General features: G+C 52.7%; 48 protein-coding genes and 4 pseudogenes (2 of these 52 running past the window's edge). 28 read left to right on the top strand and 24 right to left on the bottom strand.

Annotated elements, in window-relative coordinates:
• Together BEI65_RS10370 and BEI65_RS26790 are read left to right on the top strand one after the other, a co-directional pair.
• Positions 1-285: pseudogene (locus BEI65_RS10370) on the top strand (N-6 DNA methylase) (its annotated part extends 372 nt beyond the left edge of the window); the annotation flags it as partial.
• A complete protein-coding gene (locus BEI65_RS26790; RefSeq protein ID WP_082236763.1) occupies positions 285-1790 on the top strand; it encodes a restriction endonuclease subunit S in 1506 nt (501 codons plus the stop codon). The pseudogene BEI65_RS10370 and the gene BEI65_RS26790, both read left to right, overlap by 1 nt.
• Positions 1791-1864: 74 nt before the next feature.
• Here BEI65_RS26790 and BEI65_RS10355 read toward each other — a convergent pair whose 3' ends face one another.
• On the bottom strand, positions 1865-2143 hold the full coding sequence (locus tag BEI65_RS10355) for a helix-turn-helix domain-containing protein (RefSeq protein WP_099063243.1): 279 nt from the start codon (positions 2141-2143) through the stop codon (positions 1865-1867).
• A 179-nt stretch (positions 2144-2322) separates the two neighbouring features.
• On the opposite strand from BEI65_RS10355, the gene BEI65_RS10350 reads away from it, so the two are divergent.
• The 3 genes and pseudogenes from BEI65_RS10350 to BEI65_RS10340 all read left to right on the top strand — a co-directional run.
• The gene (locus tag BEI65_RS10350) at positions 2323-3240 is read left to right on the top strand and encodes a hypothetical protein (protein ID WP_099063242.1); all 918 of its coding nucleotides are present in this window, start codon (positions 2323-2325) and stop codon (positions 3238-3240) included.
• Positions 3241-3426: 186 nt separating this feature from the next.
• Entirely contained in the window at positions 3427-3981 is a 555-nt protein-coding gene (locus tag BEI65_RS10345; RefSeq protein ID WP_099063241.1) for a hypothetical protein, read from the top strand.
• A gap of 258 nt (positions 3982-4239) precedes the next feature.
• A pseudogene (locus tag BEI65_RS10340) lies at positions 4240-4509 on the top strand (integrase); the annotation flags it as partial.
• 14 nt (positions 4510-4523) lie between these two features.
• Here BEI65_RS10340 and BEI65_RS10335 read toward each other — a convergent pair.
• Positions 4524-5608: pseudogene (locus BEI65_RS10335) on the bottom strand (IS3 family transposase).
• Positions 5609-5987: 379 nt separating this feature from the next.
• Here BEI65_RS10335 and BEI65_RS10330 point away from each other — a divergent pair.
• The 6 genes and pseudogenes from BEI65_RS10330 to BEI65_RS10305 all read left to right on the top strand — a co-directional run bounded on the left by BEI65_RS10330 (position 5988) and on the right by BEI65_RS10305 (position 16421).
• Positions 5988-8012 (top strand): sigma-70 family RNA polymerase sigma factor, encoded by a 2025-nt coding sequence (locus BEI65_RS10330; protein ID WP_099063240.1) that lies wholly within the window; start codon positions 5988-5990, stop codon positions 8010-8012.
• Positions 8012-9514, top strand: coding sequence for an MZA anti-phage system associated ATPase MzaB (mzaB, locus tag BEI65_RS10325; RefSeq protein ID WP_099063239.1), 1503 nt, complete (start codon positions 8012-8014; stop codon positions 9512-9514). The genes BEI65_RS10330 and mzaB overlap by 1 nt, the downstream gene beginning before the upstream one ends.
• The gene (mzaC, locus tag BEI65_RS10320; RefSeq protein ID WP_099063238.1) at positions 9511-12369 is read left to right on the top strand and encodes an MZA anti-phage system associated Z1 domain-containing protein MzaC; all 2859 of its coding nucleotides are present in this window, start codon (positions 9511-9513) and stop codon (positions 12367-12369) included. Before mzaB ends, mzaC begins: the two co-directional genes overlap by 4 nt.
• Positions 12353-13381 (top strand): MZA anti-phage system associated PD-(D/E)XK motif protein MzaD, encoded by a 1029-nt coding sequence (gene mzaD / locus BEI65_RS10315; RefSeq protein ID WP_099063237.1) that lies wholly within the window; start codon positions 12353-12355, stop codon positions 13379-13381. The genes mzaC and mzaD overlap by 17 nt, the downstream gene beginning before the upstream one ends.
• The gene (gene mzaE / locus BEI65_RS10310; RefSeq protein ID WP_099063236.1) at positions 13368-15176 is read left to right on the top strand and encodes an MZA anti-phage system associated AIPR family protein MzaE; all 1809 of its coding nucleotides are present in this window, start codon (positions 13368-13370) and stop codon (positions 15174-15176) included. Before mzaD ends, mzaE begins: the two co-directional genes overlap by 14 nt.
• A gap of 941 nt (positions 15177-16117) precedes the next feature.
• Positions 16118-16421, top strand: a pseudogene (locus tag BEI65_RS10305) (helix-turn-helix transcriptional regulator).
• Between the two features lie 455 nt (positions 16422-16876).
• On the opposite strand, the gene BEI65_RS10295 reads toward BEI65_RS10305, so the two are convergent.
• Positions 16877-17254, bottom strand: coding sequence for a ParA family protein (locus tag BEI65_RS10295; RefSeq protein WP_232519061.1), 378 nt, complete (start codon positions 17252-17254; stop codon positions 16877-16879).
• A 379-nt stretch (positions 17255-17633) separates the two neighbouring features.
• Between BEI65_RS10295 and BEI65_RS10290 the strand changes: the two genes are divergently transcribed.
• Positions 17634-18269, top strand: coding sequence for a carbonic anhydrase (locus BEI65_RS10290; RefSeq protein ID WP_099063235.1), 636 nt, complete (start codon positions 17634-17636; stop codon positions 18267-18269).
• 139 nt (positions 18270-18408) lie between these two features.
• Here BEI65_RS10290 and BEI65_RS10285 read toward each other — a convergent pair whose 3' ends face one another.
• The 6 genes from BEI65_RS10285 to ascF all read right to left on the bottom strand — a co-directional run bounded on the left by BEI65_RS10285 (position 18409) and on the right by ascF (position 25458).
• The gene (locus BEI65_RS10285; protein ID WP_099063234.1) at positions 18409-19626 is read right to left on the bottom strand and encodes a type II restriction endonuclease; all 1218 of its coding nucleotides are present in this window, start codon (positions 19624-19626) and stop codon (positions 18409-18411) included.
• A 161-nt stretch (positions 19627-19787) separates the two neighbouring features.
• Positions 19788-20261, bottom strand: a complete 474-nt coding sequence (locus BEI65_RS10280; RefSeq protein ID WP_099063233.1) for a very short patch repair endonuclease — start codon at positions 20259-20261, stop codon at positions 19788-19790.
• An 8-nt stretch (positions 20262-20269) separates the two neighbouring features.
• The gene (locus BEI65_RS10275) at positions 20270-21697 is read right to left on the bottom strand and encodes a DNA cytosine methyltransferase (RefSeq protein WP_099063232.1); all 1428 of its coding nucleotides are present in this window, start codon (positions 21695-21697) and stop codon (positions 20270-20272) included.
• A gap of 181 nt (positions 21698-21878) precedes the next feature.
• Positions 21879-22205: a hypothetical protein gene (locus tag BEI65_RS10270; RefSeq protein WP_041418453.1), complete on the bottom strand. Its 327-nt coding sequence runs from the start codon at positions 22203-22205 to the stop codon at positions 21879-21881.
• Between the two features lie 343 nt (positions 22206-22548).
• A complete protein-coding gene (locus tag BEI65_RS10265; RefSeq protein WP_099063231.1) occupies positions 22549-23979 on the bottom strand; it encodes a 6-phospho-beta-glucosidase in 1431 nt (476 codons plus the stop codon).
• A 27-nt stretch (positions 23980-24006) separates the two neighbouring features.
• The gene (gene ascF / locus BEI65_RS10260; RefSeq protein WP_099063230.1) at positions 24007-25458 is read right to left on the bottom strand and encodes a PTS cellobiose/arbutin/salicin transporter subunit IIBC; all 1452 of its coding nucleotides are present in this window, start codon (positions 25456-25458) and stop codon (positions 24007-24009) included.
• Between the two features lie 286 nt (positions 25459-25744).
• Here ascF and BEI65_RS10255 point away from each other — a divergent pair, with 286 nt between their 5' ends.
• Positions 25745-26839, top strand: coding sequence for a LacI family DNA-binding transcriptional regulator (locus BEI65_RS10255; RefSeq protein ID WP_304528413.1), 1095 nt, complete (start codon positions 25745-25747; stop codon positions 26837-26839).
• Here the strand turns inward: BEI65_RS10255 and BEI65_RS10250 are convergent.
• A complete protein-coding gene (locus BEI65_RS10250) occupies positions 26777-27544 on the bottom strand; it encodes a helix-turn-helix domain-containing protein (RefSeq protein WP_099063229.1) in 768 nt (255 codons plus the stop codon). The two genes, BEI65_RS10255 and BEI65_RS10250, sit on opposite strands and share 63 nt — an antisense overlap.
• 104 nt (positions 27545-27648) lie before the next feature.
• Here BEI65_RS10250 and BEI65_RS10245 point away from each other — a divergent pair, with 104 nt between their 5' ends.
• Positions 27649-28818, top strand: coding sequence for an MFS transporter (locus BEI65_RS10245; RefSeq protein WP_099063228.1), 1170 nt, complete (start codon positions 27649-27651; stop codon positions 28816-28818).
• A gap of 3 nt (positions 28819-28821) precedes the next feature.
• Here BEI65_RS10245 and BEI65_RS10240 read toward each other — a convergent pair whose 3' ends face one another.
• From BEI65_RS10240 to BEI65_RS10200, 9 genes are all read right to left on the bottom strand, one after another.
• The gene (locus BEI65_RS10240; RefSeq protein ID WP_099063227.1) at positions 28822-29592 is read right to left on the bottom strand and encodes a thioesterase II family protein; all 771 of its coding nucleotides are present in this window, start codon (positions 29590-29592) and stop codon (positions 28822-28824) included.
• 70 nt (positions 29593-29662) lie between these two features.
• On the bottom strand, positions 29663-30400 hold the full coding sequence (locus BEI65_RS10235) for a tryptophan 2,3-dioxygenase family protein (RefSeq protein WP_099063226.1): 738 nt from the start codon (positions 30398-30400) through the stop codon (positions 29663-29665).
• On the bottom strand, positions 30397-31167 hold the full coding sequence (locus BEI65_RS10230) for a cyclase family protein (RefSeq protein ID WP_157765442.1): 771 nt from the start codon (positions 31165-31167) through the stop codon (positions 30397-30399). The genes BEI65_RS10235 and BEI65_RS10230 overlap by 4 nt, the downstream gene beginning before the upstream one ends.
• A 28-nt stretch (positions 31168-31195) precedes the next feature.
• A complete protein-coding gene (locus BEI65_RS10225; protein ID WP_157765441.1) occupies positions 31196-36580 on the bottom strand; it encodes a non-ribosomal peptide synthetase in 5385 nt (1794 codons plus the stop codon).
• A 425-nt stretch (positions 36581-37005) separates the two neighbouring features.
• Complete coding sequence (locus BEI65_RS10220) at positions 37006-37935, bottom strand: diiron oxygenase (protein ID WP_157765440.1); 930 nt, start codon at positions 37933-37935, stop codon at positions 37006-37008.
• Between the two features lie 15 nt (positions 37936-37950).
• A complete protein-coding gene (locus BEI65_RS10215) occupies positions 37951-38235 on the bottom strand; it encodes a 2Fe-2S iron-sulfur cluster binding domain-containing protein (RefSeq protein WP_099063222.1) in 285 nt (94 codons plus the stop codon).
• A 345-nt stretch (positions 38236-38580) separates the two neighbouring features.
• A complete protein-coding gene (yjiA, locus tag BEI65_RS10210; RefSeq protein ID WP_099063221.1) occupies positions 38581-39543 on the bottom strand; it encodes a GTPase in 963 nt (320 codons plus the stop codon).
• A 12-nt stretch (positions 39544-39555) separates the two neighbouring features.
• A complete protein-coding gene (locus BEI65_RS10205; protein WP_004953088.1) occupies positions 39556-39759 on the bottom strand; it encodes a YbdD/YjiX family protein in 204 nt (67 codons plus the stop codon).
• Positions 39760-39825: 66 nt separating this feature from the next.
• Positions 39826-42006: a carbon starvation CstA family protein gene (locus BEI65_RS10200; RefSeq protein WP_099063220.1), complete on the bottom strand. Its 2181-nt coding sequence runs from the start codon at positions 42004-42006 to the stop codon at positions 39826-39828.
• Between the two features lie 334 nt (positions 42007-42340).
• On the opposite strand from BEI65_RS10200, the gene BEI65_RS10195 reads away from it, so the two are divergent.
• A complete protein-coding gene (locus tag BEI65_RS10195; protein WP_099063219.1) occupies positions 42341-42655 on the top strand; it encodes a hypothetical protein in 315 nt (104 codons plus the stop codon).
• Positions 42656-42844: 189 nt separating this feature from the next.
• On the opposite strand, the gene BEI65_RS10190 is transcribed toward BEI65_RS10195, so the two are convergent.
• The 4 genes from BEI65_RS10190 to BEI65_RS10175 all read right to left on the bottom strand — a co-directional run bounded on the left by BEI65_RS10190 (position 42845) and on the right by BEI65_RS10175 (position 46682).
• On the bottom strand, positions 42845-43921 hold the full coding sequence (locus BEI65_RS10190; protein WP_099063218.1) for a YncE family protein: 1077 nt from the start codon (positions 43919-43921) through the stop codon (positions 42845-42847).
• Between the two features lie 338 nt (positions 43922-44259).
• On the bottom strand, positions 44260-44658 hold the full coding sequence (locus tag BEI65_RS10185; RefSeq protein WP_315902526.1) for a hypothetical protein: 399 nt from the start codon (positions 44656-44658) through the stop codon (positions 44260-44262).
• Positions 44655-45659 (bottom strand): hypothetical protein, encoded by a 1005-nt coding sequence (locus tag BEI65_RS10180; protein ID WP_099063217.1) that lies wholly within the window; start codon positions 45657-45659, stop codon positions 44655-44657. Before BEI65_RS10180 ends, BEI65_RS10185 begins: the two co-directional genes overlap by 4 nt.
• Before the next feature lie 123 nt (positions 45660-45782).
• A complete protein-coding gene (locus tag BEI65_RS10175) occupies positions 45783-46682 on the bottom strand; it encodes a LysR family transcriptional regulator (RefSeq protein WP_099063216.1) in 900 nt (299 codons plus the stop codon).
• 169 nt (positions 46683-46851) lie between these two features.
• On the opposite strand from BEI65_RS10175, the gene BEI65_RS10170 reads away from it, so the two are divergent.
• The 6 genes from BEI65_RS10170 (at position 46852) to BEI65_RS10145 (ending at position 52610) form a co-directional block, all read left to right on the top strand.
• Positions 46852-47550 (top strand): CoA transferase subunit A, encoded by a 699-nt coding sequence (locus BEI65_RS10170; RefSeq protein ID WP_099063215.1) that lies wholly within the window; start codon positions 46852-46854, stop codon positions 47548-47550.
• A 10-nt stretch (positions 47551-47560) separates the two neighbouring features.
• Entirely contained in the window at positions 47561-48214 is a 654-nt protein-coding gene (locus BEI65_RS10165; protein WP_099063214.1) for a CoA transferase subunit B, read from the top strand.
• Between the two features lie 23 nt (positions 48215-48237).
• Positions 48238-49419, top strand: coding sequence for an acetyl-CoA C-acetyltransferase (locus BEI65_RS10160; RefSeq protein ID WP_099063213.1), 1182 nt, complete (start codon positions 48238-48240; stop codon positions 49417-49419).
• A gap of 17 nt (positions 49420-49436) precedes the next feature.
• Entirely contained in the window at positions 49437-50360 is a 924-nt protein-coding gene (locus BEI65_RS10155; RefSeq protein WP_099063212.1) for a 3-hydroxyacyl-CoA dehydrogenase family protein, read from the top strand.
• 72 nt (positions 50361-50432) lie between these two features.
• Positions 50433-51827, top strand: coding sequence for a GntP family permease (locus BEI65_RS10150; RefSeq protein ID WP_198404428.1), 1395 nt, complete (start codon positions 50433-50435; stop codon positions 51825-51827).
• 12 nt (positions 51828-51839) lie between these two features.
• A complete protein-coding gene (locus BEI65_RS10145; RefSeq protein WP_099063210.1) occupies positions 51840-52610 on the top strand; it encodes a 3-hydroxybutyrate dehydrogenase in 771 nt (256 codons plus the stop codon).
• A gap of 26 nt (positions 52611-52636) precedes the next feature.
• On the opposite strand, the gene BEI65_RS10140 is transcribed toward BEI65_RS10145, so the two are convergent.
• A complete protein-coding gene (locus BEI65_RS10140) occupies positions 52637-53455 on the bottom strand; it encodes a helix-turn-helix domain-containing protein (protein ID WP_198404427.1) in 819 nt (272 codons plus the stop codon).
• A 116-nt stretch (positions 53456-53571) separates the two neighbouring features.
• On the opposite strand from BEI65_RS10140, the gene BEI65_RS10135 reads away from it, so the two are divergent.
• From BEI65_RS10135 to BEI65_RS10105, 7 genes are all read left to right on the top strand, one after another.
• Complete coding sequence (locus BEI65_RS10135; protein WP_099063208.1) at positions 53572-53958, top strand: hypothetical protein; 387 nt, start codon at positions 53572-53574, stop codon at positions 53956-53958.
• Between the two features lie 9 nt (positions 53959-53967).
• On the top strand, positions 53968-54846 hold the full coding sequence (locus tag BEI65_RS10130) for a helix-turn-helix domain-containing protein (RefSeq protein WP_099063207.1): 879 nt from the start codon (positions 53968-53970) through the stop codon (positions 54844-54846).
• A gap of 166 nt (positions 54847-55012) precedes the next feature.
• On the top strand, positions 55013-55933 hold the full coding sequence (locus BEI65_RS10125) for a L,D-transpeptidase family protein (protein WP_099063206.1): 921 nt from the start codon (positions 55013-55015) through the stop codon (positions 55931-55933).
• Positions 55934-56182: 249 nt separating this feature from the next.
• Complete coding sequence (locus BEI65_RS10120) at positions 56183-56536, top strand: type II toxin-antitoxin system RelE/ParE family toxin (protein ID WP_099063205.1); 354 nt, start codon at positions 56183-56185, stop codon at positions 56534-56536.
• Complete coding sequence (locus tag BEI65_RS10115; RefSeq protein ID WP_099063204.1) at positions 56526-56852, top strand: DNA-binding transcriptional regulator; 327 nt, start codon at positions 56526-56528, stop codon at positions 56850-56852. The genes BEI65_RS10120 and BEI65_RS10115 overlap by 11 nt, the downstream gene beginning before the upstream one ends.
• A gap of 235 nt (positions 56853-57087) precedes the next feature.
• Positions 57088-57495 carry a biopolymer transporter ExbD gene (locus BEI65_RS10110; RefSeq protein WP_099063203.1) on the top strand — a complete coding sequence of 136 codons (408 nt, stop codon included), beginning with the start codon at positions 57088-57090 and terminating at the stop codon, positions 57493-57495.
• A 1-nt stretch (position 57496) separates the two neighbouring features.
• On the top strand, positions 57497-57671 hold the 5' portion of the coding sequence (locus tag BEI65_RS10105) for an energy transducer TonB (protein WP_099063202.1). Its footprint extends 572 nt past the window's final position; 175 of the gene's 747 nt are visible here — the first part of the coding sequence; its start codon is at positions 57497-57499; the stop codon falls past the right edge of the window.

The raw sequence follows: 57671 nt of genomic DNA, 5'->3' as shown, positions 1-57671 counted from the left end.
AACGACAATGTTGATGATCGCCTGATAACCAGCCGCTGGCGGATCTTTACCCGGGAGTGGATCCGCGATACCAAAGGTGATTCTCTAGATATCTCCTGGCTGCGGGATAACAGCAGTGTGGATGCAGCCAGCCTGTCAGAGCCCGCTGTATTAGCAGGAGAAGCCATGAGTGAGCTGGTACAGGCGCTTGGTGAACTGGATGCGTTGATGTGGGAGTTAGGGGCTGGGGAAGAGGCGGATGCGCAGAAGGTGTTGCTGCGTGAGATGTTGGGTGGTGAAAAATAATGCGTTTAAATATTCTTCCAGAAGGCTGGGTTAATGTCACTTTAGCTGATATATGCAGTAAACCACAATATGGATATACAACCAAATCTCAGCTTGATGGAAATGTTAAATTTTTAAGGACGACTGATATTACTAAAGGGTTTTTGGACTGGGATAGTGTTCCTTATTGTGAGGAGCCGCCTACTGATCTGTATAAATATCAATTGTACGATAGAGATATCGTTATTTCACGAGCAGGGTCAATAGGTTTTAGTGCTCTAATAAAAAATCCCCCAGAAAAAGTGGTTTTTGCATCATACCTTATTAGATTCAAACCTTCTGAGTCTATCTCGGAGGTTTTTATTAAGCATTTTTTGAACTCGCATGATTATTGGACTCAGCTTCGCTTGATGTCTGCAGGTAATGCTGTTCAAAATGTGAATGCACAAAAACTATCAATACTCAATGTTCCCTTACCTCCTATGCCGGAACAAAAGATCATCGCCGATAAGCTCGATGAGCTTTTGGCTCGCGTGGAGAGTATTAAAGCCCGGTTGGTAAACATTCCTGAAGTTTTGAAAAGATTCAGGCAATCGGTGTTAAACGCCGCTGTGAATGGAAATTTGACGGAAGAGTGGCGCAATAATAATTGCTGTAGCCATAATCCCACCCTAAACATCCAAATTGAAAAGAAAAAATGGGTGACTAAAAACCCTAAGCATAATGAAGTTAAGAGAGTAATTAAAAGGTTAAAGGAATTTAACGGGAGTCAAAATGAAGTTGGTGAGAAGTTACCGGAAGGTTGGTCATGGCAAAAATTAGAAGATAGTGTGCTAATGATTGTGGATTGTCATAACAAAACGGCACCCTATATCGAGTCCGGTATACCAATTGTTCGAACATCAAATATTAGAGATGGTAATTTGAATTGGGAAGGTATGAAGTATGTTGGACGAGAAATATACGAGTACTGGTCACGGAGATGTCCACCGGAGGCCGGGGATATAATTTTTACCCGCGAAGCACCAATGGGAGAGGCTACTATTATTCCTCAAGGCCAACAATTGTGTTTGGGTCAGCGTACTATGCTGATTAGAACTATTGAGAAGTATGTAAAGGCTAAATTTATATTGACTGTTCTTATGTCCCCAAGCTTTAGAACGAGGGCAGAGTCTTTCGCTGTAGGTACCGGCGTTAAACATTATAGAGTTGGGGATGTTAGTAACTTATTTATTCCTGTACCTCCTACGGAAGAACAAAATGAAATCGTTCGCCGTGTTGACCAGATATTCGGTTATGCTGATTCTATTCAACAAATGACTGATAGCGCATTGGAACGAATAGATAACATGACTCACTCCATCCTCGCGAAGGCCTTCCGCGGTGAGCTGACAGCACAATGGCGAGAAGAAAACTCAGAGCTAATTAGCGGACTTAACAGCGCGGAAGCATTATTAAAAAGGATTGCAGTGGAAAAAATGGAATGTAGTATATCGAAGAAACGTGTTAAAAAATCGAATCATTAATATCAGCCCACGTTTGTGGGCCGATAACCAGAATAATATATTACTATATTCTAGTCATAACTCAGATTCTATTATTAATTTTTACCAGAAGAATTCCAAAATGCTTGATGCTTATTATAAAGCTCAAGCAAGGCTTCAGCAAAAGAATCATCGACAGTATAAAAGTAGCATTCAGGTACGTTTAAGACCTTGGCAAAAGCGCAGACTGTCTCAAATGAAGGGCGATGTGTACCGTTTTCATAATGAGACATCCTGGAGTAGGCGGTCGCCTCCTCTATTCCTGCCATAACAGCGAGTTTCTCCTGTGTCAATTTTGCTCTTTTACGAGCTTCTTTCAATCGCTTGGGGATCATGGATCCATCTTGATAGTGTGCCTTGACACCATCTTTAGCATTCCTTAAGATTGATTTTCTTTAGACTTACTAAAGTACTTGCCTTTAGGCTGAACACATGGGTTTTTATCTGATTTTTGAGAGATTCTTTAGGTATGTAATCGGTGGGTTATCACGGGGAATTTTTTGAGGAGGAGTATATGTACAGGAAAACTTTAAGTATTATTTTTTGTATTCCATTATCTTCATATGCAGATGATCCCGGAGGTTTTGTTAATAGACAGCTAGCAAAAGACCCCGCGTTAGATTATGGAATAGGGGATGTCCATGGACCTGTAAAAGAAATCATTGAGAGGACTACGAGGTCAGAAGAAAAAAGGATGATTCGATATGATCCGGACGAAAACATTTATTATATAAAAACACCCAGTAAGGCGATTCATATCTCATCTGGTTATCCAAATCCTCTTCCTGTAAGAGTGGATATCGATAATGCGTACAAGCATTCCTCACCATCAAGCAACTTGATGAAGTTTGATTATTCTTTATATGACAGAGATAAATATGGGAATATAAAATCCATTAGATCATATCTTTATGATAAAAATAATAAAGAGACAACATATCAAACAAACTTGATATATCGAAAGCTAGCATCAGGAGATATCGAGGTTTCATATGATAAACCTTCTCCTATCTTGGGTGAAATAAAAAGGTATTATAGGAAAGGATTTGTAATAAAGGAAACATTTATAAATGCCAAGGGAGTGAATATTTCAAACTATCGTTATGAAAATGTCCCTATGGAAACTGTTATATATGAATATGAGTTTGGAAAAGATAAAAAAACTCCATTGTTTATTTTGAAGAAAAGATATCTTGATAATAACAGGGTGACACATAAAAGTTGGGAGGAGTATTCAATAAGTGGTAATCTTATAAAGACCTTTTCCTCATCCTTTAACAACCCTGAAGTTGGAGATGGTGTTGAGTATGTTAATTATAAATTTGACAAATACTCGAACTGGATTGAAAGAAATAGATGTGTTGTTAAAGGCCAATGGGGTAAGTACTCATCATGTACTCTAGAAAAAAGGACAATTAAGTATCATTATTGATTCTTTCTTTGGTACCAGTGATATGTTACATCAAATAGTGATTATTTAATGTAACATACCACTATAAAACTTCGATTCCTTATTTTATTTGTGACTTTTATCTTGAAGTTATCCTGTTTTTAGTGTTTATTTATACTGGTAAGGATTAATCTTCTTAAACTCATTAAGCTTTATGTTGAGGCCGCTATGACCAGAAAAAAACCTGAAGTAATATTTACTTTTTCTGTAAATGATAAAAACATCAAGGATGTCATGAGTTCTTATCGTGGGTTAGAAGTCATTGTTGAATATTATGACCATAGGATTGATACTTTCAACAGAGAAGTTTCGCATTGGTTTAAACCTACATTTGGTACGAGTAGTTTTTCAACCGCAATAATCAATTTTGTGAAGAAAGAATATCCTGATATTGATGCAGAAAATATTGAAGTAAATCCTATACCTGATGAACTGCCCTTTGATAATGGGGACTATAACACCTTAGGTTTGCTTCAAATATCAGGGCTAACGATCTGTGATTGGAAAAAAATCGCAGCAAACGTTCAGATCGATACCCTTTCAGCATGGCACGGAACTGAGGATGAGATTGTTTTACACTTTTCACGTGAGGTTCCCGGCGAGATTATGCAGTACGTGAAAAATTTACATGGGTGGACATCTTATACGGGGATCACCATTAGTGCATTGGATGAGGGCATCGTCGAAAAATATGGACTTTTATCGTATATCGATAATCAATAGCTCTAATTTTTTCTTTGATTGTCAATCGGTTAAGTTTAGTTCATGAGTCCGGCCTTCGGCACCATTAGTACAGCGCGAACAAGAAGCCACCGAAAGGTGGTTTTTTTGTGCCTGGAATTTGGTCCCGCAATGTTTCTCCCCACTTTTTCACTCAATCTAAGTTAGCCGACATCAACTTACTGATGCGGGTTCAACTGCAGGTATATCGCGGTTCGATAATGTTTGTACCCACTCAGAACCTTTGAATGGATATTCAACATGGCTCTGAGCGATGTGATGGTTCGTACAGCTTAAAACGCATAAGATCACAGATTGCGACGGCATGGTGTTACTGGTACATCCTAACGGTTCGAAATATTGGCGGCTGCCAGGGCACGCCGGGAGGAGGCGCGTAAGCTGTTGGCTAGCTGAGTCGATCCCAGTGAGAACAAGAAAGCCGTTAAGGTAGAGCAGGAGCAAGAGGCGATAACGTTTGAAATGGTAGCCAGAGATTGGCATGCCAGCAATCAGAAGTGGTCTTGTAAGTATCCCTAGCTTTAGTTCTAGGCACTTTTTGAGATTTCCGGTTTCTCAGCCATCAGCCGGTACTTTTCCGGAGTCAGGTTATTCAGGGATTCATGGGGCCGCTTACTGTTGTATTCATTCAGCCAGCGTTCCGTTATTTCCCGTGCTTCATTCAGTGTTCTGAACAGATAAAAATCCAGTATTTCGGTCCGGAACGTTCGGTTAAACCGTTCGATAAATGCGTTTTGCATCGGTTTACCTGGCTTGATAAATTCCAGCATTACGCCATGGTCCTCAGCCCATTGTGCCAGAGCCAGCGATATCAGTTCCGGCTCGTTATCCATTCGCATCTTCACCGGATATCCACGGTTTGCCACTATTCTGTCCAGCACCCGCACGACCTGCTGCGCCGGATATTCAGGTCAATTCCGATGGCCAGAGCCTCGCGGTTAAAATCATCCACGACGTTGAAGGTCCGAAAACGTCGGCCACATGTCAGCGCGTCATGCATAAAATCAATCGACCAACTTTGGTTGAACGCTTCCGGCGTTGCCAGCGGAGCCGAATTGCGCACCGGCAGGCGTTGTTTTCCCTTACGACGAAAATTCAGTTTTAGTAGACAGTAAATCCGGTGTACACGCTTGTGGTTCCAGACGTTCCCTTACCTGCGAAGTACCTGAAACAGCTTCTTAAATCCATAGCGAGGATAGCGTTCAGTCGCCTCAGTCAGACTCTGGATCACCGGTTCATCACGTCGCGTATCGGGCTGATAAAAAACACTGTCCTGCAGGCCTGGCGGATGATCATGGCAAATTGTGCTGTCAGATAGCTGACGAGCTCCCGCTTTATCGCTGGTTTTAAAGCTTTTTTCAATTACATCTTTTAACGCCCGATTCTCAAGACTCAGGTCAGCAAACATTTGTTTGAGATCGTGATTCTCATCTTCAAGGTCTTTGATTTTTTTGATATCAACGGCTTCCTTACCACCATATTTCGCCTTCCAGTTGTAGTAGCTGGCTTAGGAAATAGCGTCCTCGCGACACACATCTTTGACGGTCCTGCCAGCTTCGACTGATTTCAGGACGGCAATGATCTGGTGCCCGGTGAATCGAATCTTACGCATAGCGATCCCCTCAGGGGACATAATCAGTATGTCGGAAGATCTCTAAAAGTGAATGGGCCGTTTTGAGGGGATACTACAGAGTAGCGGGACGCATTTTAGTTTACGTGACGAGACATGGGGCGTTTATATCCAGTATGCCTTCTGATACGTCAGGAAAATCAGCAAGCCGTATTAGTCTGATAACACTATTTTTTCCAATTGGTTACTTTAACTTTAAAAGGTCAATATCTACATTGAGAGCAGTCCCGGCTATTTTTACAATTGATGATGAAGATCACCTAAAATGATAGGTTGTTTTTATACAGTACCAAATTCGATTTTCTCCCTATAAGATAGATTGCATTTCCGCGGGTGTGGTTTACAAGGAAAGACTGTCAACATGCATCGCACTATTTCTGAGTTTTATCGCATTCCCCCTTTACTTATTCGGGCGCTAAAAAGCGGAGTCTCCTCCGTGGTGGAGTTTCATCTCAGCAGAGGATTACCAAAAGATTCACAAGACTCTCTGGGAAATAGCCCATTGATGATTGCGGCCCAGTATGGGCATTTCGCTATTTGCGAAATGTTGTTGCGCGCAGGTGTTGACGGTGAACATCAAAACAACCTCGGCTTTTGCGCCAGTGACCTAGCGCAGGAGCAAAAACTGCGTGATCTGTTGGCCTGTTATCGGCAGCCCCTTTCACTTGCCGAACAGGAACCCTCCGTGGTTTCAGTCGACGACTCAGAAACCGAGACAGAATTACCCGACGCTGAAATCCCGATAGATTTCATGCTGTGGGACGCAGAAGTTGAATCGAAGCCCGCCGAAGATAATCTAACGTTAAGGCATGCTTCCGCTGAAGCTCAGCAATTATTATCCCGCTATCGTCCGAAAGATGGCTCTGCTGAATGGGGTGATATCGAACTCACGCTTCCTGATCCACCAACGCCAGTCTCGAACTCTCCGCAAAATTACCCTTATCTCTCAACATTGCTCACTTGCGCACTGGATACCGGTCATATCTCTGCGCGTGACATCCGGCTTGCCGGAGAAGAGGATTTCGGTATGCAGTGGCCTGAATTTCGTGCCAGTGTCGAAGCATTAATCAGGGATTTACCCCTAGTCGTGGACGATGAAGATGTTATTCCGCCAGACGCTGCTCCTGCGACATTAGCGGCGAGTGATCCTCTTGAACCTTGGTTTGATGCTTTCAACGCATTGGGGCTGTTCGGCATCGTTGAAAACTATCTTGTGGACATTCGCCAGTGGGATGTCGTTGATAAAACTAAAGAAGAACGACTCGGACAGCGCATGGATACGGCGCTTATCAATCTGATGAAAATCCTAGCGGGTTTACCCGAAGCAGAATATTTGCAGTTGTTGCATCCGAATCACCTTCCGGCGTCAACGCCTGAGATTTTTGAAGAGCAAGATGACGCGGAAGAGGCTGATGAGGAAATGCTTACCGTATCCGATGACGATGACACTATCAGCTTTAGCGATCTGTTATTTCTCCTGAGAAGTGGGAAAGCAGACGAGTACCAAGATAATCATATCCCCCGCCCGGAGTATGCCGACCTGCAACAGCTCGTTGAGCGCGCTCGAACGCTTATCCTTGATGAAGGCCATAAAATGAGTCTGTATGTCAGCAGTTACAGAGATGCTTGGGAAGGGTTAATCCACGCCAATTTGCGTCTGGTCGTCACTATCGCGAATAAATACCGCGGGCGGGGATTAGATGTCGAGGATCTGATCCAGGAAGGCAACCTAGGCTTGATCAAGGCCGTTGAAAAATTCGACTATAGACGCGGATTTAAATTCTCCACGTATGCTACTTGGTGGATCCGCCAAAAGATCACCCGCGCGATTGCCGATCAGGCGCAGCTCATCCGTTTACCCGTTCACTTCTATGAGCAATTCAGGCGCTGGCGAAACAGTCGAGATCAATTACTGTATCGCCAGGGGATAACGCCCACGATCAAACGGCTGCAAGAATTGACTGAACTTCCAGAAAATCAACTCAAGCGGATGGCAAGATATGAAGAACAGACGGTGTTGATTGGCGATTTTCATGATGACCCTCTCAACAACAAAGCGGCGCTGTCCGGGGACGCAATCCTGACCGGAAAGGATTTCACCAGTGCTTCCGTTCAATCTCTGGAGCTAAGAGAAAGTATTTCATTGGTGCTGGAAACGCTTTTGCCACGTGAAAAACAGATCATAAAAATGCGTTTTGGCATCGGTATGACGCAAGATTTCACTCTTGAAGAGGTGGGTAAACAGTTTGATGTTACGCGAGAAAGGATACGTCAGATAGAAGCCAAAGCGCTCCGTAAGCTACGCTATCAAAGCCGGGCGTCGAAATTAGGCGGCTTCGTCGAACACTGGGAAACCGCGTTGAGTGAGATGCAGGAAGAAGAATAATGACGACCATGCGCCATGCGCCACCGAATGCGGCAATTATGATCGAAGCTCTGCGTGGGCTCGGGTACAACACCGCCACCGCACTAGCCGACATCATTGACAACAGCATTAGTGCCGGAGCCCGTAAGGTCGATCTGACTTTTCACTGGCGTGAGTCGGATAGCTATATCGTGGTTCGGGATAATGGGGGAGGCATGTCGCCCACTGAACTGGATGTTGCGATGCGTCTGGGTGTCAAAAACCCGCTGACACGTCGTTCAGGACACGATCTGGGCCGCTTCGGTCTTGGACTCAAAACCGCCTCTTTTTCGCAATGTCGCCGTCTGACGGTTTCCTCTAAAAAAGAGGGAATAACGACTATCCTGCGATGGGATCTGGATATTCTCGCCGCAAGCACGGACGACGGTTGGTATTTGCTTGAAGGCGCTGACCCTAGGGGTCAGGAGGCGTTAGCGCAAGCTGAACCTGAGTCCAACGGCACTGTGGTGCTGTGGGAAGTTTTAGATCGAATTGTCACGCCCGGCTATGGTGAGAAAGATTTCCTCAATCTGATGGATGGCGTTGAACAACATCTGGGGATGGTATTTCACCGATTTCTTGAGGGGCGTTCTCCCCGGCTCATTCTCACACTCAACGATCGCAAAATTAAAGCCTGGGATCCCTTTTTCAGCGGGCATCCTTCTAAACCCTGGCATTCGCCTTCGGCTATGGCGCCAGGCGCCCCCGCAGTGAAGGTGGAGTGCCACGTCCTACCTCATCAGGATCACCTGACGACTCAGGAGTATCAACTGGCTCAAGGCCCGGCAGGATGGACTGCTCAGCAAGGATTCTATGTATACCGCAATGAGCGATTGCTGGTGGCGGGCAGCTGGCTTGGACTCGGTAGTCCCCGAGCGTGGACGAAAGATGAAACCCACCGCCTTGCACGGATCCGTCTGGATATCCCGAATGATGCCGACATAGACTGGAAGATTGATATTCGTAAATCGATGGCGCGCTCACCGGTTTCGCTGCGTCCCTGGTTAACCCAATTGGCGCAATCCACACGCGATCGCGCGGTACGGACATTTGCAAAACGCGGGAAAATGAATAAGCGCAAGCCCGGCGAGGAACTCGTTTATCTCTGGCAGACGCAGAAGACGTCATCCGGTGTTCATTACCAGATTTCGTTACAACATCCTGTCGTCAGTAGTATCCTTTCGCAGGCCGGCGAGTTGTCCCCGCAAATTCAGGCCATGCTAAGACTGATTGAGGAAACTGTTCCGGTTCAGCAAATCTGGCTTGATACGGCAGAGACAAAAGAGACGCCGCGGACAGGCTTTGAAACCGCTCCGATCGCAGAGGTTTTGTCCGTATTACAGGTGATGTATCAGACCATGGTTGGACAGCATGCGATGTCACCGGCGCTGGCGAAAAAGCATCTGCAAAATATGGAACCCTTCGATAATTATCCCGAATTAATTGCACAACTCCCCGACGATCAACAAGAGAAATCGCTATGAGTCTTAATCCCCTAGATGACGCGCAACTGAGTGTATTGCAGATTGTACAAACGTTCCTGCAAGGCCAGGATAAAAGCACGATCACGCCAGGTATTCTGCGCCAACACATTGATATGGTTTGTCAGATGAAGCCGGAGTGGAGCCACCTTGATAAACGGGAGATTTTGGTCGAAGAGTTGATCCGCCGTTACAGCATCTGGATGGGAGAAGATACTTCTCTGAGTAATGATGAAGGGCATCAACCCTGGCTGACCGCTGACGCAAAACGCGAATGGCGCTACTGGCATCGATATCGCCAATGGCTTGGCAAAACGATGCCCTGGGGAGTTATGGATACCCTTGACCGTTCAACGGATCGTGTTCTGGGATTACTAGAGCAGCCGGGGCGAGAAGGGCGTTGGGACCGGCGCGGTCTGGTGGTCGGTCATGTACAGTCGGGAAAAACCAGCCACTATACCGGACTAATCTGTAAAGCCGCGGATGCGGGATATAAGATAATCATTGTCCTTGCCGGTTTGCATAACAACCTCCGCTCGCAAACCCAAATGCGTCTTGATGAAGGATTCCTTGGCTATGAGACGAGCCCACTCAGAGAAAAAGTGACCATCATTGGGGTGGGCGATATTGATAGCGATCCCATCATTCGTCCCAATTACGTCACCAACCGATCTGAAAAAGGTGATTTCAGTGCCGGAGTGGCTAAGAATCTGGGTATCAGTCCCGAGCAACGCCCTTGGCTGTTCGTGGTAAAGAAAAATAAGTCTATTTTGAAGCGTTTGCATACCTGGATTGAAAACCATGTTGCCACCAGCGTTGACCCCGTCACCGGAAAGCGTTTTGTTTCGGAATTACCGCTGCTGATGATTGATGATGAAGCGGATAACGCCTCAGTTGATACGGGGGAAATCGTCTACGATGACGACGGAAAGCCGGATGCTGAACATCAGCCAACGGCAATCAATAGCCTGATTCGTAAACTGTTGATGCAGTTCAGCCGTAAGGCGTACGTTGGATATACCGCCACGCCCTTTGCCAATATTTTTATTCACGAGAGTAATGAAACGCGTAATGAAGGCCCGGACCTGTTCCCTTCTGCCTTTATTATTAATCTCGGCGCGCCCTCGAACTACATCGGCCCGGCAAGGGTATTTGGTCGAGCCACCGCGGAGGGTCGGATCGGAGAGCTGCCTTTGATCAGGCGAGTGGACGATCACTGTAGCGATGACGGAAAAAGAGGGTGGATGCCGGTTTCTCATAAGAGTTCGCACCATCCCTCGCTGGATACGCTAACCCATTTTCCGGACTCGTTAAAACACGCCATCGACAGCTTTTTACTAGCGTGCTGCGTCAGAGAATTACGCGGTCAGGGAGACAAACACAGTTCAATGCTGGTTCATGTGACCCGTTTCAATAAAGTGCAATCGGTTGTTTATGAGCATATTGACGCCTACATTCAGGATGTGAGACAGCGACTGACGCGAAGGATTGGACACGAGCCTTTTTTACATCAGCTTGAGTCACTCTGGCAGGCCGATTTTTTGCCGACGGGTCAGACGATCCGCGACGTTATGCCGCAGCAGGTTCCAGACGACGCCTTCGCGTGGGGGGAGATCGTCGACAAACTGTATACCGTGATCGAAAACGTGTCGGTGCGAATGATAAACGGAACGGCGAAAGATGCGCTTGATTATTCGGACAGCGCGACAGGCTTAAAAGTCATTGCGATTGGCGGAGACAAGCTGGCCCGAGGGTTAACGCTTGAGGGCTTATGCACCAGTTATTTCTTACGCGCTTCTCGCATGTATGACACGTTAATGCAGATGGGGCGCTGGTTTGGCTATCGCCAGGGGTATCTGGACGTATGTCGGCTGTATACCACTGATGAGCTGATTGAATGGTTTGAGCACATTGCGGATGCGTCGGAAGAGCTGAGAGAAGAGTTTGACAATATGGTCGCCAGTGGCGGAACCCCGCGTGATTTCGGGCTAAAAGTGAAATCACACCCCGTGTTAATGGTGACATCGCCCTTAAAAATGCGGAGTGCGCGTTCGCTATGGCTCTCTTTCAGTGGCACAGTGGTCGAAACGATTTCGTTGTTTAAAGAACCGGAGTACCACAAGCGTAACTACGCGGCCTTCCAGCGTCTGACTGGGCGTGTCGGTTCTGGCGCGCCGATCCCTGAGAGACGACGCGGAGAGAAGATTGAAAAATGGAACGGGGTCATTTGGCCAAACGTCTCCCCCGAGCCGATCATTGATTTTTTAACGGAATATGAGACCCACGCTCAGGCCAGAAAAGCCAACAGCAAACTGCTGGCGGATTTCATTACGCGGATGAATCGTGTTGATGAGCTCACCCAATGGACGGTGGTGGTGATAGGGGGTGGCGTCGATCGTCATCACGATGTCTGTGGCTTCCCCGTCCCGCTTATGATGCGTAAAGCGTCTGAAGGGGTAACTGACCGCTATTCCATTGGTCGTTTACTTTCCCCACGCGATGAAGGGATTGACTGCGATGAATCGATCTGGCTTGCCGCGCTGGAAGAAACGCAGCGTATTTTTCATGCCGACCCCGGACGCAATGAAGGACGCGATGAGCCCGTCATTCCTAGTGGCGTGGTACTGCGTCGGATCAAAGGATTTGGCATAAACGACATCCCGCCACAACGTCAAAAAGGGCTACTGCTCATTTACTTACTGGACCTGCAACAGGCGTTGTCGGTAACGGAATATCAGGATGATGCCTTGCCTGTGGTTGCTTTTGGCATCAGTTTTCCGGGAAGCCGCAGTGGGGTGACGGTGGAGTACAAAGTGAACAACGTACTGTGGGAGCAAGAGTATGGTGCGGCTGAGTAAAGACGATCTGCTGGTGGCCTGGAAAGCCCTGGATCGATCGCAGATTGACGAACAGCCCGGTGCCCAGGGTTGGCGCGGGATTCGGCTTTTTACGCACCAGGACTGTAGCTTTCATGCCGGGCGTCGTCAGCCTGATAATGAAGAAATGCTGATTGTCGAGTTTCCTCATCCTCTTTCGCCGGGCTCGACCGCGTTACCGTCCTGTAAAGGATTTCGCGTTGAGATGACAGGAACAGAGGAGGGGCGGCAGAACGGTTTGATGATCCGTCGCCAGCAAACGGGGAATGCGGATGTCTTTACGACGATGATTCTGGATATTCTCCATTCACTCCTGAGCGTTTCGGAAGCGCATCTGTTTGAAATCCTGCTCCGTCGGATTCGTTTATGGCAGGCATTTATGGAGCGTGATACCCGTTTACTCAGTTACGAAGAAGAAGTGGGGTTAATCGGTGAACTGACGTGTCTGGAACGGTTGATCGAGAGCGGTCTTGTGTCGTCAACGGCAGTCGGAGCATGGGTAGGGCCGCAGCATGGCCTACAGGATTTTGAACTCGATGAACGAGCCATTGAGGTAAAAAGCACTACAGCAGAGCAGGGTTTTTGCGTAACCATCCACTCTCTTGAACAACTGGACTGGCAGCGACCTGGCTCGCTCGTGTTGTGCGGGTTGCGCTTCAACGAGCATCCCACCGGAGCGACTCTGAATGATATCATTAACCGTCTTCGTCAGCGGTTTGAGGGGAGCTCTCAGGCGGCTTGTCTTTTTGAGGGATCGCTTTGTCACGTCGGATATTTCAGTGAACATGCTGAATTCTATACACGTCATTTCTTGCTGACAGAGGCGTTCGGACTCCCCATTGAAGAAGATTTCCCCTCTCTGACGCATGCTGATGTCCCGTTGCCGGTGGTGAGTGCGTGCTATCAACTCGAACTCCAAACACTAATTCCTCAGGCTCAAAATTTTAACCATTGCTTGTCAGACTTTGCAGGATTACCGCATGGAACTTATTGATTTTTTGCGTCAAACGCAGAATGAGATTCGCAAAGAATATCAGGATCAGATGGCTCAGCCTGGGGTTGAGTCACCTTTTCAGGAGCTGATTTTTACCGATGTTGTCATGCGTCATATGGCCGATATCGGTATGACATTCGACGATGCCGAGACGTGTCACTTTATGGCGAAAGTAAGTGGACACAATGTGCATCTCAGCGGTTATGCCTTCTCAGAAGATGGCGATCAGCTTGACCTTTTTGTCAGCATTTATCACGGTAGCGATGAGCTTTGTCACGTCCCGGATGCCGAGACAAAAGCGATTGCCGGCCACTGCATTCAATTTTTGCAGAAGTGTGTTGACGGTAAATTATCATCCACGCTGGATCAGTCCAATGATGCCTGGCAATTGGTGACGACCATCGAACAGTCCTATACGGAACTGGAGCAAATCAGAATTTATGTACTGACCGATGGTCAGGTGAAAACCCGCTGGTATCAGTCCCGTGACGTGGTCGGTAAAACCATTAAATTAGAGGTTATGGACATTGTCCGCCTGTTTAACCACTGGCAGGAAGGTAAGCCACGCGACGAACTGCAGGTTAATTTTGATGAGGTGGCGGGGGGCGCACTCCCCTGTGTCTGGATCCCGGATGAAATGGGTGAGTATGATTATGCGCTGACGGTGGTTCCGGGAGAGACTCTGCGATTTATCTATGAAAAATATGGCAACCGCATTCTGGAAGCGAACGTTCGTTCATTTCTGAGCCAGACGGGGAAAGTCAACAAGGGGATTCGCGACACCTTACGTGAGCAGCCCGAGCGTTTTATGGCTTATAACAACGGTATCGTGATTGTTGCCGATCAGGTCAGGCTTGGTGAAGCGCCGGGGGGCGGCCCTGGCATTGCGTGGATACAGGGGATGCAGATCGTCAACGGTGGGCAGACGACGGCCTCCATGTTTTTCACCAAAAAGAAATTCCCGGCAACAAATCTGCGTAATGTGCGTATACCCGCAAAAGTCATCGTACTGAAACAGACGAACAATGCACAGGAAGAGATGTTAATTGCGGATATTTCGCGGTTCTCAAATAGCCAGAATAAAGTCAATATTTCCGATTTGTCAGCAAATCGACCAGTACATGTACAGCTGGAAAAAATGGCAAACACGGTCTATTGCCCGGACGGATACAGTCGTTGGTTTTACGAGCGAGCGAACGGCAGTTATAAGGTCATGCTGGAACGAGAAGGTAAAACACCAGCGGGAATCAAACGGTTAAAAGACGCGATTCCTCCCTCTCGTCGGATAACGAAAACGGATTTCGCAAAATATCACTGTGCCTGGTTACAGCGTCCGGATTTAGTCAGCCTCGGCGGACAGAAAAACTTTTCCGCATTAATGACGATGATCGACAAGGATACTGAGCGTTATGGGGATGAACTGAACATTGAGAGTTTTAAAAATTACATCGCGCAGGCCATTATCTATAAGAAAGCCTATAAGTTGATTAATTCACTTTTCCCCGCCTTTAAGGCGAATATCGCCGCCTATACCGTGGCCGCCTATTCACATCTTTATGGAAAAGAAACGGACCTGGCAGAGATCTGGAATCAGCAGGGCATTGAGGAAACGATGGGGAACCGCCTTGTCAGCCTAGCTCACCGGGTGAATAGGCTTCTGACTGAATCGGCGAACGGCAGGATGATTTCAGAATGGGCGAAAAAGCCTGAATGCTGGGACTATGTGCGAAGTAAAACCTATTTCTCCGCGCAGGGAAAAAAAGATGACCTCTCGCATGATGAAATTGCACACTGAGTTCAGTATCAACGCCATATGTGAGCATTGTGGGTTGCTCGCAGCGGTTGTTCTGTCTGGATGTGCTACGGCATAACATCAACATACAATTAACAGGGGTATTTAAGGTCCAGCGTTAATCATTCACAGAACCTCGCTCCGGTGGGGTTTCGTTTTTGTGATACCTTGCTTTTTAATAATTCGCTGAACAAGCATTTTAAGGTAAGATAGTATGACTCTCCGTGAGTTACCAGCGTTGACGGTTAGGTGTTTGGCAGAGTGATATATTGCCTATTCATTATTATGGTGAGCTCAGACCAACGTAAAGTGGAAATTTCACCAGTATATTACTGGACAAATTTAGAAGGGGTAGTTGAAGGATTGCCATAGCATAGGGCTGATTTGTCCTATTAATATGGCGTATATTCACATTAAGACCTTTTTATAGAATAAAGTGATATTTATCGCTGATGTTTCACGGCGTTATTAGAAGCGGTAGCTGAAATCAGCACAGCCAGTCCATGGTGACTCCATCCTATCGCCTTTCTCGTAATGAATGACGATGGGCTAGTGGTATCACTCTATTTCCTATTGATTGTCGGCGGATTGAGAGCTGATTATGTGATGCCACTGGCATCAAAGCGCGCTATTGCCTTTATCTCTTCACAAAAGACGTTTTTATATATATTTTGTGTAGAGAACATCAAATTACATTATTTGTCGTTCTTGGTCTAATTGTTTGGTGTTAATATTAATTCACACCTTTTTTTTCAATTTCTTTTGCGCCAAGAAACTTGAATTTGGGGATTGAACTTCGATGTTTGGCTTTAAGACTTTCCCGTTTCAACTCGACGAGTGAGCAGAGGTAATTAGGTGAGATAGTCTTTTTTACAGCTTATAGGGTGTATTTTTTAAAAACAGCTTATAGGTTGTAGAACGATCTAAAAAACGGCGAGTATCTTATGAATATAGTTTATCCATTGAATACCATAAATCAGTTACGCCCGCATCTGATCGGTTTTCGTAAAGTGAGTGGGCAAACCCAAAAAGATATTGCTGCCAGACTTGGTGTAACGCAGCAATCTTATGCCCGATTGGAGGCGAACCTAGGCAGTGCCAGTATTGAGAATTGAGAGGTTGTTCAAAGTGTTTACTGTGTTGGGCGTTGGAATAGAACTTTCTTCTTCATTGGCTTCATCAAGCATAAATTCAGATAAGTTAACGGATAAGTATAGAGACTCTACTGTAAGGAGAGAAAAGTGGTGATGGTACTCCTGAAAATTGGATGAATGTATTTTAATCGTCATTATTTTATCCCCATAAAATTGGCCGCGAGCAGTTAAATCGGATTTACCTGCCTTGCACTAGCTGATGTAGTATTGGTGAGGAGGCCGTCGTAGGCTGCTTATATGTCGATAAAAACGGTTTTTATAAGCATATGGGAAGGAATCGATAGAGCCGTCACAACATCAGCCACTCCCCAGCTACTGTGCTCTAATCTCAGCAACCAACGTACTAATATCCCGTTTTTTGCGTGGCCTTAGCGGTGCTTCCGGCTCTGAAACCACAGGCGGCACAAACTCCGGTCCAGTCGCTTTGCCAGCAGATAGGCTAGCGGGTTTTGTATGGCGCCACGAGTAACGCGTTGGGCTGCATCATCAAGCACTTCCTGGCACAGGGGAAACGACAGGTTCTGCATGGCCTGCAAGACAAGCTGTTTTTCAGGACGGGTTGACGTCATGGCCGGTTATCTGACGTACTAGATGGCGCAGGCGGATCACGCCGTCGGGCGCAGCCTGAAGCAGGCTCATCAGTTCGCCGCGAGATGATGATATCCAGTCCAGCAATAGAGGTGTGTCTGGATCTAGCTCGTTTTGCGCTATAAGCTCGTAGAGCCCGCCGGGGGCTTTGTTATCAAGAGGGTAATAGCTGCTGAACGTCGGCTGGCGGATATCGACGTCAATCATCAGGACTTTCAGCCCCTGATCGGCCAGGTAGCCGCCGAGGTTAGCCGTATCGGTGGTTTTCGCCACGCCACCTTTGGTGGAGAGAATAGCGGTAATTAGCGTAGGTAGAATATGTGCATCTGCGTTTTTCATAACTAATGCCTTTTTCGTTGTCTGAAAAGGAATTTCCTGTGAAAACGCTGATTTGTTAGTCGGTTAAGTTACCCGATAGCTTTGATTCAAAATCGACCGTAGAGATACATGCCGGTTCGAGTCCGGCATTCGCACCATTAGTACAGCGCGAACAAGAAGCCACCGAAAGGTGTTTTTTTTGTGCCTGGAATTTGGCCCAGCGAGTTTCCCATACCTTACTCAGACTTATCTTCATCAACGAATTGCTGCACCTCGTCATTGCAACTTTTGCGAGCAGGTTCTGCAATCCCTTGAACGTTCATTTTCATCCAAGAGGTGCTGGACTAACCGGGAGTGATGATTATCATGTTATCGAGACTACAGACCCAGAGAGCGTGTTATGCAACATATCATTGAAGGTTTCCTCAGCTTCCAGAAAGATATTTTCCCACAGCGTAAGGAACTCTTCCGCAGCCTTGCCTCCAGCCAGAACCCTAAAGCGCTTTTTATATCGTGTTCTGACAGCCGCCTGGTACCCGAGCTTGTGACTCAGCAAGACCCGGGGCAGCTTTTCGTTATCCGTAACGCAGGCAACATCGTTCCTTCCTTTGGCCCGGAACCGGGCGGGGTGTCGGCGACCATTGAATACGCGGTGGTGGCACTGGGCGTCACGGATATCGTGGTTTGCGGCCACTCCAACTGCGGTGCCATGAAGGCTATAGCTTCTTGCCAGTGCCTTGACCCGATGCCTGCTGTGGCCCACTGGCTGCACTATGCGGACGCGGCCAAAGCGGTGGTAGAGAAGAAAACGTGGGATAACGAAATCGACAAAGTTAACGCTATGGTCGAAGAGAACGTCATAGCCCAGCTAAACAATATTAAGACTCACCCGTCCGTTGCCGTGGGTCTGCGCAACAACGGCCTGCGTCTGCACGGTTGGGTGTACGACATCGAAAGTGGCGAGATCCGCACGCTGGATAAAAATACGAAGAATTTCGTTTCACTGGCAGATAACCCCGCAGTTTACTTCGAATAAAGTGATGTTTGGCCTTAACTATCAAATTGAATCCACGTTTCGACGTGGATTTTTTGCCAGCGGCATGGATAGTGAATAAAAATCTTGCGGGCATATAAATATCATATGAGCTATCTACTAATATGAGATGGCCCAAAAGTTACTCATTATATTTATCTTTTATTAAGATTATAAATTCACCCAATGATAATAATTCGTTTCTTATTTCTTTAGGGTATTTATCATGCAATGGTTTAGGTACTACTAATGTAACTCCTGCATCTTTCATTTCTTGAAATTGATTGGCAGAAACACCTTCCTGTAAAGTAAATAAGTGTATATTGTTAATCCTGTTTGCTTCATTAATCGCCTGTCTCCAACGATCCTTACAGGTTGTTTTAACTGCTAACATCCTTAGATTTTCAGCGGGGTATGCTGGGTTATGATATTCAATTCCGGATGGGAAAAGAAAATCAGGCTTTTTTTTACCCTCAGTAATACTTTGCGTAGTAAACGTTGTAAGTCCATTCGCAAGAAATATTTTCTCAAGATGCATCTCAAGTGATTTTCCTGAACGGGATTTTCGACGATTACTAACTGAATTCGCAAGTTCAATGAACTCTTCTACAGAATCGAAACCTTTCTTTATTTTATCTAGAACATGAATTTCTTCAATTTGCCGGAACAATGAATACTCTTTCTCGCGTCGTTCTAGTAACAATTTATCTGGAGTATCACCTTTGAATTTAAAGATATTTGGAAGATACTCGATAATATCACTACCACTAGGGAACGTTACTTTCCATGAATCAGGTATTGAGTAATTATGAGATTTCCAATCACTATCATCAATAGCGAAACCGCCTAATATCTGAGCTGATGGCCCAGATCGCGCCGTCCCAGGAAGCACTTCGCCAATAATTGCTTCGAGTAAATCTTCTTCTTCAACAGTACAGCATACCCATGCTTCAACAAGACCACAGTCTTTCAAGTTTTCAGGTGTATAGAAAGCAAATATAGCTATAGCACCTGTATTATTTTGGTTCTGTACCGGGCTTTTTTGTCCACCCCAGCAGGTAATACGAGTTTCATTACGGCCCTTTGGGTTAAGGTTTCTTGGTTTACTGTTGTAATATACAGCTCTTACCTGAGAGTCATTGACTTCATGGGAAATTATTTTTGCAGTAAGACCTACTGATGGATTTTCTTCATCAATTCGGTTAATTGAAGGGAAAAGAAAATTTGCTGAATTATTAGGAAGATAAACGCCAGATTGATGGCCGCCACTAGCTCCGGTATCATTTGCCGAGAGCCTTTTGATATGTATGTACCAATTATCTGATGATTTTTCCGTTAACCAATGTTGAAAATCAGACACTTAATCCCTCTCACCGATATCGGTATGTATACCACCCAGCTATTGTTATGAATTTATTATCCACGTTATTGAATAGATGTCGATGATGAGAGACTAAGTTTTAGTGCGTTGCGAGGTTTTTTCTTGGTACTGGAGGATTACTTTATGGGATTATTTCGATGCTAATTATTTAATTGATGAATACCTTTGGAATCGATCACAGCATGAGTATCACTTGCGCATAGCCACTCTTCAATCCTTTCTGATAATGCATTAGCTGAAAGCTTTATTCGGCCTTTCAGAGAACACTCCCAGATGATCAATTCACGCCAGCCTTGTTCTGTCAGTAGTCGGGGGACGTCATTATCCCGCCTGACATTTGAATCGATCTTTTTTATCCAAAACTCGGTTCTTGTCGCGGGCACTTTGAACAGGTAACAATCATGATGATGCCAGAAGCAGCCGTGAACGAAAATTGTGGCTTTATAATCATCAATAACGAAGTCTGGTTTTCCTGGAAGATCAGAAACTTGAGTGCGATAGGTTATCCCAGCTTCATCCAGAACCCGGGATAACAATTTCTCTATGGCTGTATTTTTATTACGTATCGCCCTCATGTTCTTGCTTCTGATTGAGGGGGAGTGTACGTCAGCCATAATTTACCTTATGCGGCTTCACTTTTGTCTTTTGAAACAGCCGAAGCAATGTAAGGTTCCAGTAACTTAGCTACGGCTGCAAATGCCGGCACAATAACTGAGTTACCGAACTGCCGATACGCTTGGGTATCTGATACCGGGATGTAGAAGTCTGCTCCACCTGGAGTTTCGAACCCCATAATTCGGGCACATTCTTTTGGTGTCAAACGGCGAGGTCGATTGGCTTGATTTTCAGGATCTGCGAAATCTTTCTCACCAAGCTCCATGTCCCATCCTCGATCAATCAGGATCTCAGAGCCATCTTTGTGATAGCGGGCTGAAAGCGTTCTGGCAACGCTCGATTCATTTTTCGGATTTACTAAACCAAATCCAAAACCATTGCCTTTTGCCTGGTGTTTTTTTGCATAGTTATAAAGATATTTCCACAGATGCTCTGTCAGAATGTACTTTGGAGCAACATCTTCGAGTAGTAATTCACCAAATGATGGTCTTTTCTTCGGAAAGAACTGACTCAAGTTTTTGAGTGAAAAATCGCCATGAATATTCAAATCACGACGGAACCCAACCAATACGATACGTTCGCGGTGTTGAGGTAAGAAATTTTTCCCATCGATGATTTTAGGATCGCCAGGGCCGGTAGCCTGAGCATCAGCAATTTCGTAACCCAGTTCATCCAGTGTTTCCATGATAATTTTGAAGGTTTTCCCTTTATCATGGCTCTTAAGGTTTTTGACGTTTTCGAGAAGGAAAATTGCAGGTTTTTTCGCAGCAATAATCCGGGCTACGTCAAAGAACAATGTCCCCTGAGTTTCACACTCAAAACCGTGAGCTCTCCCCAGAGAGTTCTTCTTAGATACTCCTGCCAGGGAAAAAGGCTGGCATGGGAAACCTGCCAACAAAACATCATGATCAGGGATTTCTTTATCGATATTTTTATATGCTTCCTGATCGGAAATATCATCATTCTCGCTGAGGGTGATCTCGCGAATATCAGAGTTGAACTTGTGATGTGCAGGGTCACAGTACCAGTTAGCTTTGTAGGTGCGAACAGCTTCTTTGTTCCATTCACTGGTAAACACGCATTGACCACCGATCTCTTCGAACCCTTTACGAATTCCACCAATGCCTGCAAACAGGTCGATAAAACGGAACTTATAGTTAGGGTGAAACGATGAGGGTTTTGGCAACATTGATCGCAGTAATTTCACCTCAGCGTCTATCAATACTTTCTGCGGCGTTTTTCCTTTAAGCCAACGATTCAAAGACTCACGTGTCCATTCGCTACCACTGGCTTCACGCAGAAGCTCGGCGATGGCTTTCTGATCGTAAATTCCAACCAGTTTTTCAACTAGTGCCTTATCTTCTTCCTGCTGGGCTAACTGTTGTTCTTGTGCTTCAGCGCGGAAATTTTTTGCACGCTCATGGAACTCTTGCATAATGACTCTTCCAAATGTGGAATGACTTAGTGATAGCCTATCACTCATTATACCCAGTTAAAAGATGTATGGATGAATATCCAGTGCAATGCCTGTAATGAGTGTCGTCTGGGCCCGAATGCAACAGGGCAACTCTCAGAAGCTGCCCTGACGATTCACTCTCGAAAATAGGCCGAGTGTGTCATTTCATGACTTCGTGATATTCCATTTCTCTCAATGCCCGGCCATGCAGGTTGCATAGTGCAGGAAGCAGATGCGCGGTTGCATTCAGATAACTATTTAGCTGCCCCCAGTCGACGGCATTAGGCTGGGAACTTGTCTGCAAAAGCTCATTGAATAGCATCAACCCGTTGCACAAACCTTCCGTTTGTTCTGCCGACAATGCCGCCAGATCGAGAAGCTGTGATGGTGTTAAGTCATGCAAATCAATTTGATTGAACAGTTCTCGATAGAGAGCAAGGGTGCTTGTAGCTGTTTCTGACGCTATGTTTTGGCTAATGTTTTCCATATCGGTCATTTCCATTGGGGGAGAAATACCGCTACCAGAAGAGACGCTAAACTCGGGGTGGTAGCTCGAGCGGCGTTAGCGTACCGGCCCCAACGGATCCCGGCCCTCCCGGAGGAAGCACCACCCGAGCCACCATTGTTGGGTGCGCATCGGCATACCCGAATTTATACCATATTCGGACAGGGTTGGGGATTCGGAACGCTAACTCCGGCTGCAGATTGTGCCGCAGCCAACAGACTATAGCGCTGGCGGAAAGGCTAAAAAACAACCTGTGCGGAATTACAGGGGCTTACTGCTCAGTTTGGAATGCGGCTCGCAACAATCGCCTTCAGCGGTCTTTAACCTACCCCAAATCCGCCCCATTGCTAGCAATAACGGTTTTGTACCACCAGAAAGACTTCTTGCGGGTACGGGCAAGGGTGCCGTTGCCGTTGTCGTCGCGGTCAACATAAACCAAACCATAGCGCTTGCTCATTTCCCCGGTCGAAGCCGCCACCAGGTCAATGCAGCCCCAGGTGGTGTAGCCCATCACCGGCACGCCGTCGGCGATGGCGTCGGCCATGGCGCGGATGTGTTCGCGCAGGTAGCTGATGCGGTAATCGTCCACTATCTCGCCGTCGGCGTTGAACTCGTCGTGTGCGCCCAGGCCGTTTTCCACCAGGAACAGCGGCTTTTGGTAGCGGTCATACATCATGTTCATGGTGATGCGTAAACCCAGCGGGTCGATACCCCAGCCCCAGTCGCTGCGCGGAATATGCGGGTTGGTCAGGGATTTCACCACGTTGGCGGCGCTGCTGTTGTTGTCGTTCATATCGGCAGAAGCGCAGCGCGAGGCGTAATAGCTGAAGGAAACAAAATCGACGGTGTTCTTCAGGATCTCGCTGTCGTCTTCCTCCATCACGATGTTCACGCCTTTCTCGCGGAATACCCTGGCAGAGTAAGAAGGGTAACTGCCACGTGCCTGTACATCGATAAAGAACAGGTTCTCGCGGTCTTTTTCCAGCGCGGCCCACACGTCTTCCGGCTTGCTGGACCAGGGGTAGAAATTGCCGCCGGCCAGCATGCAGCCTACCTGGTTGGCGGGGTTCACTTCATGCGCAATACGCGTCGCCAGGGCGCTGGCTACCAGTTCGTGGTGCACCGCCTGGTATTTTACCTGCTCGGGGTTCTCGCCTGCTTCGAACACCAACCCGGCACCGGAAAACGGGCTGTGCAGCACAATGTTGATTTCGTTGAAGGTCAGCCAGTACTTCACCAGGCCATCAAAGGCTTCGAAACAGGTGCGGGCATAGCGGGTGAAAAATTCCACCATTTTACGGCTGCGCCAGGAGCCGTATTCGGTCACCAGGTGCATCGGCACGTCGAAATGGCACAGGGTCACCAGTGGCTCGATGCCGTATTTGCGGCACTCTTCAAACAGGCTGCGGTAGAAGGCGATGCCTTCCGGGTTCGGGGTCAGCTCGTCGCCGTTCGGGTAAATCCGGCTCCAGGCGATGGAGGTGCGGAATACGCTAAAGCCCATCTCCGCCATCAGCGCAATGTCGTCGCGGTAGCGATGGTAAAAATCAATCGCGTCGTGGCTTGGGTAAAACTCGTCTTCGCGCAGGGTGAAGCGCTTTTCCAGGCCCAGCTTCACCGGCATGCGGTTGGGACCATGCGGGATCATGTCGACCGTGGTCAGCCCTTTACCGCCCTCCAGATAGCCACCTTCAGACTGGTTGGCGGCCAGGGCGCCGCCCCATAAAAACCCTTGCGGGAATGTCGAATCAGACATGAAATCCTCTGTAACTTAAATAGTGTTCTATTGGGTATTCGCGGCGTTAACGGTATTCGTCACCGGGGCCGGGGGCGCGGTTTGGGGTTCTTCGTTTTCCGGGATGTCTTCGAAGCCCAAAAGCAGCGTGAGCACGAACGACAGCACCACGGCCAGCACCATCACGCCGCCGACCCAGACAATGCTCATCGGGTTGGCCGGGTCGAAGAACTGCACGCTGGTGAACAGGCCGGGCGAAGCCATCGAATGGCTGGCCAATCCGCCGATACCGGCGACGGCACCGCAGATAAAGCCGCTGATCAAACTGGCGATCAACGGGCGTTTGAGCCGCACCGCAACGCCATACAGCGCCGGTTCGGAAATGCCCGCCACAATGGCGGAGGCGGCGGCGGCCAGTGCGGTCTGGCGCAGTTCGCGGTTCTTGGTTTTGAACGCCACGGCTAGCGAAGAGCCGCCGAGCGACAGGTTGGCGCCAATCTCGGAAGGCATCACCATGCCCTCTTTGCCGGTCTCGGCGATGGTCTGAATGATGGTTGGGGTGAATACGCGGTGCATGCCGGTCATCACCAGCAGCGGCCAAATGGCCCCCATAATGGCGACGGAAAGCCAGCCCAGATAGCCATGCACGGTGTACACCAGCGCCGAAATCCCGCTGCCGATCCAGATGCCGAGCGGCCCGATAAACACAATCGCGATCGGTGCGGCAATCAGCACAATCAGCATCGGCTTAAGGAAGTTCTTGGTCACCGCCGGGGTGATGCGATCGACCCAGCGTTCGATGTACGACAATATCCAGGTCATCACCAGCGCGGGGATCACCGTATAGGTGTATTTCACCGCCGTCACCGGGATGTAGGCGAACTCCACCGCCTGGCCCTGCGCCGCTTTGGCCATCAGGTCGATAAAGTTAGGGTGCAGCAGCACCCCGGCAATGGCGATCGCCAGCGACATGTTGGTTTTGAATTTCAGCGCCGCAGAGGCAGCCACCATCACCGGCAGGAAGAAGAACGCACCGTCGCCAATCACGTTCAATATCACCAGCGTCGACGAGCCTTTGTCGAACACGCCGGCCATATCCAGGATCATCGCCAGCAGCTTCACCATCGAACCGCCGATGATGGCCGGGATCAACGGTGACATGGTGCCGATCAGGGCGTCGAGAATACCGGCACCGATGCCTTTCAGGGTGATTTTGCGTTTTGCCGGGGCGGCGGTGGGTGTCGCCCCCGGCATGCCGAGCGCCAGCACTGCCTGATAGGCTTTCGACACTTCATTGCCGATGATCACCTGGCATTGCTCGCCGCTGTGCACCACGCCCAAGACGCCATCAATGGCCTTCAGCGTCGGGGTGTCGATCAGCGCCTTGTCTTTCACCACGAACCGCAGGCGGGTCATGCAGTGGGTAACGGCTTCGATATTGTTGAGGCCACCCAACGCCTTCACGATAGCGGGGGAGATCTCTGCGTAATTCTTCGGCATGGAATTATCGTCTCTCTAGATAGGAATTCGGATTGCCCAAAGGCGAACTTTTACTGCCTGGGCGATCCGCCGTTCCATCTGAATGAAACGCCCACAAGAAACCGGTTTCACAAAATCATGATGTGATATCTTGTTGGTGGCAAGAATTATGATTTTTTGGTTTTTCGTTTCGTGATAGTGGTCACTTTTAGCTCAGGAGCGGCGGCAGAAGCGGGCGTGAAAACATTTCAAACCGGGGGCGTCTTGGGTAGACTGCGCTGACCCAATCGATTTTGACGGCGCAGAGATGGCAACAATACTTGAGGTGGCTAAAAGGGCGGGCGTGTCGAAAGCGACGGTGTCCCGCGTGTTGTCCGGCAGCGGCTATGTCAGCCCGGAAAAACGTGAGCTGGTGGAGAAAGCCATCGCCGAAACGGGTTACCGCCCCAATCTGCTGGCGCGCAATCTGGCGACCAAAACCACCCAGACCATCGGGCTGGTGGTGACCAACACGCTGTACAGCGGTAACTACTTCAGCGAGCTGATGTTCCAGTCGGCCCGCATTATGGAAGAGCACGGCCGCCAGCTGATTTTGGCGGACGGCAAGCACACCGCCGCAGAAGAAAAGGCCGCCATTGAATACCTGCTGGATATGCGCTGCGACGGCGTGATCATCTACCCGCGTTTTTTGTCGATTAGCGAAATGGACGAGATCATTTCTCAGCACAAGCAGCCGATCCTGGTTATCAACCGTCGGCTCAGGCTGAACGACAGCTACTGCATCTTCAGCGATCAGCACGCCGCCAGCGCGACGGCGGTGCAGCAGTTGATCGAACGCGGGCATCGCGATATCGCTTTTATCACCGGTTCGCTGGACTCCCCTACCGGGCTGGAGCGGCTCTCCGGCTACAAGTCCGCGCTGGCGGAACATGATATTGGTGTTAATGATGCGCTGATTGTCGAAGGGAAATGGAACGCACAAAGCGGCATGGCGGCGGTCGATAAGCTGCTGGCCGGCGGCCACGCCTTTAGCGCGATTGTTGCCAGCAACGACGAAATGGCCATCGGCGCCATCAAGCGGCTGGCGGAATGCCAAATCCCGGTGCCGTCCGCCGTGTCGGTGATCGGGTTCGATGATATTCCCTTGGCGCCTTATACCATTCCCTCGCTGTCCAGCATGAAAATGCCGGTGACCGAAATGATTAAGGAAACCATCCATCGGCTAGTATCGATGCTGGACGGCGGTGAGTTGAGCAAGCGCCCAACTTTCCCGGCCAGCCTGATGCTGCGGGATTCAGTCGCGGTGGGGCCGTATTTGAGTGGCAGAAAAGGCGTGCCGTTAACGGCGGATCAGCATATAGGCGCGCGGCGAGCTGCCGGTCATATTTTTAAAGAAGGTTGAGAAGGCGCTGTCGCTGGAGAATTCAAGCTTGCCAGCGATATCTGACAGGCCGTATCCCTCCGCCAGCAGCTCGATGGCTTTGATCAAACGCCATTGCTGGCGCCACTGCTGGTAGCTCAACCCGGTTTCCTTGCGAAAGATGCGGCTGATGGTTTTCTCCGAAGCGCCGCTGTAGCGCGCCAGCTCATTGAGTGGCGGCACCTCCTCCATGCCGGCCAGTTGCCGTAAGCGGCGGTCCTTGGGCAGCGGCAATAAGGTCAGCTCGCGCTGCGCATGCCGTATTTCGTCCAGGCATACGGCAAGAATATTGGCGCTGGGGCCGCTTTCCCACTGGGTGGCAAAGTCGGCGAGGGCGATCCGCTCCAGCACTTCCCGCAGCAAAGAAGAGGCCGACAGCACTTCCAAATGGGGCGAAAGGTCGGGATAGCGCTGGTTGTCGAGATAAACCGAGCGATAGCCCGCCACGCCGGTAACCTGAACGCGGTGCACCACCTTTGGCGGGATCCAGGCAATGCGTGCCGGCGGCAGGAGGCAAATGCTTTCATTGAGCGTGATGCGCATACAGCCCTGCTGGCTGAATAGCAACTGCCCCATGTGGTGCCAGTGCGGCCCGGAATCATGCTGCGCCAGCTCGGCCGCAATGCCTAACACGCTATTGTTGATCGCATCGGGATCAAATTCGTCCTGTGCGCTGAGCCATGCCATAAGTGTGTCCGATTTTATAAGTTTTTTGTCTTTTATATTGTAATGGTCGGGGCGGGGAAGGTGCTACTTTGTGGCCTACTTTCTTTTTGGATACGGGATGTACTATGCAACGCAGACTGACCCTCACCCTGGCGACACTGATGATGATGTTTCCCCAGATTGTGGAAACGATCTATAGCCCGGCGCTAACGCACATTGCCGACGGTTTTCACGTCAGCGCGGAGGTCGCGGCGCAAACCCTGTCCTGTTACTTTTTCGCTTTTGCATTCGGGGTCGTCGTTTGGGGCCGTTTGTGTGACGTGATCGGCCGGCGTCCCACCATTTTGGCCGGTTTGGCACTGTATCTGCTGGCGTCGATCATCGCCATCTTCAGCACCAGCTTTACCCTGCTGTTGGCGGCCAGGGTGCTGGCGGCGTTTGGTGCGGCGGTGGGCTCCGTAGGCACTCAGACCGCCATTCGCGACCGGTTCGACGGCTATGAGCTGGCGCGGGTGTTTTCCGTGATGGGGATTGCGATGGCGGTCAGCCCTGCGGTGGGGGTGCTGAGCGGCGCCCTGTTGACCCATTACTGGGGCTATCAGGGGGTGTTTGCCGGGCTGGCCACGTTGGCCGCCTTGCTGCTGGCCTATGCCGCATGGCAGTTGCCGGAAACGCGCCCGGCGCAGGTGGTGAAAAGTTCTTTCTTCGGCACGTTTAGCCGCATGGCGAAAGACGGCGATATCTGGCGCAGCGCATGGCTGGTGGCCCTGTTCAACGTCTGCATGTTCAGCTATTACCAGCTGGCGCCGTTTCGGTTTGAAGCGCTGGGCATTCCGCCGCAATGGTTTGGTTATACCGGGTTTGTGCTGGCCGCCGGCGTCGGGATCGGCGCGGCAATCAACAAGTTTCTCATCGCCAAACAGTGGTTGTTTACGCCGCTGCTGATGCTGGCCTGCGTATTGGCGCTGATCGGCGGCGGCCTGGTGTTCCTGTTGGAGGATAAGCTGTGGTTCGTGCTGCCGATGATGCTGGTGGTTATGGCCTACGGCATCGCGATCCCCAATATTCTGGCGCGGGCGCTGCAGAATTATAAGGATTGCATGGGCACTGCGGGCGCAATCCTTGGCCTGATGTATTACCTGATGCTGGCGGCGGGGCTGGTGCTGGCCGGGTTGGCGCAGCGGCCGGGCATCGTGCTGATGGCGAGCAGCGCCTGCGCGCTGCTGCTGGCGTGGACCGTGGTGCGCGGCGAACGCACCGCCACATTGGGTAAACGCCATAGCGAGCAGGCTTAACCCTCAGCGCGGAGTTGGCGGGGCGCTCAGCGGGCCCGCCAGCAAGGTATGAAGTGCCCCTATCACCGCATTGCGCTGTTCGTTCAAAAAGAGGTGCCTGCCGGGGAAGCGTTGTTCATGCACTTCGCCCCCGGCCAGCAACCGCCAATCTGCCAGATCCTGCCTGTCGACCCAAAGATCGTCCTCGCCATAAAAAACCGCCAGCGGGATCGGCAAATGTGTTTCCCTTGGAAAAATAAGCTGGCTGGCAAGTAGGAGATCGGCGCGGATCAGCGGCAAATAGGCGTCAAGCAGGTCGGCGCTTTCGTCGGTGATCTCACCTGTTTGCCCGGACTCGTGAAGTGTTTCAATCAGCGCGCTGCGCGTCAGGCGCAGCAAACGACCGTGCTTTGCCGCGTAGGGCGTGGAGCAGGCGGACACGATCAACCCTATGGGCGGCAGCCGGGCTGAGAGTGCGGTCGCCAAGGCCAACCGGCCGCCAAGGCTGTGGCCGAAAAAGACGCAGGGTTTGTCCTGCAGGGGGGCCAACGCCTGCTGCAGTTCGGCCACCAGCCTGCGGTGCTGGCACGCCGGTGCTTCGTTCGCCCGCTCTTCACGCCCGGGATATTGCATGGCGAACAGCTCGATGTCCGGGTGCAGCAAACCGCTCCAGGCGCGGAAGGTGCCGGCGCTGCCGCCGGCATGAGGAAAGCAAATCAGCCGCAATTTACCCTGGCGTGTGGGAGTCAGCGCTTTCAGGCATCGCTCGGCTCCCCGGAATGGTATGGTGTGCATGGCAGGTTAATCGCCGTTCAGGATGAAGGGGAAGGGGATCGCGCGATCCCCTGGTTCTCGGCTAAGGCGATCAGTGGATCGCCTCCCACAGTTCGTCAAAGATCGGCGTAAACAGCGTGGATTTCAGGTAATCGGAACCGGCGGAGCCGCCGGTGCCTTTACGTTGGCCGATGGTTCTTTCTACCAACTTGACGTGCCGATAGCGCCATTCCTGCAGCAGCGAGTCCAGATCCAGCAGCTGATTCAGCAACAGCGACTCGCTGGAAGCTTCCTCCAGCACGGTTTTTATGATGTCTTTGAAGGACTCGGTCTGCTGTCCCTGGCGATCGTTGAGCAGTAGCAGGTGGCGCTGAACCGTTTGCCAGAGCGATATGGGGCGAATGATCGCGCCAAGCATTTTCTGAATGGCCGGATCTTCACCGTACTGCTGCAACTTTTTACCGTTCGCTTTACCCAACAGCGCCTCAATGCCCGCAAATTGGTAGGACTGAAATCCGCTGGCGGAACCAAGGTAACCGCGAAATTTTTGGAACTCATGGAATTTCAGCGTGAAAATCACCTCAATCTGGTTCACCACGGTTTTCGTGATGGCGTTGATGCGGATCAGCCCGTTGTTGGCGGCGGCTATGTCTCCGTTTTCTATCAGATCGATAAGGCAGTGGAGTTCATCGATCAGCTGTTTGAACCACAGTTCATACGTCTGATGCGTAATGATGAAGAGGTTCTCGTTGCGGTGTTCGCTCGGTGGCGAGGCCGGTTGTTGCAAAGCGAGTAGCTGATTTAACTGCAAATAACCTGAGTAATTCATGCTGCGTCATTCCCTCGGGAGAACGGAAACAAAATGGGTTTGCTGGGGAGGGCGTCGCCCGAACAATCCGGCAAATGCAATGACAGGAAATAGCTGCCGGCCGGGGTTGCCGGCGAAACCTGTGCCATTTCCGTTACGGAGCAGCGCAATCTTGCTCGCGCCTCCGCCGTCGACAGGCCCATTCCCCAAAAGCAGCGGTGGTTGTCCATCCTGCCGCCATCGTGCAATCGGTCAATCGAAGGCACATCAACCACCAGGTGATGTACGCCAAGCTCGACGATGCGCGCCATCGCCTGGTGGCTGAAATAAGGCGGTATTTCATCCGCCAGTCGCCAGCTCGGCGCTTTGGCGGCGATCACCAACGCCTGAAGATAATGCGGCGCCACCTGCGACAAGGCATCGTCGATCGCCGTGCGGGTAATGACCAGGTCCGTTCCCCGGGCGCTCGCATTATAAGTTTCCGACATCTCGCCCGCCCTTTGCAGCGGCACTCGAATCAGCGTAGCGGCAATGAATGGCTCGAAAACCAACTCTGCCACGTTATGTTCGCCAGGCATGATGTGCCCGACGCACTCAGTGTGGGTGCCGTGACAATGCGGCACCAATGAGATGCGGGAGGCATTGCACGCCCCCCCATGCTCTACGCTGGCCAGCGAATCGCCGTAGCGCAAGGGGGCCGCGCTCGCCGGCGTAACGCCGTAGATATTGGTTGGGTTGTCGCCGAACTTCAGCATGGCGGACAGCGGGATCCGCTCATGGTGATGCACCCGGTACCGCCGGCCGCGGTAGGTTACCTCAATGCACTCCATCTGCTTCCTCCCTGGTTTTGGTGAGCGCCAGCGCGGTCAGCTCGCGAATTTGGCTGTGCAGGATGAATTCGCGGATAGTGAGGGAAATGTGCATCGCCTGGCGAATGGCGTGCAATAGCCGTGGGATCTGCAGCGAGTTGCCGCCCAAGCTGAAAAAACTGTCCGTCACGCTGATGTGTTCCTGCATCAACACGGTTTGCCAGATTTCCTGCATGGCGCGTTCCGCCTCGCTGGCCGGCGGCACGTAATCCGTTTCGGAGGACGAGTAGGTTATCGTCGGGGTAGGTAGCCTGCGAACGTCGATCTTGTTGTTGTTGGTCAGCGGGAAAGCGGACAGCACCATAAAGCTGGAGGGTATCATGATGTTGGGCAGCCTGCTCTTCAACGCCGCGCGCACAGATTTCTCGTTTAACTCCGCGCCGGGCACCATTTGCAGGTAACTGACGATCCTGGCGTTATTCCCTTCTCCGACGATCAGGCTCAAGGCATGCGCGATGCTATCCATGGCGGATAAATTGAGGTCGATCTCGCTGAGCTCAATGCGATGGCCGCGAATTTTTACCTGGTGATCGTTACGGCCCAGATATTCCAATTGCCCACGGCTGTTGAAGCGCGCGATGTCGCCGGTTTTATACAGGTAACGGACGGCGCCAAGGACCTGGCGTTTGATGAACGCCTGGGCGCTCAGCGCACCGTTGTTCCAGTAGCCCGGAGATACGCTGGCGCCGCCCAGGCAAAGCTCGCCGAAAGCACCGCCGGGCACCAGGCCGCCGGCCGAGTCCATGATGAAAGCCTCGGTCATGTTTATCGGCGTGCCGATGCAGGTGCTGTCGCCCTCAAAGGTCAGATCGGCACAGGTTGACCAGATGGTGGTTTCCGTCGGCCCATAGACCTGCAGCACCTGAGTGGCGATGCGCCGCAGTTGTGAAAGCAGCGCGACGGGCATTTTCTCGCCACCGCACAGCACCGTCAGCGGCCGGTTGCCCGCCGCCGGTAAATGGCTGACGATGGTGCCCCAGACGGTCGGGGTGGCCTGAATGACGCTGGGTTGTTGCTGCTCGATAAAATGATAAAGCCTGACGGGATCCATGGCGGTTTCCCGCGGGCACAGCACGACATGGGCGCCCGAGGCCAGAGAGCAAAACAGTTCCAGGCCGAAAATATCGAAACTGATGCTCGTCAGGCTCAACATCTTGTCAGCAGGCCCCAGGGCCAATCGGTCGGCAAAGTCATTGGTGAAATTGGTCAGATTACTGTGACTAATCATCACACCTTTCGGGTTGCCGGTAGAGCCGGAGGTGTACATGATGTAAGCCAGCGGATCCTCTTCTCCGTTCGAACGCGTTTGCTCAACGGCGGGGCTGGCAGACAGTATTGACTCGAAAGTCACGTGCGGGCAATCCGCTGGCACCGTGGCGTTTGCTTCGTCGGTGACCAGGATTTTCGTTCGCGCATCGTCAATCATGTACCGCACGCGATCCGCCGGGTAATGGACATCAATGGGAATATAGTATTTGCCGGCCTTGAGTGCGCCGAAGATCAGTGCCGCCACCCTGCAGCTCTTTTCCATCATAATACCGACAGAAAACGCGTTGTTGTCCAATTCGCTCAGGTAATGGGCGATATGCTCTGAGAGGCGCCACAGTTGCTCGTAGCTGTAACTCTCTTTTTCGCAGCTCACCGCGGGTAAATCCGGCTGCCTGCGTGCCAGGTCATGAATTTGCTCAATCAGCGTCCCGCGCGAGCTCTGCGTCGTATTGCTCGCCAGCTGTAAAAGCCGGGTTTGCTCCGCCTCGCTGAGCGGGTTTATAGCGGCAAGCGCCATCGAGGGGGATTGCGTCAGCAGCTGATGCAGTACCTGTTCATAATTGTTCAGCATCATCTGCAATCTGGCGGCGTGGAACAATTCGCTGGCGTAATCAAGCTCAATGCTGATGCCGTCTGCGGCCAGGCTGAAGTTCCAGGTCATGTCGAACATCGAGAAACCCGAAGACACCGGCAATTTTTGCAATGAGCAGTCATGGAGGCCTGCCTGGCACACGTCTCCGGCGTTTTGCAGAATGGCCATGATTTGGAACAGCGGGTTTTTGTTCGATACGCGCTCGTAATCAATCTGGTGGAGAATGCGGTCGAAGGACAGCTGTTGGTGCCGATAGGCGCCCGTACAGGTTTCCGTCATTTTACCGATCAGGGTTGCCAGGGTGTCATCCGCGCTCAGCACCGTGCGCAGCGGTACGGTATTGACGTGGAATCCGCTCACCTGCTCGAGGTAAAGATTGTCGCGTGCGGCGATGGCGCTGCCAATGACAATATCGTCTTGGTTAGTGTATTTACTCAGCAGATAGGTCAGCGCTGCGGTAAGCAAAACGAAGGGAGTCGCACCTAATACCCTGGCGCGCTGTTCCAGCAGCCCCGCGATGGCGGGATCCAACCGGCGGCCTATGCGTTCACCGGCATGCGTCGGTGCCAGGGGGCGAGGCATGTCTAAGGGGAAATCCAATTCTCTGCACGCGTGCAGTTTTTGCTGCCAGTAGGCGATATCGCTCTCGAGGCGGGGTTCCCCGGCATCATTGACGATATCAATTGTTTGAACCTCTGGTACCGGCAGTGCGTAGGGGCCCCCGCCGCACAGATGATTATATTGCCGCCAAAGATCGTTGAGGATGAGGTCCTCACTCCAGGCATCGGTCAGAATGTTGTGTTTCACCCATACTAACACGTGGTGCTGGTCATGGTACTGCACCAAACGCAGGGTGACCGGCGGGCGGCGGGTAATATCGAAGGGGACGGCGCAAAGCTGTTTCACCCTGTCTTCCAGAGGAGGATGCTGCCCGGTGAGGGTATGCCCGGCAAGGTTAATGGGAATATGCGGCAGCGCATGCTGATAGGCGATGCCCTGATCCTCGCCGAATTGAGTACGCAGGCTTTCATGTTTTTCATAAATGAAATTGATGGCCTGCTCGAACAGCGAAAGATTTAGCGGCCCGCGGATCTCCACCGCAATGGGTAGGTTATAACTGCAATCATCAGGATTCAGCGCGCTCAGGTACCACAGTAAATTTTGCTGGGGGCTGAGCGCCGCACGGCGTTGCTCGCCGATGGGGACGGTCCTGTCGGCGGAGACCGCCTTATTCTCAATATATTCCGCCAGATTACGTATCGTATTGTTTTGGAAAAGGTCGGCGATATTCAGACGACAGCACAAATCCCGGGCGACCAGCGAAACGATTTTACTCATGGTAAGCGAGTGTGCCCCCAGGCAGATAAAGTCCTGCGTGACGTCGGCGCGGGTACAACCGATGGCCTCGGTCACGATGCGCTCCAGGATCACTTCCGTTTCGGTTTCCGGCAACGCCATATCGCCGTCACCGTCTTCTATAACCCAGTTTTCCAACTGCTGGCGCGCAACTTTGCCATTGGTGGTCAACGGCAATGCAGGCAAGAAAACGAAAGCGGTCGGAATGGCGGCTGCATGCAGCAGAGGGGCCAGCGAATGCCGTAAGCCATCGGCGGTCAGGGCCGGCGACGAGGCTTGCACAAACGCCACCAGCGCTTTGCCGGCGGCCTGCGGTTTGGCTACCACGCACACGCTTTCTACCTGCGGATGGGTGCGAATGGCCGTTTCCACTTCGCCAATTTCGATACGCACGCCGCGGATCTTGACCTGATGGTCTTTGCGGCCAATAAAAATAATATTTCCCTGTTTATCCCATTTGGCGATATCGCCCGTTTTATAAATGCGTTCTTTACCCGGACTGCCGGGTAGGGCGAACGTGATGAATTTTTCGCCGGTCAATTCGGGCTGATTCAAATAACCGCGGGCAAGGCCGTGCCCGGCGATGCACAATTCACCCTCGAAGCCGAGGGGCTGCAGATTATTGTGCGCATCCAGGATATGGCAGCGGTAATTCTTCAGCGGTTTGCCAATGCAGTTCCAGGCCACGCCGGATTGATATTCGCACAGGGAGGTGGCGATGGTGGCCTCTGTCGGGCCATAGCCGTTGAACAGACGAGTCTGCTCAGCCCACCAGGCCACCACATCCGCCGGCGGTGCATCGCCCATCACAATCATCGATCTTAAACCGCTCCAGGCTTCACGTGGCAGCAATTCAAGGATGGCCGGGGTAATGGTGATATGGTTCACCTCGTGCCGCGCGAGGTAACGGAATAAGGCATCGATTTCGGTATGCAATGTCGTAGGCGCGAGGTAGAGCGTTGATCCGCTGATCAAGGCACCGTAAACATCCCAGCCAAAAGCATCAAAACCCAGAGAGGCAATCGACAGGACTTTACTGCCGGTTTCCAACCGCATGAAGTCGCGATGGTTTTGCGCGACGTTGGCAAGCCCCTCACGAGTGATCATGACGCCTTTAGCTTTGCCGGTGGTGCCCGAGGTGTAACAGAGGTAAGCCAGGCCATCAGACGGCAGGGGAAGATGTGACGCCGGCAGGGTCATTGCCGGGTAGTTAATGGTTGCCGGATCAATGCACGGCGCATTCCCCGCCTGCAGAAGAGTATCGGCCAGGATCAGCGTGGGTCGCACATCATTAAGGATATTCTGATTGCGGGTTGCCGGGGCCTGCGGGTCGAGCAGAACATAGGTCTTATTACTTTTCAGGATGCCCAGCATTACGATCGGCAGCAGGGCGGTTTTCTGCATGGATACGGCAATAATGTCGTGGCCGTCTACGTCGCCGCAGTGTTCGAGCAGCCAACAAGCCATTCTGTCAGAGGCGTCATCGAGCTCAGCGTAGCTGTATTCTCTGTCGTCGGCATGCAAGGCGATAAGCGCCGAATTTTCCGCCGCCGTACGGCGAAACAGGGTGACAATATCTTGGGAAAGCAGGGCCGCGTCCGCGGTATCATTGAAGGACGCCAACTGGCGTATTTCATCAGGAGAAATGACCAGTGGTGCGGTAGCGGGATCGTCCTGAGAGATGAGTAGCGCGTCCAGATAGTCGGTGAAGCGTTGGAAACGGGCATCGTCCCCAGTTACCGTGACCAACACGCCATCACCATCGCCGGCGGGGGCGAGGGTAATCATCGCATTGGCTTGCGCGTATCGGTTTTGTTTGAGAATGCCGGTTTCATTGAAGAAGAAATGCCGCAGGTTTTGATTCTCCGGCGTGACCTGGTCTTCGGCAAGGGTATGAAAGTCAGCTTCTTTTCGCCAGGTGACGAAACAGAGATCGGTCGCGCAACGCCCCTGGGTTTGGTCACCCAAGCGTTGTAAAAGCGTGACGATCAAAGCGCGCAGGCGTTCTGGCGGAGCGGAATAACATTTCTGGCCGATGCAAGGAGGCAAACTGATATTGTCAGGCAGTATGCCGCGTGACAGAGAGACCACTACGTCGCAGATTAAGTCTTTCAACTGCTCTGCGTTATTCCGTTGGCTATGTCGGGTATCGGGTATCAGACTGCCGCACAGGTAGCCGGTTTTTTCTTTTTGAATAAAGTACAGGGATAAGTATTCTTGTTTTTGTAAACTATCTACATCGGTGATTATTTCTTTATTTGACGATATCACCAGAACGTTTTCAGATAATTTCTGCAGTCGTTGTAATTCATCCTGATGATTGTTTGTCGTTATTATCAGGTCGATTTTCCCGGCTGGTAAAGATGATGAAGATAACGGGTAAATATGATGACCATATTCTTGTATTTCTGAGGTGAGCGCTTCCCCGCAATGGATATTGCCTGAGAATACTATGTTTAATAGTTCCACATTGGCTTCCTAGTAATAGTGTAACGTGAGCATCCGGTGCTGATGTCCAGTTTTTATTCGGTTTATCTGTTTTATGCCTGCGCTATTTTCGAAATCGGCAGGTCTTCGAGTATGCCCGCTTTATCCAGTGCCAGCAGCATCTGCTGCGTAACAATATTATTGGTTTCCCATGGCTTGGTGTCGGCAGGTGGATAAGTGTCGTGAATGACGGCGGCGATGGTTTCTGCATCCATATTCAAATGATCTAACATCCGGACGCTAAATTCTTTAGCGATGGCATCCGTCGTATAGTGTTCAATAAAGGTCAGGATGGGGCGTTTCATCGCCTCTTTTGCATGCGTATCGCTGTGGCGCCATATATGCCCAAGTATCTGTTGAGAAAAGCGGGCGTGTCGGCCTTCGTCCGCGACATGGTCTTTCATGATCTGATAGAAGGAGGGGAAAATATCTTCATTGTCGATGACATCGATGAGATCGGTGGTTAACGCCTGTTCTGACAGGGAAACGCACACCAGCCGGAATAATTCTCGGTGTTCATCCGGGGTCTGGCCAAGCGCGAGCGCGAGCGCGAAGGACGCTTCGGTGTCTTTCGGCATGCTCAGCGGTGCTATGCCCGTCATTTGTTCGACCTGATTGATAAGGTCTAGTGCGACCAGAGCATGATAGGACTCATCTACAACGACGGTTAATGCTTCCAGGCGTATATTCGCGGGGAAATCGACACCTGCGGTATTTTTGTACAACTTGTAGGTTGAGTCATTAATAATCTCCAGCTCAATGTTGGCGATGCCATTCAGATAGTGATAAAGCGTTTGGACCTGAATATAGCGCAGCGCTTCGTCACCCAACGCCGACACGCGCGGGTGCATGCAAAGCGGCAGACGTTCCGTAGGGAAATATTGCCTGGATTGGTAATCTTGCTCATTAAGTATGCGACGCGGACGGGAGCGGACAATAGCAGCGCGATCCCATTTTTTCAGGGTTGTTTCAATTATACTCACGGAAAGAATCCTTCTTTAATAGAGTTCGACTTCAATATCCGACAGCGGATAGGCACAGCAAGCTAATATAATATTTTCCTCAAGCTCATCTTCGGCGAGGGCGCTTTGTTTTCCATGACGCACTTCACCTTTGACTAACAACATTTTGCAACAGCCGCATTTTCCTGCGCGACATAAATGTGGAATATCGATACCTTTGCTCTCAAAGTTATCTAATAGTGACTTCTCGGCGCAAAAGCTACCCGTGTCCTCACCATCAAGAATAACCTGATAGTGGGCGATTTTTGATTGTGAAATCATGACGGGGATTTCCTTAGCTATTAATTAAATGGTGTGGTGTCCATTATTCTTACCTTGGTTGAATGAGATTTTTATTATGTGCCTTGATGGCGGAATAACAGTAGCTTCTGTGTTGTTTATTGTCAACATGAATGGTTAATAACTTTAACATTTCATTAATTTTTGCATTGTCTTTTTATTTTTTAATGGTTAACTCGTTAATTATTTATTTTTTTATTTTTACAGGTGAATATGACCATATTGCAATAATTGATTTTAAAATTATTTTATTTGGCAGCGGCGGGGCCGCATCGGCAGGTTAAATGAGTGGGCTGCAATTGAATGTGCAGCCCGATAGGTTCAGGCTTACGCCAACTCGGCAAAACGCTGGCGAATGGTGTCTTCCGGCAAATCTACCCCGATAAACACCAAAGTACTGCGGCGTTCCTCGTCGGGTAACCACTCGCGGTCCCAGTCAGCGTTATACAGCCGTTGCACGCCCTGGAACAGCAGGCGACGCGGCTCGTCCTGGATCGACAAAATCCCTTTATAACGCAGCAGGCTGTCGGCGTATTCCAGCAGCAGGCCTTCCATCACTTCTGAAACCTGCATCAGCTCCAGCGGTTGGTCGTGGTACACCACAATCGACTGAATGTTGTTTTGCGCCTGCGGAATGCGGCGAAACAGGGGAGTTGGCGGCGTCAGGTTCAGCTTGTCGTTCAGCACAAAGCCTTCGATGTCGAACAGCACGCTTAGATCGATATCGCCGTGCGTCACTGTATAAACCGGGGCGCGGGCGTTCATCTGTTGCAGCCGCTGGGTCAGCGCTTCACAGTCCGGCGCCACGTCGGTTTTGGTCAGCAGAATACGGTCGGCGTAGCCCACCTGCGCCTGCGCGATGCTGAACTGGTTGAGTTGTTGATCGGCGTGTACGGCGTCCACCAGCGTGATGATGCCGTCCAGCAGGAAGCGTTCGCAGAGGATCTCATGTGAGAAAAAGGTCTGGGTGATCGGGCCGGGGTCGGCCATGCCGGTGCATTCAATGATCAGCCGGTCGAACTCCAGTTGGCCCTGGTCAACGCCGTCCAGCAAGTCCAGCAGCGCGTCTGCCAGCTCGTTGGATTTGCTGCAGCAGATGCAGCCGTTGCTCAGGGTGGTGATGCGGCTGGCGCGATCGCCAATCAATGCGTTGTCGATCGGCACTTCGCCGAACTCGTTTTCAATCACGGCAATCTTGTAGCCGTGTTCGGCGTTGAGAATATGGCGGAGCAGGGTGGTTTTACCGGCACCCAAAAAGCCGGTCAGAATGGTGACTGCGATGGGTTTCATTATGGGTCCTTGTTAACAACAGCGCATACCGCCTTTGCCGTCCCCACCGTAGCGGGCCTGCTGGCGTTCGCGGAAAAACTCTTTATAGGTCATCACCGGCTTGTCCGGGTGGTTGTCTTTCATATGCTGGACGTAGGTATCGTAGTCAGGCACGCCGACCAACATGCGCGCCGCCTGCCCGAGATATTTACCCGCCTGGCCGAGATTACCGAACATAGCCTTCTCCCAAAAAATGACCCTGCATAATAGATTTCATTATGCAGGGTATCCGTTAAATCACCATCAGTGCTGCGGTGAAACTTTGACGTCCCCCTCAGTTACGCCGTTGGCAGGTGCTTCTTCAGGCACCGGCACGTAAGGGGTTTCCTGGTCGCTGCGGTTCGGGTTTTTGTGCGCCGCCATGGCGGTTTTCACCCCATAGAAGATGATGCTGTACACCACCAGCAGGAACAGAACACTCAGCCCGGCGTTGGTGTAGTTGTTCACCACGATATGGTTCATGTTGGCCACCTGCTGGGCGGTCAGCTCTGCGCCGCCTTCGGCGATTTTGCGTTTGTACTCGCCGGCCTGGAAGAAGAAGCCTTCCAGCTGTGGGTTGTCGCTGAACAGCTTCAGGCCCAGGGCGTAGGTGGTACAAATCAGCAGCCACACTGCCGGAACCACGGTGACCCAAATGTACTTGGTGCGCTTCATCTTGATCAGCACCACGGTACCCAGCACCAGCGCCACGGCGGCCAGCATCTGGTTGGAGATGCCGAACAGCGGCCACAGGCTCTTCACGCCGCCAAGCGGATCGACCACCCCCTGATACAGCAGGTAGCCCCACAGCCCCACACAACCGGCGGTGCCGACAATACCGGCCACCAGCGAGTCGGTTTTTTTCAGGAACGGCACAAAGTTGCCCAGCAAGTCCTGCAGCATAAAGCGGCCGGAACGGGTGCCTGCGTCCAGCGCGGTCAGGATGAACATCGCTTCGAACAGAATACCGAAGTGGTACCAGAAGCCCATATTGGCGCCAGGAATGATCTGGTGGAACACGTGGGCGATACCCACCGCCAGGGTTGGTGCGCCACCGGCGCGGTTCAGTACCGAAGGTTCACCGATGTCTTTGGCGGTTTGCAGGATCTGTTCCGGACTGATGACAAAGCCCCAGGAACTGACGGTTGCCGCCGCATGGGCGGTCACATCACGCAGTGAAGCCATGATCATCGGTGCATCTTCGGTGCCCAAGCGGTGCAGGTCTGGCATGGTGATGCCCAGTGCGGCCGGTGGGGTGTTCATGGCGAAGTACAGGCCCGGTTCGATGATGGAAGCCGCGACCAGCGCCATGATGGCGACGAAGGACTCCATCAGCATCGCGCCGTAACCGATAAAGCGCGCGTCTTTTTCATTGGCCAACAGCTTCGGCGTGGTGCCGGAGGCGATCAGCGCATGGAAGCCGGAAACCGCGCCACAGGCGATGGTAATGAACAGGAACGGGAACACCGAGCCTTTCCACACCGGGCCGGTGCCGTCGATAAACTGGGTCATCGCCGGCATTTTCAGCTCAGGGTTGAGGATCACGATGCCAATCGCCAGCCCGACGATCACGCCAATTTTCAGGAAGGTCGCCAGATAGTCGCGCGGCGCCAGGATCAACCACACCGGCAGCAGAGCGGAGATAAACGCATAACCAATCAGCGTATAGGTGATGGTGGTGTCTTTGAAGGTCAGCGCCGGGCCCCAGAACGGGTCGTGGGCGATCACGCCGCCAAACCAGATGGAGAGCACCAGCAGCACGATGCCAATCACCGAAATCTCACCGACCCGGCCAGGGCGCAGGAAGCGCATGTAGATGCCCATAAACAGGGCAATCGGCACGGTGGAGCACACGGTAAACACGCCCCATGGGCTTTCCGCCAGCGCTTTCACCACGATCAGGGCCAGCACCGCCAGAATGATGATCATAATCAGGAAGCAGCCAAATAGCGCGATGGTGCCCGGTACCGGCCCCATTTCCTTTTTGATGATTTCACCGAGCGATGCGCCGTTGCGGCGTGAGGAGATGAACAGCACTAAAAAGTCCTGCACTGCCCCCGCCAGCACCACGCCGCCCAACAGCCACAGCGTGCCGGGCAGGTAACCGACCTGCGCAGCCAACACCGGGCCGACCAGCGGGCCTGCGCCGGCAATGGCGGCGAAGTGGTGGCCGAACAGCACGTACTTGTTGGTCGGCACATAGTTCAGACCGTCGTTATTGACCACCGCCGGGGTGGCGCGGAAGGCGTCCAGCTTCATCACCTTGGTGGCGATGTACAGGCTGTAATAACGGTAAGCCACCAGATACACCGCCACCGAAGCGACGATGATCCACAGTGCGCTGATGTGCTCGCCGCGACGCAGCGCCACCACACCCAGGCAGGAAGCGCCGAGTATCCCCAGCAGCATCCAGGGTATGTGTTTTAAAATCCCCTCTCGGTTCATTGAAGTGTCCTTAGTTCAAATCTGCAAAAAAATGAGTGAGTTAATCCGCTTATAAGATGTGTAGGCATGTGGCCCGGATGCGGATAACTGTCGGATAGAGGTATAGGAACAGCTCATCATTGCGGCTTGGGGCAGGGGAAGACATCTGAATTTCAGTCAGCGGTGCTATAGGGGCGCTAAGCGGTCAAAATCCCGGGGTGAACGGTTGGGCGCTGCGCGGCAGCGCCCCACTGGGGACGCGGAAAAGGGATTGGAAGAGTGAGTCACTGTCTGATGGCTGGATAATAAACGGTTGCATATACTGCGGATAACTTGGTTATTCCGGAGAAAATCCATGATCAGAACCTTAATCGTATTTATCGCCGCCATCACGGCGTTCAATGCCGCTGCGTCGTCGGAAGCTGCCTGGGCCAGTGGCGATAAAGTGCTGCAAGCGGCCTGTCTGAAAGCCAGCGGACTGAAAGGTGCCAAAGCCGACGGCAGCATTATTCATTATGGCGACGACGTCGGTTACTCGGCGCTGCTGATTAGCGGCCGCTACCCGCAGGCGTTTATGCACAACAAACCGGGCAAAGAGCTGTGCCTTTACCAGCGAGCGACTAAAAAAGCGGTGATCCAGGATGCCGACGGGCTGGTGGGTAAGCTGTAGCCGCCATTCAGGGGTCAGGATGAATGAGGGATAATCGATTAGGGGCCTTCGTGGTAGGGGCGCTGCATGCTGCGCCCTATTGTATAATCAATGGGTTAGCTCGGGTCGAACATGTTCGACCCCTACTGGTTTAGCCATCACACCGTTTTGTCAGCCGTCTGAGGGGCGCTATAGCGCCCCCTGTCGGTGTTATTTCAAAGCGATACGGATCACGTCATCCGGATCTGTGGCTTCTTTTTCACGGCTGGAAGCCTGTTTGACGCTGACGTACAGCGTCTGGCCATCCGGTGACAGCGCCAGGCTGTTCGGGTGGGTCGGCGTCTTGATCGTCTGCAGCAGCTTGTAGCTCTTGGCATCAATCACGCTCACTTCACCGGCCTTACGGTGGGTCACATAGACTTCATTACGCGCCGGGTTGAACAGCACCGCCAGCGATTCCGGCACGTCGATCTTGCTCAGAATTTTGCCGTCGCGGGTATCGACAACCAACACCTGCGCCTGCTTGGAGTCAGTGATAAAGGCGCGGTGGGTGGCTGGATCCAGGCTGATGTTCAGGAAGAAGTGCTCTTTGGACTCATCGAGTTTCTTGCGGCTGACAACCTTGTTGGTTTTGGTGTCGATAGTCACCAGTTCGCCGTCGGCGTTGGTCACATACAGACGGCCGGCAGCGGCGTCCAGCGCCAGACCAGTGCCGTATTTACCGGTCTCGGTAATGGTGGTGCGCAGGGTCAGATCCTTGCCATCCACCACCCAAACCACGCTGGATTCACCCAGCCCGGTGATATACAGGGTGTCGGTGGTGGCGTCGGCGACCAGTTCACGCGGCGCTAACGGCTTTACCGTCTCGGAGCGTTTACGCGCATCCAGCACCAGGCGGCCTTTTACGTCCCCGGTTTTGCCGTCGATGGCGGTCACCGAGTTGTTGGTGGTGTTACCGAAGAACAGCGTATCGGTTTTGCTGTTAATGGCCGCGCCGAAAGGTTTGATGTCGTTGTGAATGATCTGGGTGATATCCAGCGTCTGTGGATCCAAACGATAGACTACGCCCCCTTTATCCAGCTTGCGGCTTTGCGAAGTGGCCAGGTACAGCGCGTTCTCGCCCTGGCTGTAGACCATTTCATAAGCACCTTTGCCGACCGGTTTACGCAGCAGTTCTGGCTCGCCCTGGGCCAGCAGCGGGGCGGAAAACAGCATTGAAGTGAGCAGCAGCAGTGGGAAAGCCGTGCGCCCGCCGAAACGACGGTTGCGAGTTGTTGCAGAGTTCATAACCTCTCCATGGAGTTAAAAAGCCTGTCGCCGCAGAGCCGTTGCTCTGAGGCCAAGAAAGCTCATCATCGAATTGAAGGTAAAGTCCTGCCGGTCACGTCGTGGCGCACCGGGCTTTATGCTTGCGAATAATAATCATTATTTATTGAGAATGGGAGTTATTTCAATGCAGGCTGGGGTGAAAATCACAGTGTGGAGGATTGGCGGGCGGCTATCTCCCGTTCGATAGCGGCGGCCAGCCCAGTCCGCAGGCGCCGACTGGGCGATGGTTGTTGAATATCACTGTGATAAAAAGAGTCAGAACGGGAATGTGGCTATGACCTAATCAGACATCATTGTTAAATACTGTTCTTAATGAGGAAAATAAAAATACAACCAACGACGATAATAAAAGCTTCCACAAGCAAAAAAATAAAGTCTAACGCCAACCATTTTTGTAACGCCGGGGAGGTCGTCTTTTGCACGAAATCGTAAGTTTTTGCATCAAGCCAAACCTGGTCTCTTATCTTTATTTTTTTATTCTTCAGTATCCAGAGAAACCACTGAGCTTTCAGTGAGGTACCGAGCATGCCAAGGCTATCTGCGAAGGCCACGTAGGGAGGGATAAAGTGACCCTTGGTGACATAGTCTTGATAAAAAACGTCAAATTCTTTTTTATGACGGCGATAGCAGAGATACTGAATGAAGGCTCCTAAAGCCAGCAGCAACAAACACAATATGACGATAATTTTCATCATTCACCTACCACCAGGGTTGTCAAATAATCGGAACCCATGCTGCCTAGAGTGGATCCTGCCGCACCACCGATAGCCGCACCTGCAACACCACAAACGATCACACCCGCTCCTGCTGTTGCGGCACCTAGCACAATTGAACAAGCTGTAATAGCAAGGCCCGCACCTACATTACCACCCCAAATTCCCGCCGCGGTACTCGCAGCAAAATTACTGTACCCCTTAACCGCAACCTTGGTGCATTCCTGCTCCCGGCCGCTGGTGCAGGCGTTATAAACGTTATTGGTGGTATTCAACCCACTGAGGCCGATGCCCACCCAACCGCCGGCTTTCATAAATTTCGCTGCGCGGCTGGCGCTGTCGATATAGTTCGAATAGCCCTTAATCGCGCCGACTCCGGCGGTACTCCATTCATGTACCAGTGATTTGCTTGAAAGCCCCAGAGCATGCTTGATCTGGCTATATTCTTTCATATTGAGCTGGGCACGGGTAAGGCGATTCAGTAATGGTTTTAATGTACCAAACAGTCGTGCTCGTTCCACCTGAAACTGGGTACCGATTAGCGCACCGCTCACGCGGAATTGATTCTGGTAGGTTTTTTCAATGTCGACCAGGATGTTTTTGATCTGGCCAAAGTAACGTTCACCGGCATCAGAAGCCAGCCCGACGACGGTATCACCGTAGTTGGTGAAAGCGGCGATGGCGGCATAGTTACGGTGTAAAAAAGCGGAAAAATCGCCGCCACCGGCTTGCACCGCCTTGCTGGTGCGAGTCTTGGCCTGCATCAACATGGCGAGCTGCACCGCCTGATTTGGGTTGTGCGGATCGGCAACGATCAGCATTTGCCCCGGCTGCACTATGGGTGTGTCGGTATTGAGTTGCAGAAAATAGTCGGCTGCTTTTGAGGGCTTGCCGCCAAACAGATAGTGGGCTTGATAGGCCAAAGGACCAGCCTGCTGAGCGATGCAATAGCCTGGCGCAATACTGCTGGGCTTGTGTTCCATGTCGAATGAACTCCCTGTTTTTACGGAAACTTAACATTTTCTGTAGAATGAGAACAGGTTCGGGTTCACGCTACGGGGGACAGAATTCTCCGAAAAGCCTGAATTATCCCGTCAAACTCCTCATTAAATTCCACTCATCGCCATTTCCCGTTCAATCACTCCGGCCAGCGCCTGGGCCGCCGAAGACAAACGGTGTTGAGCAAGGCGGATTAGCCCGACTCGCCGTTCGATCACCGGGCCGAACAGTGGCACGCAGGTGGCGCCCAACTCGCCCATTTGTTGTTCACACAGCGCCGGTACCGCGCTGGCGCCCAGTCCGTTGGCTACCATGCGCCCGACCGTTACCAACTGGTGGCTTTCAAACGCCACCTCCAGGGTTCTGCCGCTTTTGGCCAGCGTCTGTTCCAGCAGTAAACGCACCGCAGAAGGGCGTTGCAGGGTAATAAAGTCCAGCGTCAGCAGCTCTTTCCAACTCACCTGCGCCCGACCTGCCAGCGGCGAATCCTTCGGCACTACCGCCACAAAGCGATCGTTGCACAGCGGGGTGAAGTGCAGGGTATCGCTGGGCTCCGGCTCGAAGGCGATGCCCATTTCTACCCGGCCTTCACGGATCATCTCGAACACCTGCTCATTAATCACGTCGTGTACTGCCACGTTGATCCCGGCGTAGTGATCGCGAAACACTTTCAGGATCGGCGGCAGCGGATTAGCGGCGAACGAAGGCATGGCAGCGATGGCCACCTTGCCCATTTGCAGGGTAAAGCGCTGGTGCATCGCCTCTTCCGCATTGTCCCAGTCTGCCAGCAGTTGGCGTGCCATCGGGAAGAAGCTCTCACCTTCCGGCGTCAGCGCCACGCGGCGCGTGGTACGCAGCAACAACTGCCCCCCCAACGCCTCTTCCAGCCCGCGAATGGCCAGACTCAGCGCCGGCTGCGAAATATTCAGCCGTTCGCTCGCCTGGGCGAAGTTAAGAGTGTGAGCTACCGCTAAAAACGCGCGTAACTGTTTGATGCTCATTTTCATTTTTGAATTACTTAACTCTTTTGAAAACAGTTATTAACAATTGATTAATAAAAATTCTAAATCAATGGGGCACAAAAACAAAATTAACAAATCATTTTTGTGACCTGAAGATGCCTTTACACCAGCAGGGGTATACCGCCCATTGCTACAGAACACTCAGAGGCAGCGAATGGCAGGGCTCGATAAACGCGTCGGAAGCTACCAGGAAGCGCTGGCAGGCCTGACGAATAATATGACGGTGCTGGCGGGCGGTTTCGGCCTGTGCGGCATCCCGGAAAACCTGATTAATGAGATCCGTCGCCTGGGAGTGACCGGCCTGACGGTGGTATCAAACAACTGCGGCATCGACGGCTTTGGTCTCGGCCTGCTGCTGGAAAATCGACAGATCCGCAAGATGGTGGCCTCCTACGTTGGGGAGAACGCGCTGTTCGAGCAACAGGCGATCAGCGGCGAGCTGGAGGTGGAGCTGACGCCGCAAGGATCGCTGGCGGAAAAAATCCGCGCTGGGGGAGCCGGTATCCCGGCGTTTTTCACTGCCACCGGCTACGGCACCCCGGTAGCCGAAGGCAAGGAAGTGCGCGAATTCAATGGCCGCCCCTACATCATGGAGCAGGCAATCACCGGCGACTTCGCCATCATCAAGGGCTGGAAAGCCGATCACTTCGGCAATGTCATCTATCGCCACACCGCACAGAACTTCAACCCGTTGATGGCCACCGCCGGACGGATCACCGTGGTGGAGGTGGAAGAAATTGTCGCGCCGGGCGAGCTGGATCCGGCGGCGATCCACACCCCCGGTATCTACGTCGACCGCCTGATCCAGGGCAGTTTCGAAAAGCGCATTGAACAGCGCACCCTGCGGACCTGAGGAGAACCCGATGCTTACCCGTGAACAAATGGCGCAGCGCGTGGCACAAGAACTGCGTGACGGCGACTACGTCAATCTGGGGATCGGCATTCCGACGCTGGTGGCCAACTATGTACCACCGGGCATGGACGTGATGCTGCAATCCGAAAACGGCCTGCTGGGTATGGGCGGCTTCCCGACCGAAGCAGAGCTGGATGCCGACATGATCAACGCCGGTAAGCAAACGGTCACCGCCCGTATCGGTGCCTCGATTTTCGACTCGGCGCAGTCGTTCGCCATGATCCGCGGCGGCCATGTTGATCTCACCGTGTTGGGTGCTTTTGAGGTGGACGTTGAGGGCAATATTGCCTCGTGGATGATCCCCGGCAAGCTGGTGAAGGGCATGGGCGGCGCGATGGATCTGGTGGCCGGTGCAGAGAACATCATTGTAGTGATGACCCACGCGTCAAAGAGTGGTGAGTCCAAGCTGTTACCGCGCTGCACGCTGCCGCTGACCGGGGCCCACTGCATTCGCAAGGTTCTGACCGATCTGGCCTACCTGGAAATTGAAAACGGTGCCTTTGTGCTGCGCGAACGTGCGCCCGGCGTCAGCGTGGAAGAGATTGTTGCCAAAACCGCCGGTCGGCTGATCGTGCCCGCCCAGGTGCCGGAGATGCGCTTCTGATGACGTTACCCAAGGAGAAAACCATGCAACAGGTGGTGATTGTGGCGGCGACTCGCACGCCGATTGGCAGTTTTCAGGGCGCGCTGGCTACGTTGTCGGCGGTGGATCTGGGCACGGTGGTGGTGAAGGCCTTACTGGCGCGCAGCGGTGTTCCAGCGGATCAGGTGGATGAAGTGATCCTCGGTCAGGTGCTGACGGCCGGTTGTGGCCAGAACCCGGCACGTCAGACCGCGCTGAACGCCGGGCTGCCCTATAGCGTACCAGCGCTGACCATCAATAAGGTCTGCGGTTCGGGTCTGAAGGCGATCCATCTGGCAATGCAGGCGATCCGTTGTGGTGACGCCGAAGTGATTATCGCCGGGGGGCAGGAAAGTATGAGTCAGTCGCCATACCTGATGAACGGCGCGCGTGCCGGGCTGCGTCTCGGCCACGGTCAGTTGACTGACAGCGTGATCCAGGACGGCCTGTGGGACGCTTTCAACGATTATCACATGGGTATCACCGCCGAAAATCTGGCGGAGAAATACGCCATCAGCCGCAGTGAGCAGGATGAGTTTGCGCTGTGGTCACAGCAGAAAACCCAGGCCGCGCAGCAGGCCGGGCATTTTGTGTCGGAAATCACCCCGGTAGAGGTGCCCAAACCCAGGGGCGAACCGCTGCGGGTGGCGTCGGATGAGCAACCCCGCGCTGACGCTACGCTGGAGAGCCTGGCCCGGCTGCGTCCGGCGTTCCGCCAGGACGGCACGGTGACCGCCGGTAATGCCTCCTCGATTAACGACGGTGCGGCGGCGGTGCTATTGATGAGTGCGGCGAAGGCCGCCGAGCTCAGGCTGCCGGTGCTGGCGCGTATTGCCGGTTATGCGGCCTCGGGGGTCGATCCGGCGATCATGGGCATCGGCCCGGTACCGGCGGCGCGTCGCTGTCTGGCTAATGCCGGTTGGTCACTGAGCGAGGTAGACCTGATCGAGGCCAATGAGGCGTTTGCCGCGCAGGCGTTGGCCGTCGGCCGTGAACTGGAGTGGGACAGCGCCCGGGTCAATGTTAACGGCGGGGCGATAGCGCTCGGACACCCGATCGGCGCTTCCGGCTGTCGCATATTGGTTACGCTGCTGCATGAGATGCAGCGCCGTGAGGTCAACAAGGGGCTGGCGATGCTGTGTATCGGCGGCGGGCAGGGCGTGGCGCTGGCGGTTGAGCGCGGCTGATTATCTGGGAGGAAGCTATGCATTCACCTGACTATGCAGTGCTTGGCGCCGGGCTGATGGGGATTGGCATCGCCACCCATTTCGCCCGCCATGGTCATGACATCCTGCTGTACGACCCGGATCCACAGCGGCTGGCGGAAGTCCCGGCGGTCGCGGGCAGTATTCTGGCGGAATTGACCGACGTTGGGCAGTTTGCAGCGACGGAACAGGCGGCGGTGCTGGCGCGCCTGAGCGTGACCGGCGATCTCAATGATCTGGCCCGCGCCCGGTTATTGATAGAGGCGATCCCCGAGCGTCTGGCGCTCAAGCACGCGTTATATGAACAACTGGAAGGGCTGATTGCCGACGACGCGGTGATCGCCAGTAATACCAGCGGCCTGCCGCCGGACGAGTTGGCAATCCGGATGATCCATCCGCAGCGCTTGTTGATCGCCCATTTTTGGAATCCGCCCCACCTGATCCCGCTGGTGGAGATTGTGCCCGGCAGCGCCACCGATCCCCGCCATCTGGCCGCGGTGCAGCAATTACTGAGTGGCATGGCGCTGGAGGCGGTGCTGTTGGATCGCGCCGCACCGGGTTTTGTCGGCAACCGGCTGCAGTTTGCGCTACTGCGCGAGGCGCTGTACATCGTGCAAAGCGGCATCGCCAGCCCGCAGGTGGTGGATCAGGTGATGCGAGCTTCGCTTGGGCGGCGCTACGCGATGGTTGGGCCGCTGGAGGCCGCCGACATGACCGGGTTGGAGACGGTGGCGGATATCGCCCGCCACTTGCTGCCAGAGTTGGCGACCGATGAAAAGATGATGGCACTGGTGGAGGAACAGCTTCGTCAGGGCAACACTGGCCAACGCAGCGGCCAGGGCTTTTATCACTGGGATGAAGCACGCAGGGAACGCATCCAACAGCGGCGGGCGCACCAACTGCGTTTCGCCCTGAAACCTTAACCGCACCCAACAACAATAATGAGTTGCTCAACATGGCTGGAGTTGTTCAGACATCAAGGGCAATAGGGAGTGATGATGAGCGTTTTGATTGCCCTGGCAGCACTGGGAGTCCTGATGCTGGCCGCCTACCGCGGCTACAGCGTGATTTTATTTGCCCCGATAGCCGCACTGGGCGCGGTGTTGTTGACCGATCCCGGCGCGGTCGCCCCGACCTTCACCGGGCTGTTTATGGAAAAGATGGTCGGCTTCGTCAAACTCTATTTCCCGGTGTTTCTGCTGGGCGCGGTGTTTGGCAAACTGATTGAGCTGTCCGGGTTTTCCCGTTCGATAGTGGCCGCGGCGATTAACATTCTTGGCCGTCGCCATGCCATTCCGGTGATTGTGCTGGTCTGCGCGCTGCTGACTTATGGCGGCGTTTCGCTGTTTGTGGTGGCGTTCGCAGTCTACCCCTTCGCCGCTGAGCTGTTCCGCCAGAGCGGGATCCCCAAACGACTGATCCCGGCGACGGTCGCGCTCGGGGCGTTCTCTTTCACCATGGATGCACTGCCCGGTACGCCGCAGATCCAGAACATCATTCCGACCAGCTTCTTCGGGACCAACGCCTGGGCCGCGCCTTGGCTGGGGCTGATTGGCTCGCTGTTTATCATCGCGGTCGGCCTGTTTTATCTTGAACGCCAGCGACGCAAGGCGCAGCTGCGGGGTGAAGGTTACGGCACCGAGTTGCTGAATGAGCCTGAAACCCCGGACAACATCAATCTGCCCAATCCGCTGATCGCTATTATGCCGTTGATCCTGGTCGGGCTGTTGAACCTGGGGTTTACCCACTGGATCCCGCAGTGGTATGGCGTTAGCCACGAGCTGACACTGCCGGGGCTGGCCAAGCCGATCACCACTGAGATCGGCAAGATCACCGCCATCTGGGCGGTGGAGGCGGCGCTGGTATCGGGTATTCTGCTGGTGCTGATTTTTGGTTTCCGTAACGTTCGCGGGCGGCTGGCGGAGGGCAGTAAAACGGCGGTCGGCGGGGCGATTTTGGCGGCGATGAACACCGCTTCGGAATACGGCTTTGGCGCGGTGATCGCGGCGCTGCCGGGGTTTCTGGTGCTGTCGAAGGCGCTGGCGACCATTCCCAACCCGCTGGTGAACGAGGCTGTCAGCGTAACGTTGCTGGCGGGTATCACCGGTTCGGCCTCCGGCGGCATGAGTATCGCGCTGGCCGCGATGTCCGATTCCTTTATCGCTGCCGCCCACGCCGCGCAGATCCCACTGGAAGTGCTGCACCGGGTGGCCTCCATGGCCAGCGGCGGCATGGACACCTTGCCGCATAACGGCGCGGTGATCACCCTGCTGGCGATCACCGGCCTTAGCCATCGACAAGCCTATGGCGGCATCTTCGCCATCACCCTGATTAAGAGCGCCGCAGTGCTGTTTGTGATCGGCGTGTTCTACCTGACAGGCATTGTTTAAAGGAGCAATAACATGAATTTACAAGGTAAAACCGCACTGGTGACCGGCTCGACCAGCGGTATCGGTCTCGGGCTAGCGTCCAGTCTGGCCGCCGCGGGTGCCCAGGTGATCCTCAACGGCTTTGGCGAAGTGGAGCAGGCCAGGGCGCATATCGCTGGTCTGGGCGCCGTGCCCGGCTACCACGGCGCGGATCTCAGTGACCCGCAGCAGATTGCCGACCTGATGCGCTATGTCGAACTGGAGTTCGGCGGTACCGATATTTTGGTCAATAATGCCGGTATTCAGCACGTTTCGCCGCTGGAATCCTTCCCGGCCGATAAGTGGAATGCGATTATCGCGATTAACCTGTCGTCAGTGTTTCACACCAGCCGTCTGGCATTGCCGGGCATGCGAGAGCGCGGCTGGGGGCGCATTATCAACGTCGCCTCGGTGCATGGGCTGGTGGCATCCAAAGACAAGGCCGCTTATGTGGCGGCCAAGCACGGTGTGGTGGGGTTGACCAAAACCATTGCGCTGGAAACCGCCCGCAGCGCGATTACCTGTAACGCCATCTGCCCCGGCTGGGTGCTGACGCCGCTGGTGCAGCAGCAGATCGACAAGCGGGTTGCCGCCGGGGTGGATCCGCAGCAGGCGCGCGACGACCTGCTGGCGGAAAAGCAGCCTTCGCAGGAGTTTGTGACGCCGGAACAGTTGGGCGAGCTGGCGTTATTCCTGTGCAGTGACGCAGCGGTGCAGGTGCGCGGTGCCGCCTGGAATATGGATGGCGGCTGGTTGGCGCAGTAACTTTTTTGTCAGGGCCGGCGAGGACATTACATGACGATCCCGGCCCCTTGTGCCCGATCCGCTGCGTTTTTCTCCGCCAGATAACGCGCCGGGGGTTTGCCCACCGCTTTTCTGAACATGGTGACAAAGCCGCTGGCACTCTCGTAACCCAGATCCAACGCCACTCGTTGCACGCTGTCGCCCTGAGTCAGCCGTTGCAGCGCCAACACCACGTGCAATTGTCGTCGCCAGTGGCCAAAGCTCATGCCTATTTGCTGTTGCAGCGTGCGGTTGAGCGAGCGTTCGCTCATGCCGATACGCTGCGCCCATTGGCTGAGTGTCGCCTTGTCTGCCGGGTTGGCCAACAGGCGCTCGGTTAACTGGCGAATGCGCGCGTCATTGGAGACCGGCAGGTGCAGGTTCTCAACCGGCGCTTTGACCAATTGATCCAACAGCACGCTGGCCAGGCGTCCTTCGGGCCCCTGTTCGTCATACCATTGTTCGAACCCGCTGGCCTGGAACAGCAGTTCACGCAGCAGCGGGGATACTGCCAGCGTACAGCATTGGGTTGGCAACCCCGCGATGGCATCCTGATCGACAAACAGGCAGTAGCATTCGCTGGCACTGGCCCCTTGTGCGTTATGCAGCACATTGCTGGGCATCCACAGCGCACACTGCGGCGGAACCAGCCACAGACCGTTTTCCACCTCGCAACGGATCATACCGCGCACCGTATAAATCAGCTGTGCCTTGCGGTGCCGATGATGGGTGATCTCCCAATCGCTGCTAATAGTGGATCCCTGTACGGCAAAAATGGCCCGCGGCACCCGATCGATATCGAAACGCGGCTCGGTGATAAAGGTCATGAGAATAATTCTCAGTTTGGCGTAATTGAAAAACATTATGTCCTGATTGTGCAATGTGGTCTAGTGCGGCGACCGATACAGTGAGCGCTGGTTTTAGCACTCTCAGGAGATATCGTATGTCACTAGACTCCACTACCTTCCCGCTGGTGTGGATGCGTCAACTCGCCGCCGGGCAACCGCAAGACACTGCCGCCGAGTTCGCCGAGTTCAGCCGTTTATTGCAACGTGAGCAGGCATTCGTCCTGTTGTGTGACCGGCGTATGGATGAGAACGGTGAGCACGATCGTGATGAGCGAACCCAAATTGCATTGTGGAAGCGCGATCATCGGGAGGCGTTGGCGCGTTGGGTAAAGGGCATGGTGCTGATTGAGCCGGACGACATGCGGCGGCAAGCGGCGGCAGAGTTTGTCGATTTTGCCAGCCGTTTTTGGGGCTACACGGTGCAGGTCGTGGCCAGTGAGGCTCAGGCCCGTGAGCTGGCGCAACGCTGGCTGGATCAATAAGGAGGCGCTATGTATCAGCAACAGGTGATCACGGCGTTGCTGGCCTGGATCGAGCAAAATCTCGATCAACCGCTGACGCTCGATGATATCGCGGCTAAATCAGGTTATTCCAAATGGCACCTGCAGCGGCTGTTTAAAGAGTTAACCGGTGAGATCCTGGGAACTTACGCCCGGCGCAGAAGGCTGACGGCTGCCGCGCGTGAACTGCGGCTCACCAGCCACGGTGTGGCCTTCATTGCCGACAAGTACCAGTTTGATTCCCAGCAGACTTTCACTCGCTGTTTCAAAAAGCAGTTCGGTATGCCGCCAGCCGGTTACCGCCGCAGTGCGGACTGGTCAGGGCAGGGCATGCAGCCCCCACTGCGCTTGACCGAAGGGCCGTTGCCGCAGGCGGAGATTATCACGCTACCGGCGATGCAATTGGTCGGGCGTACTCAGCATCGTAGCTGTACGCTGGGGCAACTGCTGCAGTCGAAAAATGAGCTGCGTCAGCATGCCTGGCGTCAGATGCTCCCCATGGAAGCCGAGTCGTCGGCGGTGGTCTATGGCCTCACCAGCCTGGAGGCCGACAGTCGGCAGCGGGGTGGGCAACGGATGGCTTATACTCTGGCTCTGGAGGACGAGCGAGCGGAAGGCGAAGCTGTCCTGATCGAGCAGGGCGACTACGCCAGCTTTGCCTATCAGGGGCAGGTGGAAGAGTTACAAAACTTTATCGCCCGCCTGTACGACACCGCTATACCGATGATGAAAGCCGTACGGCGGCCGGGTAAGGATATCGAGCGTTTCTATCCCGCAGCAGGTGGCGTTTGTAGCGCTGGCGGCACGGCGATCCGCTGTGAATATCTGATCCCCATTCGCCGGATGCCGCCGTCAACCGCCGCGTTTTAGTGGCGGTTTTCACAGTTACTCCTCTTCGTGCCGCACCAGGTTACAAAAAAGTTCGATATTGCGCCGGTAATGTTTCACACTTAGGTCGATGTGCACATATAATGCGCATCCGGTCATTCATGGCCGAAATAACCTATAACTGCCAGTGGCCACAACCAACACGAAGATGAAAATGAGCATTCGCGCGTTACTAACCCTGTTTACGGCACTGGTGGTATTCAGCCAAGCTGCCTTCGCCGTTGTCTATCCTTTACCTGCCAAAGACAGCCGTCTGGTGGGTGAGAACATCCAAATCACCGTACCGGAAGACAGTAAGCTGCCGCTGGAGAGCTTCGCCGCTCAATACCAGATGGGCCTGAGCAATATGCTGGAAGCCAACCCGGGTGTGGATCCGTTCCTGCCGAAGGCCGGCAGCACCCTGACCATCCCACAGCAGTTGATCCTGCCGGACGCACCGCGTGAAGGCATTGTCATCAACAGCGCCGAGATGCGTCTGTACTACTACCCGAAAGGCACCAACACGGTGATCGTGCTGCCAATCGGTATCGGCCAACTGGGTAAAGATACCCCGCTGAACTGGACCACCACGGTACAGCGCAAAAAAGACGGCCCAACCTGGACGCCAACCGCCAAGATGCGCGCAGAATATGCCGCTGACGGCGAGATCCTGCCTGCGGTATTCCCGGCTGGTCCGGACAACCCTATGGGTCTGTATGCATTGTACGTCGGTCGTCTGTACGCGATCCACGGCACCAACGCCAACTTCGGTATCGGTCTGCGCGTGAGCCACGGCTGTGTGCGTCTGCGTGCTGACGACATCAAGTTCCTGTTCGACAACGTGCCGGTCGGTACCCGCGTGCAGTTCATCAACGAGCCGATCAAAGCCAGCGTTGAGCCAGACGGTTCCCGTTACCTGGAAGTGCACAACCCGCTTTCTGCTAACGAAGAGCAGCTGAAGTCGAAAGATCCGGTGCCGTTGACCATCTCTGCGCCAGTAGGCAAAGTGATGATGGACCCAGCCGTTAACCAGAGCGAAGTGGACGCGGCCATCAAAGCCCGTTCCGGTATGCCGGTTAAAGTGAACTGATTAAATCAGTGCTGCAAACAAGACGCCTGCGGGCGTCTTTTTTTATGGCTGAAAACCACTGTTTTGCGTACAACCCCGCAACTATTTACTTGTCGTTACTCCTGCTGATTTAAAAGTTCGGTGCTATTGGCAAATTTGGGTTTCCTCTGTTGCCCTGAACGCACATAGAGAAGATGTTGGTGGACTAAGTCGTCATTGGAAAGTACATCACTAAGTGCTACATTTATTGCCGATAGGATATCAGCCGCCATGCGTACTTTTAAAACCAAGTGGTTTACGAAAAAAGCTTATGCTCATGGCATAACCGATGTGGTTTTGTGCGAAGCAATTCAGGATGTACAGAGAGGTTTAGCTATTGATTTAGGTGGCGGCGTATTCAAAAAACGTCTGAGCCGTAATCGCGATCGGGCGCTGGTATTGGCAAAAAGCGGTAGTAGCTGGGTGTACACTTTCCTGTTTGCCAAGCAGAGTCAGCCCAGTATCAATAGGGCTGAGCTGCAGGCATTTCGAAAGTTGGCGACACAGTATGGCTGTTTGAGCGCTGAGGCAATAGCTGCACTGATTGAGCAAAAAGAATGGGTGGAGATTTGTCATGAAAAATAATAAGGCTGAGTTTCGTAGCCCCGCGTTTGAAGCCATTCACAGTGCTGCGCAGGGTCTGCAGCGCGTTGGGGCCATTTCACAGGAGACAATGCGTAGTTTTGATGAGTCTTGTCTGGTTCCGTTAGAGGCATTGCAACCGCATCAGATTAAGGCGCTGCGTGAACAATTGCATCTGAGTCAGCCGGTTTTTGCCCGTTATTTGAATACCAGTTTATCAACCATTCAAAAATGGGAGTCAGGTGCAAAACTGCCGGGGGGCCCGTCACTAAAACTACTTTCTCTGGTGCAAAAGCACGGTCTGAAGATCTTGCTATAAAGTGTCAGGATAATCACAAACTATCTGCCTATGCATTAACTGTTATAAGTTCCCCTTCGTCATTATTCCATTAAAAATCATATCCAATTAACCAGTTATATAACCCCTCTGACCAGTTACCTGCTGGGAAAATTCTCTCAAATAATGTGCGTTGTGAAAATAAGATCACACAAGCGTAACAAAAGGTAAACATAGGCTCTCTATATTGGCTGCTTTGCTTTTGGGAGGGAGTGCCATGCGTAACTGGAACGAGCCGAAAAAGAACAAAGCGCACATCGAACTGATCCCGATGATCGACGTGATGATGTTTTTGCTGGTGTTTTTTGTGTTGATTAGCCTGAACGTGATCCCGGCCCTTGGGCTGAAAACCCAGTTGCCGTCCGCTGGCAGCGCCCAGCAGTTGAAACCGCAGAAGAAGGCGATCATTACGCTGGGTGCCGGGGATCAACTGCAACTCGACGGTCAACCGCTGGCGCTCAGCGCATTGGTCAGCACGCTGAAGCAACAGCAGCAGGAAAACCAGACCACCACCATTATCGTCAACAGCGACAAAGGCGTCGCGGTAGAGCGGCTGGTGGCGGTGATGGATAACCTGCGCCAGGGCGGTTTCTACTCCGTCTCTATCGCCACACGGAAGCTGTGACATGTATCTGCTCTATCGTTCACGTCACCTTTTCAGCTGGTTGCCAGCGTTGATCGTCGTGGGCTGCGTGCTGTTTGCCAGCCAACAGGCGGCGCTGAAAATTCAGCCACGCTATGACGAAACCACCATGGAGCTGGCGCTGGTCGAACCGGATCCTGAACCTCAGCCGGAACCAC

This window comes from Serratia sp. BW106 (assembly GCF_002607755.1).
Lineage (GTDB): Bacteria > Pseudomonadota > Gammaproteobacteria > Enterobacterales > Enterobacteriaceae > Serratia > Serratia proteamaculans.
Note: the sequence above shows the minus strand (reverse complement) of the source record. Positions and strands in the feature narration are given on the sequence as shown.

Bases quoted from the DNA above. Each gene is read 5' to 3' on its own strand.
- BEI65_RS26790 (WP_082236763.1), top strand. From the start codon at position 285: ATGCGTTTAAATATTCTTCCAGAAGGCTGGGTTAATGTCACTTTAGCT.
- BEI65_RS10355 (WP_099063243.1), bottom strand. From the start codon at position 2,143: ATGATCCCCAAGCGATTGAAAGAAGCTCGTAAAAGAGCAAAATTGACA.
- BEI65_RS10350 (WP_099063242.1), top strand. From the start codon at position 2,323: ATGTACAGGAAAACTTTAAGTATTATTTTTTGTATTCCATTATCTTCA.
- BEI65_RS10345 (WP_099063241.1), top strand. From the start codon at position 3,427: ATGACCAGAAAAAAACCTGAAGTAATATTTACTTTTTCTGTAAATGAT.
- BEI65_RS10330 (WP_099063240.1), top strand. From the start codon at position 5,988: ATGCATCGCACTATTTCTGAGTTTTATCGCATTCCCCCTTTACTTATT.
- mzaB (WP_099063239.1), top strand. From the start codon at position 8,012: ATGACGACCATGCGCCATGCGCCACCGAATGCGGCAATTATGATCGAA.
- mzaC (WP_099063238.1), top strand. From the start codon at position 9,511: ATGAGTCTTAATCCCCTAGATGACGCGCAACTGAGTGTATTGCAGATT.
- mzaD (WP_099063237.1), top strand. From the start codon at position 12,353: ATGGTGCGGCTGAGTAAAGACGATCTGCTGGTGGCCTGGAAAGCCCTG.
- mzaE (WP_099063236.1), top strand. From the start codon at position 13,368: ATGGAACTTATTGATTTTTTGCGTCAAACGCAGAATGAGATTCGCAAA.
- BEI65_RS10295 (WP_232519061.1), bottom strand. From the start codon at position 17,254: ATGAAAAACGCAGATGCACATATTCTACCTACGCTAATTACCGCTATT.
- BEI65_RS10290 (WP_099063235.1), top strand. From the start codon at position 17,634: ATGCAACATATCATTGAAGGTTTCCTCAGCTTCCAGAAAGATATTTTC.
- BEI65_RS10280 (WP_099063233.1), bottom strand. From the start codon at position 20,261: ATGGCTGACGTACACTCCCCCTCAATCAGAAGCAAGAACATGAGGGCG.
- BEI65_RS10275 (WP_099063232.1), bottom strand. From the start codon at position 21,697: ATGCAAGAGTTCCATGAGCGTGCAAAAAATTTCCGCGCTGAAGCACAA.
- BEI65_RS10270 (WP_041418453.1), bottom strand. From the start codon at position 22,205: ATGGAAAACATTAGCCAAAACATAGCGTCAGAAACAGCTACAAGCACC.
- BEI65_RS10265 (WP_099063231.1), bottom strand. From the start codon at position 23,979: ATGTCTGATTCGACATTCCCGCAAGGGTTTTTATGGGGCGGCGCCCTG.
- ascF (WP_099063230.1), bottom strand. From the start codon at position 25,458: ATGCCGAAGAATTACGCAGAGATCTCCCCCGCTATCGTGAAGGCGTTG.
- BEI65_RS10255 (WP_304528413.1), top strand. From the start codon at position 25,745: ATGGCAACAATACTTGAGGTGGCTAAAAGGGCGGGCGTGTCGAAAGCG.
- BEI65_RS10250 (WP_099063229.1), bottom strand. From the start codon at position 27,544: ATGGCATGGCTCAGCGCACAGGACGAATTTGATCCCGATGCGATCAAC.
- BEI65_RS10245 (WP_099063228.1), top strand. From the start codon at position 27,649: ATGCAACGCAGACTGACCCTCACCCTGGCGACACTGATGATGATGTTT.
- BEI65_RS10240 (WP_099063227.1), bottom strand. From the start codon at position 29,592: ATGCACACCATACCATTCCGGGGAGCCGAGCGATGCCTGAAAGCGCTG.
- BEI65_RS10235 (WP_099063226.1), bottom strand. From the start codon at position 30,400: ATGAATTACTCAGGTTATTTGCAGTTAAATCAGCTACTCGCTTTGCAA.
- BEI65_RS10215 (WP_099063222.1), bottom strand. From the start codon at position 38,235: ATGATTTCACAATCAAAAATCGCCCACTATCAGGTTATTCTTGATGGT.
- yjiA (WP_099063221.1), bottom strand. From the start codon at position 39,543: ATGAAACCCATCGCAGTCACCATTCTGACCGGCTTTTTGGGTGCCGGT.
- BEI65_RS10205 (WP_004953088.1), bottom strand. From the start codon at position 39,759: ATGTTCGGTAATCTCGGCCAGGCGGGTAAATATCTCGGGCAGGCGGCG.
- BEI65_RS10200 (WP_099063220.1), bottom strand. From the start codon at position 42,006: ATGAACCGAGAGGGGATTTTAAAACACATACCCTGGATGCTGCTGGGG.
- BEI65_RS10195 (WP_099063219.1), top strand. From the start codon at position 42,341: ATGATCAGAACCTTAATCGTATTTATCGCCGCCATCACGGCGTTCAAT.
- BEI65_RS10190 (WP_099063218.1), bottom strand. From the start codon at position 43,921: ATGAACTCTGCAACAACTCGCAACCGTCGTTTCGGCGGGCGCACGGCT.
- BEI65_RS10185 (WP_315902526.1), bottom strand. From the start codon at position 44,658: ATGATGAAAATTATCGTCATATTGTGTTTGTTGCTGCTGGCTTTAGGA.
- BEI65_RS10180 (WP_099063217.1), bottom strand. From the start codon at position 45,659: ATGGAACACAAGCCCAGCAGTATTGCGCCAGGCTATTGCATCGCTCAG.
- BEI65_RS10175 (WP_099063216.1), bottom strand. From the start codon at position 46,682: ATGAAAATGAGCATCAAACAGTTACGCGCGTTTTTAGCGGTAGCTCAC.
- BEI65_RS10170 (WP_099063215.1), top strand. From the start codon at position 46,852: ATGGCAGGGCTCGATAAACGCGTCGGAAGCTACCAGGAAGCGCTGGCA.
- BEI65_RS10165 (WP_099063214.1), top strand. From the start codon at position 47,561: ATGCTTACCCGTGAACAAATGGCGCAGCGCGTGGCACAAGAACTGCGT.
- BEI65_RS10160 (WP_099063213.1), top strand. From the start codon at position 48,238: ATGCAACAGGTGGTGATTGTGGCGGCGACTCGCACGCCGATTGGCAGT.
- BEI65_RS10155 (WP_099063212.1), top strand. From the start codon at position 49,437: ATGCATTCACCTGACTATGCAGTGCTTGGCGCCGGGCTGATGGGGATT.
- BEI65_RS10150 (WP_198404428.1), top strand. From the start codon at position 50,433: ATGATGAGCGTTTTGATTGCCCTGGCAGCACTGGGAGTCCTGATGCTG.
- BEI65_RS10145 (WP_099063210.1), top strand. From the start codon at position 51,840: ATGAATTTACAAGGTAAAACCGCACTGGTGACCGGCTCGACCAGCGGT.
- BEI65_RS10140 (WP_198404427.1), bottom strand. From the start codon at position 53,455: ATGACCTTTATCACCGAGCCGCGTTTCGATATCGATCGGGTGCCGCGG.
- BEI65_RS10135 (WP_099063208.1), top strand. From the start codon at position 53,572: ATGTCACTAGACTCCACTACCTTCCCGCTGGTGTGGATGCGTCAACTC.
- BEI65_RS10130 (WP_099063207.1), top strand. From the start codon at position 53,968: ATGTATCAGCAACAGGTGATCACGGCGTTGCTGGCCTGGATCGAGCAA.
- BEI65_RS10125 (WP_099063206.1), top strand. From the start codon at position 55,013: ATGAAAATGAGCATTCGCGCGTTACTAACCCTGTTTACGGCACTGGTG.
- BEI65_RS10120 (WP_099063205.1), top strand. From the start codon at position 56,183: ATGCGTACTTTTAAAACCAAGTGGTTTACGAAAAAAGCTTATGCTCAT.
- BEI65_RS10115 (WP_099063204.1), top strand. From the start codon at position 56,526: ATGAAAAATAATAAGGCTGAGTTTCGTAGCCCCGCGTTTGAAGCCATT.
- BEI65_RS10110 (WP_099063203.1), top strand. From the start codon at position 57,088: ATGCGTAACTGGAACGAGCCGAAAAAGAACAAAGCGCACATCGAACTG.